Raw genomic sequence first — 57,671 nt, 5'->3', positions numbered from 1 at the left:
AGCAAGCTGACCCAGAAATGCATCAATTTTGCGGCACAGATCGCCCAGACCGATGCAAACGTCCTCATCAGCGGAGAAACAGGCACCGGCAAGGAACTTTTTGCCACCATTATTCACCATCTGAGCGCTCGTGCCTCGAGAAATCTAACCATTGTCGATTGTGCCGCCCTGCCGTCGACCCTGGTGGAAAGTATCCTTTTCGGCCATGTCAGAGGCTCTTTCACCGGCGCAGATAAAGCCCAGCCGGGTATTATCAAGCAGTCCGACGGCGGCACGCTTTTTCTCGATGAGGTTGCCGAGATGCCGCCTGAAATCCAGAAAAAATTCCTGCGCGTCATCCAGGAAAGAAAGTATCTTCCCGTCGGCGGCACCGTCGAAACAAACAGCGATTTCCGGCTTATCGCAGCGACCAATAAAGATCTGTACGCCATGGTTGAGCAGGGCACCTTTCGCCAGGACCTGCTCTTTCGCCTGAAGACCTTTCATCTTGAGCTGCCCCCCCTGCGCCTGCGGACTGCCGATATCACCGAACTCGTCTATTATTATCGGGATGAGTACTGCAAGCGCAATAGGGTAAAAAAGAAAAGGCTCTCTCCCGACTATGTCATGTTCCTCAGCCAATACTCCTGGCCGGGCAACGTTCGTGAGTTATTCCAAGCCATTGAATGTTCGATAACCAATGCTGGGGACAGTGCCATTCTCTATTCAAAGCATCTGCCTTTACGCATTAGAATCGAGATCACCAAAAACAAAATAAAAGAAATGGACACGGCGACTGCCGGGTTGCGACATGACCGGGATGACCCGACGCACCTGGAAATCGAGGACATGCCGACGCTGAAAGGGGCACGAGATCAGGCGATCGCAGACCAGGAAGAAAAATATCTGCACCGACTGCTGACCCTGACAGAGGGAAATATCCAGAAATGCTGCGCAATCTCCGGTCTGTCCCGCTCAAGGCTGTACGATCTGCTGAAGAAATATCATCTTTCCAGCAAATAATCGGCAGGCAGGGGTTCTCCTGTTTGAATGGACAAATCCTGTCTCTCAGGACAGATTCCCACCATAGGCGAATCCTTTTATTTTCCTGAACCGTTCATCGGAAAATCGACAAGACCGTTTAGCTTCCGAGCCGTAAAACTTCACCATGACCGTCGTTGCGGCCACCAGCCGCCGGAACCGACACTTTTGCTGGTCTGTAATTTGCAATGTCTTTTTTATGAAAAACAGCCATCGGGGACGTATCGTCCGTGTCAGAGGCAGTGTTGTCGATGTTTTTTTTGTTGATAAACTGCCGCCGCTGCAGGCGGAGCTGCATGTCGCTCTGCCCGGCAGGCGGATATGCATTATGGAGGTGATGGCCCACCTGAGCCGACAGGATCTCCGAGCCGTTGCCCTGACACCGAGCAGAGGGCTGGCCAGGGGCATGGCGGTGACCGATACCGGCCATCCGCTGCAGATCCCCGTTGGCGAAAAGCTTGTCGGTCGGATGCTTGATGTGTTTGGCCATCCTCTGGATAAAAAAGGACCGCTCGAATTCGTCGAACAGAGGCCGTTGCTGCGTCATCCCTTGCCTCTCGACCGCCGCACCGCCGAATCGGGACTGTTTTTTACCGGTATCAAGGCGATCGACGTCCTTGCACCACTGGAGAGGGGCGGCAAGGCTGGTCTGTTTGGCGGCGCCGGCGTCGGTAAAACGGTACTTATCACCGAGGTGATCAACAACACCGCCCGTCTCCATGAAGGAGTGAGCCTTTTCTGCGGCATAGGCGAGCGGTGCCGGGAGGCGGAAGAGCTGTACCGGGAAATTCACGATGCCGGAGGAGATAACAAAACGGTCATGGTCTTCGGCCAGATGAACGAGCCGCCGGGCGCCCGCTTCCGTGTCGGCCATGCGGCCCTGACCATAGCCGAATATTTTCGCGATACCGTCGGCAAGGACGTGCTGCTGCTGATCGACAATATTTTTCGTTTCATCCAGGCCGGCTCGGAGGTTTCCGGACTGTTGGGCCGGTTACCATCCCGGGTGGGATATCAGCCGACCATGGCCACCGAGCTTGCCGAACTGGAGGAGCGTATCAGCAACAGCGCCAGGGGATCGATCACTTCGCTGCAGGCGGTCTATGTCCCGGCCGACGATTTCACCGACCCCTCGGCGGTGCATATTTTTTCGCATTTATCCGCCTCTATAGTTTTATCGAGAAAACGGGCCGGCGAAGGGTTGTATCCGGCCATCGATCCGCTGCAGTCCGGTTCGAAAATGCTCATGGCCGAATTTGTCGGACAACACCATTACGATCTGGCCCGGGAGATCAGAAAGACACTGGCCGGCTATGAAGAGTTGAAGGACATTATCGCCATGCTCGGCATGGAAGAACTGTCGCAGGAGGATCGGCAGGTGGTGAACCGGGCCAGACGTCTGGAACGGTTTTTGACCCAGCCATTTTTTACCACGGAGCAGTTTACCGGGCAGGAAGGTCGAAGTGTCTCGCTGGAGGACGCCCTGGATGGCTGTGAGCGTATTCTCCACGACGAGTTTGCCGATTGCTCCGAACGCGACCTGTATATGATCGGCACGGTGGATGAGGTGAAAAGGAAAAACAGCAAAGGTGCTGCAAAAAAAAGAGGCGCGGCGCAGGGAAAACCCGCCCGGAAAGGAGTCGAATCATGCGCTTGAAAGTTCTGCTGCCGGCGGAAATACTGGTTGACGAGCCGGTGAAAAAAGTCATCGCCGAGGCGGAAAACGGTTCTTTCTGCCTGCTGCCGCGACATATTGATTTTGTCGCCGCGCTGGTGCCGGGAATTCTCCAGTTCGTCGGTGGTGATGACCGGGAGGAATTTCTCGCCATTGATGAAGGGATCCTGGTCAAATGCGCCGAACAGGTGCTGGTTTCGGTACGTAATGGAATCAGAGGCGCATCCTTGGGTGATTTGCGCATGACGGTGGAACAGCGTTTTAAGAAACTTGATGAGCAGCAGAAAAAAAACCGGGCAACCATGGCCCGGCTGGAAGTCGGCTTTGTCCGGCAATTTATCCGGTTGGAAGAAAACAGCCATGGCTGATCGGCACAACAGCAGGCCAGACATGCAGCAGGCGCAACAGGCAGAGCAGGATCTCGAAACATTCAAGAAAGAGGTGAGAAAGAGGGAGAAAAGAAAATTGGCCATGCGGCAAGACGGCAAGGAATCGGTCTGGTTCGGTCTGGGCATGTTCGGTCTGATCGGCTGGTCGATCGCCATCCCGACACTGCTTGGCATTGCCTTCGGTATCTGGCTTGACAAGCACTGGCAGCAGGGACAGGTTTCCTGGACCCTGACCTTTCTCGTGATCGGCCTGTGCCTCGGCTGTGTCAATGCCTGGTTCTGGATGGTCAGAGAGCGTGAAGCCCTCACTAAAAAGGATGAAAACAACCCTGAAGAAGATGGTCAGAAGACGGAACAACACAACCATTGGTAACCTGAGCAATGACAACATGACCCGGGAGTGACATAGAGTAACCGGTTACAACAAGGAGAGCTGGATGGATGATACTATTGTATTGACAGCGGTTTTTATCGGCGGCGTCCTGACCGGGATCACCAACTACCTTGGTTTGTGGTTGACGGTCAAAAAAGTTGCCGACAGCAGGCGGCCGACACTGCTCGTTTTGTCCAGTATGCTGCTGCGAATTGCCGCGTGTATGGCGGTCTTTTATCTGCTTATCGACTCGCGCTGGGAAAGACTGGTGCTGGTTTTGGCTGGATTTTATCTGGCCCGGATTCTGGCATGCAGACGATTCGGCGTTTCACCAGTCACATCTTTTTCTCGCTGAGACGAAGATTTTCAAAAGTTTCGAGGGCCTATGCATATCAGTCCGGACAATGTCGTTTATCTGCAATGGGGGGGCGTATCAATCAATGCCACCATTGTCTTTACCTGGGGCATTATGCTCCTGTTGAGTTTCGGTTCGTGGCTCGTTACCAGGCGTCTGTCGACCACGGAACAGCTGTCTCGCTGGCAGAATCTGCTGGAAGTGCTCGTTGACGGCATGCGTGAGCAGATTCATCAGGTCAGCCATCAGAACCCGGGTCAGTACCTGGAATTTATCGGCACGCTGTTTCTGTTTATCGCCTCGGCCAATATCCTGACCATCGTCCCCGGCTACCTGCCGCCGACCGGGTCCCTTTCCACCACCGCCGGCCTGGCTGCCTGCGTGTTTCTTGCCGTACCTCTGTATGGCGTCATGCATCAGGGGCTGATCGGTTATCTGCGACATTACCTGCAGCCGTCACTGTTTATGCTGCCGTTCACTATCATCGGGGAATTTTCCCGCACCGTTGCCCTGGCGGTGCGGCTCTTCGGCAATGTCATGAGCGGCCATATGATCGTCGCCATTCTCGTTTCTATCGTGCCGCTTATCTTCCCGATAATCATGCAGGTTTTCGGTCTTCTCACCGGGCTCATTCAGGCCTACATCTTTGCGGTCCTGGCCATTGTCTACATTGCCTCCTCGGCACGGTCATTGAAAGAGAAACAGCGTCCGAATCTACATAACGATATGGAGCAAGAACACTATGGATAACCTGACCCTTATCGGCATGGTATCGATTGCCATCTCCGGTATCACCATGGCCATCGGTTCCATCGCCCCGGCACTCGGCGAAGGCCGGGCGGTGGCCAGCGCCCTTGCCGCTCTGGCACAGCAGCCCGATGAATCAAACACCATCACCCGGACGCTCTTTGTCAGTCTGGCGATGATTGAATCAACAGCCATTTACTGCTTTGTCGTGTCGATGATTCTGCTGTTTGCCAATCCTTTCTGGGAGTATTTTCTTAACCAGACCGGTGGCTGATCATGCTTATTGACTGGTTCACGACGATCGCCCAGATAGGTAATTTTCTTCTCCTGGTCTTTCTGCTGAAACACTTTCTCTATGGTCCGATCATCAAGGCAATGGACAAGCGGGAACAGAGGATCGCTAAACGTTTGCAGGATGCCGAATCTTCCAGGCAGGAAGCGGAGGAGAAAAAGCGGCAATTCGAGGAAGAATCGGCACAGCTGCGGCAACAAAAGGAACTGGTCCTGGAGGAGGTAAAAAAGCAGGCAGAAAGCGAGTGGCAGCAGAGGCGACAGGAGATGGAACGTCACTTTGCCGCACTGGAAGAGCACTGGCAAGGCGATCTAGCGAAACAGCAGCAGACCTTTATCGACGAGCTGGCCCGCCGAACGGCGGAACAGGTGCTGTTGACAGCCAGCCGTGCCTTGCAGGATCTTGCTGGACAGGATCTGCAGGAGCGGATGATTGAGGTTTTTCTCAATCGGCTTAAAAATCTTGATAAAAAAAAGGTGCAGCGGCTGCAACATTCCCTGGCAAAAGAAAATCCGTCGGTGACCGTCACCGCTGTCTTCGAGCTGCAAAGTGGTGCAAAAGAGCAACTGACGCGGGCCTTGCACGAGGTATTCGACAGCCGAGTCGCAGTTCTCTATGCGCGCGACGAAGAGCTGTTGGCCGGGGTGAAACTGGACAGCGGCAATGATGTCGTGGCCTGGAATCTGCAGGAGTATATCGCCGGCCTGCGCAAGGAAATAGCTGGTGTCATGGCGGGGCACCAGCCCGCAGGGGACGATGACATGGCCGAAAAAATAACGGCAGGTACGTTTCGGTGATATATGAACGATACGAAGAGAGAAACCAAAGATACAGGACCAACGGTGGATCTCTCCGCTGTCGCCGCCCATATATTTTCCTCGCTGCACAAAGTGACCGAGACATATACGCCGCAGCTCGAAGTGCATGAGGTCGGCCGTGTTCTGGCCGTAGCCGGCGGGGTGGCCTCTGTCGGCGGTCTTTCCCGGGTACAGTCGGAGGAACTGCTGCAATTCCCGGATAATGTTTACGGTCTGGCCTTTAATCTTGACCCGGAGGAGATCGGTGTCGTCATGCTTGGTGACAGTGACCACATCAGTGCCGGTACCCGGGTGAGACGAACCGGCCGGGTCATAGACATTGCCGTGGGTGAAGAACTGCTCGGCCGGGTGATAAATGTCCTCGGTCAACCGCTGGATGGAAAAAATACTCCGCAAACATCAGCTCGTTACCATGTGGAGCGGGACGCCCCGGCCATCATGGATCGGGCGCCGGTCACCGTACCGCTGGAAACCGGCATCAAGGTCATTGACGCCCTGATTCCCGTCGGACGCGGCCAGCGGGAACTCATTCTCGGCGATCGCCAGACCGGCAAGACAGCCATCGCCCTTGATACCATTGTCAACCAGAAGGGCAAGGATGTCGTCTGTGTGTACTGCTCCATCGGCCGGCGCAGCTCCGCCACGGCGACGCTGACCAACGACCTGCGCGAAAAAGGCGCCCTGGAGCATACCGTCATTGTTGTCGCCGCCGGGGAGGAGCCGCCGGGAGTGCGTTATATCGCGCCCTATGCGGCAACCGCCATTGGCGAATATTTCATGGATCGAGGCCGGGATGTACTGGTCGTCTACGACGACCTGACCCAGCATGCCATTGCCTACCGTGAACTGTCCCTGCTGCTTCGGCGGCCGCCCGGCCGTGAGGCCTATCCCGGAGATATTTTTTATATTCACTCGCGTCTGCTCGAACGCTCAACCCATCTGCGTGCGGCCCTGGGTGGAGGTTCCCTGACCGCCCTGCCGATTATTGAAACCGAAGCGCAGAACGTCTCCGCCTATATCCCGACCAATCTGATTTCGATCACCGATGGCCAGATCTATCTGTCGCCGGATCTTTTTAAAAAAGGTGTCCTGCCGGCCGTCGATCCCGGCAGGTCGGTCTCCCGGGTGGGTGGGAAAACGCAGTTGCCGGCATATCAGGCGGTAGCCGGTAATCTGCGCCTGGCCTATGCACAGTTCGTCGAGCTGGAAAAATTTGCCCGGTTCAGTACCCGTCTCGATGCAGCGACGCAGAAGGATCTCGAGCGCGGCCGGCGGGTTCGGGAAATCCTTAAACAGCACCGTTACGCACCCCTGTCGGCGGCGCAGCAGGTTGCCTGTCTGCTGGCGGTCAACGCCGGAGTTTTTGACGACATCACGGTCAGTACGGTACGCGCTGCCGAGCAGAAAATCATTGCCGTCGTCGATGACCAACTGGCCGCTGTCCGTGATCGTATTCACCAGGGAGAAAAGCTTACCGCCGAGGAGCGCGAGAAAATTCTCGCCGTGGCCCGGCAGGCTGTTGCCGGGCAGGTAAAATCGTCAACCGATTCTGCAGATCAACAAGGATAAAAAAAACGTGCAGACCGCCGAACAACTGACCCGGCGTATCAGCAGCGCCACCGACCTGCTCGACATTGTCAGGACCATGAAGAGCCTGGCTGCAGTGAGCATCAACCGGTATGAGCGGGCGGGCAATTCGATCGATGAATACTACCGCACCGTACTCCTCGGACTGCAGGCGGTGCTGCAGGCCGGGCCGGCCGATATGCGCCGGCAGCAGGAGCGGCGGGCCGGAACCAGACGTCTGGGCGTCGTTGTCTTTGGTTCCGACCAGGGCATGTGCGGCGGTTTCAATGACAGGATCGGCCATTTTGCCGTCAGCAGGATCTCTCGGCTGCATGACAACCGGAGTCGGCCGCGCCTTCTCTGTGTCGGTGGCAGAGTGGCTGCATTTCTTGAAGCGGCAGGGCTCGTGGTCGAAGAAGTGTATGCGGTTCCCGGGTCGCTGGACGGCATTGTTCCCCAGTCGCAGAATATTCTGGCAGCTATTAATACCTGGCGGGAACAAGATCAGGTGAATACTGTTAAACTGTTCCATAACAGCAAGGCCAAAGGTGTTGCCGCTCAACCGGAAGAGATTCACCTGCTGCCGCTGGCCGATGAGTGGTATGGCGATATCGTTTCCCGTCCCTGGGAGTCCCGATCCCTTCCGGTGTACACCCTCGGGCGCAACCGGCTTTTTTCGTCCCTGCTTCGCCAGTATCTTTTTGTCTCCCTGTATCGTGCCTTTGCCCAATCGATGGCGACGGAGAATGGTGCTCGTCTCTCTTCCATGCAGGCGGCGGAAGAAAATATCGACGAACGGCTGGAAGATCTTTTCGCGGAGTACCGCCGGCAACGACAGTCGTCGATCACCTCGGAGCTGCTTGACATTGTTTCCGGCTTTGAAGCCTTGTCTACCGAAAGGTGATGGGCCGTTAAATTTTTTTTCACCTGGCGTTTACATCAGGCAATTGTTTTGTTGCCCCTGGCAATAGTCACAGTGAAGAAAAAAACAGGCATGGAAATTGAATTTGAAAACATAATAAGCGAAAGACAACCAGTCGGGTACAACCAGTCTGATTATTTGCAAGGAGCAAAGGGATAAAAATGCCACTATCACAGTTGAGTGATTTCCAGCGACTCAGGGACGCAATGGTCGATGTGCAGCTTATCCGGCGGGGGATACGCGACCCGGCGGTCCTTGCCGCGATGCGGAAAATAGCGCGGCATCGCTTCGTCCCGGAGCATCTGCAGATGCTGGCTTATGAGGATCAGCCATTACCGATTGATCGTCAGCAGACCATTTCACAGCCGTATATGGTGGCCTTGATGACCGAGGCACTGATTTTGTCAAAAAATGACAGGGTGCTGGAAATAGGCACCGGCAGCGGGTATCAGGCTGCTGTTCTGGCCGAACTGTGCAGTACGGTTTATACGGTTGAAACAATTGCTGATCTGGCGAAAAAGGCGACATCCGTTCTGCAGGGGCTGGGTTATGGTAATATTATCATCAAGGTGGCCGACGGAACCCGTGGCTGGCCGGAGCATCAACCATACAACGGGATTATCGTCACTGCGGGGGCGCCGCATGTTCCCCAGCCGCTGCTCGATCAGCTCGCCGAGGGAGGCCGGCTGGTCATACCGGTCGGCGATCATGACCTGCAGCAGCTGCTGCGCCTGACCCGCACCCCGGACGGAGTAGTTAAGGAAAATCTCGGGGGATGCCGTTTTGTCCCGCTGCGCGGTGAGTACGGCTGGACATGAGCTCTCTTTATGGCACGACCATAACCGGGCAGTAAATAGTATTCAGTACCTTATGGGTGACACTGCCGAGAAAAAGTCCGGTAATATTCGAGTGTCCGTGTGAACCCATGATTATCAGGTCAAATTCTTTCGATCTGGCCAGGTCGGAAAGCACTTTTCCCGGCGACCCGAGAATACTTTTCGTGGTGAAATCGACTCCCGCCTCCTGCAGCTGCTGTGCTGTTTTCTCCAGAATTTTATTTGACTGATCTTCAACACTTTTGGTAACTTCCTTGGCAAAGATGCCGCTTACTTCCAGACTGGCATCAAGCAATTCATAACAGTTGACCGCGCAGATCCTGGCACCGGAAACCTTGGCCAGGTCAATGGCGCATTCTACTGCGTGAGCGGAGTAGCTGGAGCCGTCGACGGGAACAAGAATATTGGTGATATGCATGGGGAATTCTCCTGCTGTTGAGGTTGATGGCCTCGCCGAGGAATCTTTTTACTTAGCCATCTTGAAATCCGATTTTTTACCAGGTACTCAAGATTTACTACCGCCGTGACATTGCCGGGGGCCGACACTCGGCAGGTGTAAAAATTATAAGTCGTCGCAGAGGGTCGGGCAAGGGTAGCATCTGGTGTTCCTTTTTTCCGTCCCGTATCAATGGACAAATCCGATCATTTCGGACAAGATTCTTTCATGGGAAATTCACATCATCGGGTGCACATGCAATATAAAGGTGTTTATCGGCATTGGCGGTATTTTTGCCTGTTCCTGACGAGCATGGTTTTCTCCACGTCGACCCTTGCCTCGACCAAGGAACTGGCGGTCAGTGATTTTGCCCGTGAGGGTCTGGCCGGGTGGAACACGAAGATTTTTGCCGGGGAGACCAGGTATCAATTGGTCCAGGACGACGGAAAGGTTGTTTTGCAGGCTGTCAGTCAGGCGGCGGCGTCCTGCCTGATAAAGGAAATGGAGTTTCAACCGGCGGAGTACCGCTATCTGCGCTGGTCGTGGAAGATTGACAAGACCATCGAGGGAGGAGACGAAAAAACCAAGGCCGGAGATGATTATGCCGCCCGCCTCTATGTCGTTTTTCCCGGCCGTTTTTTCTGGCAGACCAGGGCCATCAATTATATCTGGGCCAACCAGCTGGCCGAAAATGCATCCATCGCCAATGCCTTTACTGCCCAGGCGATGATGCTTGCCGTCCAGTCCGGTCCGGCATCGGCCGGCAAATGGGTGTCCGAGGAGCGTGATATCTGGGCGGATTACCGGCGTCTTTTTGGCGAAGAACCGAAAAAAGCCGCCGCCATTGCCATTATGACCGATACCGACAATACCGGTGAGAGTGCTGTGGCCTGGTATGGAGACATCATTCTGGCAACCTCGCCGCAATAATTAGGAAGTATGGCATATCACTTGCTCTGTTGTTTTTAGAAAAGACAGGGTATCCGGAAACATCTTGAACAGCCTTATCTCGAGATAACACGGTATCTTTCCTGGACGGTTGACAATCACTGAACCACTCCACTCATCATCTCGTCCTGCCACACAGGACATGATCCTTTATCGCAAGATCATGACCTTTTTCGGTACTCTTGCCGCCTTGATTGAGCTATCATTTATTGCAGGAGAAGGAACATGCAACAGCAACAACCACCCCATCCGCTTGCCGAAGAAAAGGCCAGCCGGGTATGGATAGAGGCGATCACCCCGCGCATTGACTGCGGTCGTTTTCCGATTAAACGGGTGGTGGGCGAGACAGTTGAGGTTTCCGCCGCGGTTTTTGCCGACGCCCACGATCTCCTGAGAGCCGTTCTGCAGTACCGGCATGGTGACGGCGAATGGCGTGAACTGCCCATGTGCAGCCGGGGTGATGACCTGTGGACTGCCGAATTTACCGTCGATACGCTCGGCATTTATCAGTATACGGTCAGGGCCTGGATAGATCATTTCTCCACCTGGCAGCGGGATCTGCTGAAAAAATTCCAGGCCGGTCAGGATGTTGCGAGTGAACTGCTGGAAGGGGCGGCGATGATTGAAGCGACCTCCACCAGGGCACTTTCTCCCGATGATGACTGGCTCTCGACCATGGCGTCCTTGCTGCGGGCCGTGGAACCGCAGGAACACATGGTCGCCAAAGCGACAGCCGCGGATATCACCGCCATGATGCACCGTTATCCGGAACGCTGCCGGGAAGCGGTCTTTGCCCCGGCTCTGTCGGTGATCGTCGAAGCACGCAGAGCCGGTTGTAGTGCCTGGTATGAAATATTCCCGCGTTCCGTCACTGCTGATCCGAAAAAGAGCGGAACCTTCAAGGATGTTGAACAGCTCGTGCCGGAAATCGTCGGCATGGGCTTCGATGTCCTCTATCTGCCGCCCATCCATCCCATTGGCCGGACCAATCGCAAGGGCCGCAATAACAGTCTGGACCGAGCCCCCGAAGACCCCGGCAGTCCGTGGGCCATCGGGGCCGAAGAGGGCGGTCATAAAGCGGTCCACCCGGAACTCGGCACCCTTGATGATTTTGAGCATCTGGTCACCGTTGCCCGGGCCCAGGGCCTTGAGACCGCCCTCGACCTTGCCTTTCAATGTTCCCCGGATCATCCCTATGTCCGGGAACACCCGGAATGGTTTCGTCACCGTCCCGACGGGACGATCAAATTCGCCGAAAATCCACCTAAGAAATATGAGGATATCTATCCGTTTTTCTTTGACTGCAAGGACTGGCAGGCTCTCTGGCACGAGCTGAAGAGCATCGTTTTGTTCTGGATCGAACGCGGGGTGCGTCTGTTCAGGGTCGACAATCCGCATACCAAGCCGCTGCCTTTCTGGGAATGGCTCATAACCGAAGTACGCCGCGATTATCCGGACATCGTCTTTCTCTCCGAGGCCTTTACCCGGTCCCGGGTCATGTACAGCCTGGCCAAAGCCGGCTTCAGCCAGTCGTACACCTACTTCACCTGGCGCAACAGCAAACATGAATTGACCAGCTATCTGCGCGAACTGGTGGAGACCGAAGTGAGCGAATACTTTCGGCCAAATTTTTTCGCCAATACCCCGGATATCCTGCCGGAATATCTGCAATTCGGTGGTCGCGGGGCCTTTATCAGCCGCCTGGTGCTGGCGGCAACACTCTCCTCCTGCTACGGCATATACAGCGGTTACGAGCTCACGGAAAACCAGGCGCTGCCGGGAACCGAAGAGTATCTCAACTCGGAAAAATTTGAAATAAAACTGCGCAACTGGAAAAGTCCCGGCAATATCCGCGCATTCATTACCCGGATAAACAGTATCCGGAAAAACAATATCGCGCTGGCATCCAATAGAAGGCTGGCTTTCTATCCCGTCGACAATGAACAGCTGCTGTTCTACGGCAAAAGCACGAAGGATTTCGACAATATCATCTTGGTGGCGGTGAACCTTGATCCCCACCATGTTCAGGCCGGCTGGCTGGAGGTTCCCCTCGAGGAATTTCATATCGAGGAAGAGGAGGTGTATCAGGTGCATGAACTGCTCTTTGATAATCGCTTTCTCTGGCAGGGCAGAAAAAATTACGTGCGCCTTGATCCAAACGAAAGCCCGGCGCAGATTTTTCTGCTGCGCCGTAAACTGCGCACGGAACGTGATTTTGATTATTTCATGTAGGGGACAAGGGTTGCACTATGCTGAAAGGAAAAACAGACGCCCTCTGGTATAAAGACGCCATCATCTATGAATTGCACGTTAAGGCCTTTAAGGACGGCAATGATGACGGTACCGGGGATTTCCGGGGCCTTATTGAAAAGCTCGATTATATAGAGGCCCTCGGAGTCAATGTCATCTGGCTGCTGCCTTTTTATCCTTCACCGTTCAGGGATGACGGCTATGATATTTCTGATTATCGAGGCATACATCCGGGCTACGGCAGTCTTCGAGATTTCCGAACCTTTATCCGCGAGGCCCACCGCCGCCAGATAAAGGTTATCACCGAACTGGTCATCAATCACACTTCGGATCAGCATCCCTGGTTTCAACTGGCCAGAAGGGCAAAAAAAAACTCGGCACGGCACAAATATTATGTCTGGAGTGACACCAGCAGCAAATTTCCTGAAACACGGATAATCTTCACCGACAGCGAGCTGTCCAACTGGGCCTGGGATCCGCTGGCCAAGGCCTACTACTGGCATCGTTTTTTTTCACACCAGCCGGACCTGAATCACAATAATCCGAAGGTGGTGCAGGCTGTCCTGAAGATAATGCGTTTCTGGCTCGATATGGGAGTCGACGGCCTCCGCCTCGATGCCGTGCCCTATCTCTGTGTCCGGGAGGGGACCAATAACGAGAACCTGCCGGAAACCCTGGCGGTCCTGAAACAGTTTCGCAAGCACCTCGATCAACATTACACCGAGCGCATGTTCCTCGCCGAGGCCAATCAATGGCCGGAAGACGTCCTGCCCTATTTCGGTGAAGGGGACGTCTGTCATATGGCCTATCATTTCCCGCTGATGCCGAGGATCTTTATGTCACTGCGCCAGGAGGACCGGCATCCCATCACCGATATCCTCGATCGTACCCCGCCTATACCTGACACCTGCCAGTGGGCGCTGTTCCTCCGCAACCATGACGAGCTGACGCTGGAAATGGTCACCGACGCCGAGCGCGATTATATGTACCGGGAATATGCCAAGGACGGCAGGATGCGACTGAATCTCGGCATCAGGAGGCGACTCGCGCCACTGATCGACAACAGTCGCCGCCGCATGGAATTGTTGAATTCCCTGCTCTTTTCCATGCCCGGATCCCCGGTCATCTATTACGGTGACGAACTGGGCATGGGCGACAATATCTTTCTCGGCGATCGGGACGGCGTCCGTACGCCGATGCAGTGGAGTATGGACAGAAACGGCGGTTTTTCCAAAGCGGATTCGGCCCGCCTCTATCTGCCGCTGATCATGGACCCGGTGTACGGTTATCAAGCGGTCAATGTCGAAGCCCAGGAGCGCGACCCGTCGTCCATGCTGCATTTCATGCGCAGGATGATCGCCCTGCGCCGGCAGCATAAGGCCTTCGGCCGCGGCAGTCTGGAGTTTATCAGGCCGGACAACCGGGCAATACTCGCCTTTATCCGCCGTTACAAAAGCGAGATAATCATGGTGATCGCCAATCTTTCCAGGTTCGTCCAGCCGGCAGAGCTCGACCTGTCGGAATTCAAGGGGCACATCCCTGTTGAGATGATCGGCAGAACTGATTTCCCGGCCATCGGCGAGCTGCCGTATTTCATTACCCTGGGGCCGCACAGCTTTTACTGGTTCAGAATCGAATCGCCGGCGGAACCGATAAAAGTTGTCCGTGCCGGAACAACTGAATTGCAGAAAATGCCGCGATTTACTCTAGAGAAAATGTGGGATAGTCTGCTCGAACCGCACTATCTTTTTACCCTCGGCAACGATATCCTGCCGGCATATCTTGCCAGGCAGCGCTGGTTTGGTGGTAAGGCAAAAAACATCACCTCCTGCAGTCTGGTCGACTGGTGTAAAATGGGCGCGTCCTTTTACAGCACCTTTCTCAGCCTGCAGTATGAATCAGGGGAGCAGGAAGACTATGCCGTGCCGATGAAAATCGCTCAGGGGCAATCGGCCCTCACCCTTGCCGAAGAAATACCCGACAGCGTTCTCGCCTTTGTCAATAACCGCAAGGGTGACGGGATTCTTTACGACGCGCTCATGGACAGAGCCTCCTACGATATTTTATTGACCGCCATCGGTGACGGCCGACAGTACACCACCGCCAAGGGTGGCACTATCAAAGCGTTACCGACAAAAATCTATGATGCATTGATCGGCGCGGGCGATGGCTACACCTCGGTGCGAAAACTGCCCGCCGAACAGAGCAATACCTCAATCATCATCGGCGAAATCTTCGTGCTGAAACTCTATCGGAAACTGGAAAAAGGGATAAATCCCGATGTCGAGATGAGTCTCTACCTGACTGGAAAAAAGAATTTCAACTCAGTTGCCCGGGTTGCCGGGATATTGCAGTATTTCGATGCTGCGGGGCAGGAGGCAACGATGGGTATGCTGCAGGAATTTATCCCCAACCAGGGCGACGGCTGGTCGTATACCCTGGCGGCGCTGCAGGAGTATTACCAGCAGGCGAAAAACCGTCTTGCTGCGGGAGAAGCTGTGCCGGCGATGGAATTGTCGGTTATGGACGCCTCCCGGGAGGCTCCACCCGCGGTATTTACCGCCATGACCGAGGAATATCTCCAGGCCATCAGCACCGTTGGCCGGAGGACCGCGGAATTTCATCTGGCTCTGGCGGAAGAGAAAAAAAATCCGGCTTTCAAGCCGGAAAAATCGACCGCTGCCTTTACGGCGCAGCTGGCGGAGTCGGTAACCCGGCAGATTCAGGACGCTCTCCTGAGTCTGAATGTGAGAATGAATGAGTTACCGGCAGAGTTGCGAGACAATTGTGCCCTGATCCTCGAGGAGGTCCCGGCCCTGCTGGACAGGGTCGGCGAGATGACGGAGATGGGTGCGGCGCTGGGGCAATTGATCCGACACCATGGGGATTATCATCTGGGTCAGATTTTGCGGACAAAGGACAATGATTTCATCCTGGTTGATTTTGAAGGCGAACCTCTGCGGCCGATGGCGGCCAGACGCCTGAAGGGTTCGCCCTTAAAAGACCTTGCCGGCATGATACGCTCCTTCCAGTACGCAGCGGAAACCGCCCTGGCGGCGGCAACCGGCGAAGATGACCAAGGTGACAACAGGCAGGGACTTCTCCCCTGGGGCCGGGCCTGGTATCAGTGGGTGAGCAGCGTCTTTGTCGGGGCATATTGGCAGACTGCCGCAGGCGCGCCGTTTTTGCCGACCGCGGATGCCGACTTCATCCTCGATATCTTTCTCCTGGAAAAAGTTTTTTATGAACTGAAGTACGAATTGAATAATCGGCCGGCCTGGGTGCACATTCCGCTGGCCGGTATCGTCGATATCATCGAGAGAAAAAAGACCAGTAAAAGGAAAAAGTGAAAAGATGAAAAAAACGGCAACCACCAATGGTCTCATCAGCGATTATGACCTGCATCTGCTCGCCGAGGGCACGCATTACCGATCCTGGGAAAAACTCGGCGCGCACAGCATAAAAAATGACCACATGCAGGGCACCTTCTTTACCCTCTGGGCGCCGAACGCCGAAGAAGTTGCCGTCATCGGCGACTTCAATGGCTGGCAGAGTGCGGCCAATCCTCTGGCAAGAATCAAGGATTCCGGCTACTGGCAGGGTTTTGTATCCGGGGTTGAGCAGGGCGCATTGTACAAATTCGCCATCACCTCAAAATTGAATAATTACCGGGTTGAAAAGACCGACCCCTATGCCTTTCACTGTGAAATACGCCCGGCCTCGGCGTCGGTCGTCTGGGACCTTGCCGGCTATAGCTGGCAGGACGGTGATTGGATGGCTGCCCGGCAGGACCATCACCATGCAGCGCCGATCTCCATTTACGAGCTGCATCTCGGCTCATGGATGCGGCGTGAGGACGGCAGTTGGCTTACCTATCGGGATCTGGCGGGAAAGCTGGTCGATTATGTCAGCCATATGGGTTTTACCCATGTGGAACTGCTGCCGGTCAATGAGCATCCCCTTGATGCCTCCTGGGGCTATCAGACCATCGGCTATTTTGCGCCGACCAGCCGCTTCGGCACGCCGCAGGATTTTATGTATCTGGTCGATACCCTGCACCAGGCCGGTGTCGGCGTCATCCTCGACTGGGTGCCGGCGCATTTCCCGCGTGATGCCCACGGTCTCGGTTATTTTGACGGCTCGCATCTCTATGAACATGCCGATCCGCGCCAGGGAGAGCATCGGGACTGGGGGACACTGATCTTTAATTACGGGCGAACCGAAGTGGCGGAATTCCTGCTGTCCAATGCCCTTTTCTGGCTGGAAGTCTATCATATCGATGGCCTGCGCGTTGATGCCGTCGCCTCGATGCTCTATCTGGATTATTCGCGTGAGGAAGGGGAGTGGATACCGAATCGCTACGGCGGCAGGGAAAATCTGGAGGCGATAGATTTCCTCAAACGATTCAATGAGCTGGTCTATCAGGAACATCCGGATGTGATGACCTTTGCCGAGGAATCGACCGCCTATCCGATGGTGTCACGGCCGACCTATCTGGGCGGACTGGGCTTTGGTTTCAAATGGAATATGGGCTGGATGCACGATACCCTGGCCTATATGCGCCATGACCCGATACATCGTTCCTATCACCACCACCGGCTGACTTTCAGTCTGCTCTATGCCTATCATGAAAATTTCATGCTGCCCTTTTCCCATGATGAAGTGGTGCATGGCAAAGGCTCTTTGATCGGAAAAATGCCCGGCGACTACTGGCGCAAGTTTGCCAATTTGCGGCTGCTCTATGGCTATATGTTTTCCCATCCCGGCAAAAAACTGCTGTTCATGGGGGGGGAAATCGGCCAGTGGACCGAGTGGAATCATGAAGGGACCGTCGATTGGCCACTGCTGGATTTTCCCTTTCACCAGGGGCTGCAGCGCTGGATCCGCGACCTGAATACTTTTCTGCGCGGCGAGCCGGCGCTGTATGAACTCGACAATGATCCGGCGGGATTTTCCTGGATCGACTGCAATGACAGTCAACAGTCCATCCTCAGCTATATCCGCCGGGGCAAGGATTTAAGCGATGTGGTAGTCTGTATCGGTAACTTCACTCCGGTGCCGCGGCACAATTATCGCCTGGGTGTCCCGGCAATGGGCTATTGGCAGGAAATACTCAACAGTGACGCGCCGATATACGGCGGCAGCGGCCAGGGCAATTTCGGCGGCAAGGAGGCGACACCCTTATCGGTCCACGGCGAGAGCCATTCGCTGAACGTGACCCTGCCGCCCCTGGCGATGATGGTCTTTCGCCTGAAGCAGGGAGACTGACAGTGCTGGAAAAAATAAACAAAGCGCTTCAACTTCTCGGCATCACCAACTTTCTGCTCGGCGTGCATGATGCGGCGTTTCCCAGCCTGCCGGAGGAGAACCTGGGCCGTGGTTCCCCCTATTCCGCAGGCGCCGCCGACTTTTTCGCGTTTGCCGCATCTCTCGGTTTTACCGGCGTGCAGCTGGGGCCGCAGGGCATAACCACCGAGGCTAACCCTTCACCCTATGACGGCAGCTTTTTTTCCAGGAATCCTCTGTCTCTGGCCCCACTCTCCCTGATTCGATCGGCTTGTCCGCTGCTGGAAAGAGACAGGCTGGCCGGGATTATCGACCAGTTCCACTCTGCTCCTGACCGGGTGGATGATATCTTCGCCAGGCTGGCCATAGGCGATATTTCCACCGAAATATGCAGGCGGTATCGACGGGAAGTGACAGATGGGCGATCCGCCGCCTGGCAAGCCCTGAGCCATTCTTATGAGGAATATCGCCGACAAAATGCGCCCTGGCTTGAAAGAGACGCCCTTTATCAGCTGCTGCGACAGCACTACGCCGGCAAGAGCTGGAGACAATGGGACAACGCGAAAGAGGGTCGGCTCGACAGGCACCTTTTCGCCCCGCCAGCCGGTCTGGAAGAAGCGGTACGCCTGCGCCGGGAGGCTCTGGGACGACAGTATGGCGAGGCGATTGATGACTATTGTTTCATCCAGTTCCTGCTGGCCGAACAGCACCGGGAATTAAGACAGCGATGCCGGCGTCTTGGCCTGCAACTGTTCGGCGACTTACAGATTGGCATGTCAGGTCGCGATGCCTGGTATGGCCAATCCTTCCTGCTGGCCGGGTATGTCATGGGGGCACCGCCCAGCCGGACCAATCCGGAGGGACAGCCGTGGAACTATGCCGTGCTCGACCCCCACTGCTATTTTGTCGACAGCGCTAACGGGTCCAGACAACCGGGTCCCGCTCTGCTCTTTCTCCAGGCCCGGATAGAAAAACTGGTCGATGAATTCGACGGCCTGCGTCTGGACCATCCGCACGGCCTGATCTGTCCGTGGGTCTATACATCTGATCAGGCCGATCCCTTTGGTGCTGTACAAAATGGCGCACGTCTTTTTGCTTCGCCGATGCTGCCCGATCATCCCGCGCTGGCGCAATACGCCATAGTTCGGCCGGAGCAGCTCAATACGCAAAAGCACCGCTACGACGATAACTGGGTGACCAGTCTCGATGCGGAACAGGTTGGGAGGTATGCCCAGCTCCTTGAGGTAATTATCAAGACGACCGAAAAAAAATGGGCGAACGCGGGGACGATTGCCTGTGAAATTCTCAGCACCCAGCCCTATCCGGTTAAACGGGTCATGGACCTGTACGGGCTGGGCCGTTTCCGGGTTACCCAGAAGGCTGATCTGACCAATACGCTCGATGTCTACCGCAGCGAGAACGCCCGGCCGGAGGATTGGCTGATGCTTGGCAATCATGACACCCCGACCATCTGGCAGGTGGCGGACAGATGGCAAAAAGAAGGCGTTACACGTCGGCAGGCCGAATATCTGGCCATTCGTCTGCGTATCCCTGCAGCGGAACAGACAAGCTGGAAAGAACGTCTGGCCGTTGATGCCGGGGCATTGGTCCAGGCCAAGTTTGCCGATTTATTTGTCGGCCCGGCGCAAAATATCATGGTCTATTTTACCGATCTTCTTGGCGGCATGGAAAGCTATAACAAGCCGGGCACAACGAATAAGGATAACTGGACGCTGCGCATTTCCTGCGACTTTAAAAAAATATACCGCGAAAAATTGGCTGACGACCGTGCGCTGAACATCCCCAAGGCATTGGCCATGGCGCTGAGAGCACGTGATGCATCGATCAGTTCGGCATACCAGGGCCTGATCCGGGAACTGGAGGACGCCTGCTGATTCCTGTCGATTTTATGCTTGGAATCTGCCGCATTGCAGAAACCGTAACACGACATGGACAGTGAGAACATTTTTTTGTCTTGCTGGAGCGGACTATGTCTTTTGACATCGGACAATTCTGTAAAATTCAATCCGGCCCAAAAATCGGCAATGTTTTCTGCCTGCGGCGACTTTTAGAGGAAGGCGTCGGCAGACCAATCTCGACGGCGACTTTACGCCTGTTCGGCATGTTCCTTGCAAATCCTGTTTGCAGACAAAGGTCCGTGTTGTGTTTATCGGCCTGAAAAGACCGGCTCTGCTCCTTTGTCTTCGGCCTCAATGAATTTCCGGATCATATTCAGACACAGAGGAGAATTGAAATGGAACAACAAAAGAGAATGGAAGAATCGTTTCTGAGAACCCATCGCGATTTTATTGCCAACCTGACGGCCTCCCTGGATGTCATCGGCAAAGACATCAACGAGGCCAAGGAGATGCAGAGTATGTGTACGGATGAATGGTGCCAGGCGACTGAATCCTATCTCGATGAGCTGGCGAAGATGATCTATTCCATCAGCGAACCGCGTTGGCTTTCCGATGAGGATTCGGATCGGATCCGACAGCTCCGAAAGCGCATACACGATCTTTATGCGCAATACAAAGGCGTCGCAAAAACTGCTTAATCACGAGTCACCGAACTCTTCGAGAAAATGTTTGGCAGTGGCCTGCAAAAGACCGGAGATAAAGGGGTTGGAATGTCTCCACAAAGTCGATCGCATATGCAGAATACAATCGATTTCACAATGGATTTCGGCACCTGCCTTGACCCTGCCGGCGGCGTACTTTTTCGTCTGTGGGCGCCACAAGCCCGGCAGGTTGACCTGTGTTTAACCGTTGGCGCGGCAGAAAAGCGGGTGTTGCCGATGACAGCCCGGCAGGATGGCTGGTTTGTCCTGCATCACCAGGCAGCAGGACCCGGCGATTGGTATCAATTCATCATTGATAATGATCTGCTCGTGCCTGATCCTGTCAGTCGTTGTCAGGCTGGGGATATCCACGGGCCAAGTGTCATCTGCAATCCCGACGGATACAGCTGGCATGATGGACAGTGGCAGGGCAGACCCTGGGAGGAAGCGGTGCTCTACGAACTGCATGTCGGTACCTTCTCCCCCGAGGGAACCTTTCACGGCGTTACGAAACGACTCGATTACCTTGTTCAGCTGGGTATAACCGCCATTGAACTGATGCCGGTTGCCCAGTTTCCCGGTGACTGTAACTGGGGCTATGACGGCGCGCTGCTCTTTGCCCCGTGCAACAGGTATGGCGGTCCGGACGAGCTGAAAGAACTGGTCGATGCCGCACACCAGCGGGGCCTGATGGTCTTTCTTGATGTCGTCTACAACCATTTCGGCCCGGAAGGTAATTATTTGTACGTCTATGCCCGGGATGCCTTTTTTACCGAGCAGTTCCACACCCCCTGGGGCGCAGCGATTAATTTTTCCGGGCCAGACAGCAGAATCGTCCGGGATTTCTATATTGCCAATGCCCTGTACTGGCTGGAAGAATTCCATATCGATGGCCTGCGCTTTGATGCCGTGCACTCGATTTTCGATCAGTCCCGGCCAGACATCCTCGAGGAAATAGCCAAGAGGGTACGTGGGGTGCGCGAAGGCCCAGGCCGCAGACGGCATATCCATCTGATCCTGGAAAATGACCATAATTGCGCACGCTATCTTACCCGGAAGGCCAACGGGCAACCGCAATTTTTCACCGCGCAGTGGAATGATGACTTTCACCATGCCTGTCACATCCTGTTGACCGGGGAAACAGAAGGCTACTACCAGGATTATAGTGACCGGCCGATACACCATCTGGGCCGGTGCCTTACCGAAGGTTTTGCCTATCAGGGGGAACAGTCCCCTTATCGCCAGGGTGAAAAACGCGGGGAACCAAGCGCCCATCTGCCGCCGTCGGCATTTGTCTCATTTTTGCAAAATCATGATCAGATCGGCAACCGCGCCCTGGGCGAGAGACTCCCTGCACTCGCTGATCAGCAGGATCTGGAAATCTTCATTGCCCTTTTCCTGCTCGCCCCCTCGCCGCCGCTGCTGTTCATGGGCGAGGAGTTCGGCGCGCAAACGCCTTTTTATTATTTCTGCGACTTTTCCGACGAACTCGCCGCCAGTGTCACCGCCGGCAGGAGAAAGGAGTTTGCCAGGTTTGCCCAGTTCAGTTCCCCGGAAAGCCGCGCGCGCATCCCCGATCCGAACTCTATTGAAACGTTTCTCCTGTCCAGGCTCAACTGGCAGGCTGTTGAGCAAAATCCCGACAACTCCTGCTTGCTGTTGTACCGAAACCTGCTGCTTCTGCGTCAACAGATAATTGTCCCTCGTGTGAAAGACATGCGGAAAAACCGGGCAGGTTTTCAGGTCCTGGCCGAAAAAGCGCTCAAGGCATGGTGGCAATCACCAAATGATGAGCTCCTCACGGTGGTCTTCAATCTCCACGACCAGGCTATCACCGTCGATTCTCGTCCAATGGACACCTCGTCGGCAGAGAAAGTCGAGAGCATGGCCGGTGAGCGCGCAAAGCTTATCTATCAATACAGCGCGGAGGGCGGTCAGGCCTGGTCGCCAGACGTCATTGCCCCGAAGAGCATTGTCTGGATGCTGGAAACTACTGGTGACTTACATGACTGAAAAGGCGCTGCGGGAAATCGCCGCCATCTATGGCATAACCGTTGAAACGGTGGCCGGCGAGAGTGACCAGGCGGAGATTGAAGAATATCTTGTCGCCCTGTTACAAGGTGCGAATCTGCCGATCACCGTGGCTGCTGATGCGGTAACCCTGCTGCCGCAGTTGCAGGAACAGCGGTTGCAGCAGATGATTGATCCCGTGCGGGTAATAGAGGAAACGGAGAAAACCTTGACTCTGCCCGTGCAGCTGTTCCAGGGCGATGACCGGCAATACCGGTGGACCCTCACCGCAGAGAATGGTGCACAATACCAGGGCAGTTTTCAGCAAAATGATCTCGCTCCTTTATCGCAAACTGCAGTAAACGGTCGGATATATGCTGTCCATACTCTTGACCTGGGCCTGACCCTGCCCCCCGGTTACCATGAGTTCATTGTCCAGGCGGCAGAGCAGGGGGAGGGCGATCAATCGCCGGCGACGCAGCTCCTGATCGTCGTCCCGCGCCAGTGTTATGTGCCCCCCGGACTTTCCGGCGACAACCGGATCTGGGGCCTCAGTACCCATGTGCATGCCGTAAAATCGATGGAAAACTGGGGCATCGGAGATTTCTCTGATGTGCTGAAGATTCTCGGCATAAGTGCCGAGGCGGGAGCCGGTACCTTGCATGTCGCCCCGCTGACCTGTTGTGTTCCGCAGCATCCGGTCCGGCAGAAGTCACCCAATCCTTACCGTCCCTCCTGCCGCTCGCAGCTTAATGTCCTTTTTATCGATGTACAGGCAATTGCCGATTTTGTTGAATGCGATGGTGTCGGGGGGAGCATGCAGCAAACCGAATTCCATGCCCGGCTGGCGATGATACGAGATCGGGATCGGATCGATTATGCAGAAATCAGCACCATAAAAGACCAGCTGTTACGCAGGCTCTGGGAGCATTTCAACGCCAATCATCTGCATCCGAAGACGTCCCGGGGCAGCGAATTCCGCAGTTTTCAAGAGAAAGGAGGAGAGACGCTGCGTCATTTCGCACTCTTTTCCGCACTGCACGAAAAATTTGCTGCCGATGATCAGTATGCAGCAGGCTGGACCAGCTGGCCCGCGGCATTCAGAGAGTGTCATTCCCCGGAGGTGGCCGAGTTTGTCGAGCAGAACGAGTATGAAATTGAATACTACCAGTACCTGCAGTGGCAGGCGGAATTACAGCTGGCAGCAATCGGCCGTCGCTCCATGGAGCTGGGTCTGAAGGTCGGCCTGCTGGGCGAATTTCCTTTTGCTGTCGACAAAAACGGCTTTGAATCCTGGCGCTATAAGGAGGCATTGCTGGAGGGGGCGCTGGTGACCAGACAGCCGCTTGATGGTCCGGGCCAGGATCCTGCTGTCGGTCTACCTCTTTTTTTACCGCATTGTCTGCAGAATAACCGCTATCGACCATTCATTGAAGGGCTGCGGCAGAGCATGCGATATTTCGGCGCACTGACAATCAACTCCATAGCCAACTATTATCGGACTTTTTGTTCCTTTGCGGCACTGGACGAAAAGTTTCGCTCCGTTGTCTCTTTTCCCTTCGCCGACATGCTTGGCATTATCACCCTGGAAAGTCAGCGAAATCGCTGCCTGGTCATTGTCGATACCATGGATGTATTGCCTGGAGAGCAGCAACAGCAGTTACGGCAAAAAAACATATTTTCCAGCAAATGCTTATTGACCGCGAAAAACGAGCAGGGCGAGTGGCTCGGTGCACCAGACTATACGGCACATGCCGTGCTGCGTTCTTCGGCACCATTTCTCGTTACCGCGACAGGATTCTGGAAGAGCAGCGACATTGCCCTTCTCGCCAAGGAACACCTTTTTATCGGTGATAGGGAAAAGGAAAAAGCGATGGTTACCAGGGCCGCCGATCGGGTCCATTTGCTGATTACTCTTGACCACGAAGGGCTTCTCCCGGACGGCTGCACGGTTGAACAGAGCATTTCGACGGAACTGGACCAGTCTCTGCTGGCCGGTCTGCAGATATTTCTGGCCAGGACTCCGGCGAAAATTCTTCTTGTGGCCATAAACGATCTTCTCGGCCTGGACATTCAGGCGGAACCCCCGGCTTTAAGCTGTCAGAGGTTCTGGGAAACAACGTACCCACTTGATATTGAGGAGATTCTTGGCGGGCAGGAGATTGCCTCGCTGTTCAAGGCCCTGTGCCGCGAACGGGGAGTCGGTAATGTTCGGCCATTGGGGTCGATCTCTGATCGAAAAAAGAGACAGGGGCAGGTGCTGCCGCGGGCTTTTTACCGTCTGCAGCTGCATAAGGATTTTACCTTTCAGCAGGCTGCAGCAATTACGCCCTATCTCTCTCAACTCGGCATAAGTCATTGCTATGTCTCGCCCTTCTTGATGGCTCGCCCCGGCAGCTCCCACGGCTACGATATCATCGATCATTCGACAATAAATCCGGAAATCGGCAGCAGGGAGGATTTTGATGGTTTTCTTGCCGTTGTCGAAGAGCAGGGCATGGCGTTGATTCTTGATATCGTGCCCAATCACATGGGCATCGGCTCTGATAACCAATGGTGGATGGATGTGCTGGAAAACGGTGAGGCGTCGAAATATGCCCGGTTTTTTGATATAAACTGGCTGCCTCAACAGCCGGAGCTCGCCGGACGGCTTCTGTTGCCGGTTCTCGGCGATTATTACGGAAAAATTCTCGAAGACGGGCAGCTGACGCTCTGTTTTGATGATACTTCAGGGAGCTTTTCCGTGCGCTATTACGACCATCGATTTCCCGTCAGTCCTCGGTCCTGTCCGCGCCTGCTCGGCTATGATCTGCAGCGTCTTGAGAAGCGACTGGGAGAAGCTCACCATAGCTTTCAGGAATTTCAGAACCTTATCCACGCCCTGGCCAATCTGCCGGGACACCGAAAGACCTCCCTGGAAATGTTGCAGGTTCGTCACCGCGACAAAGAAGTAAGCAAAAGAACGCTGGTGCGACTGTGTCGAAAAAGTTCAGAAATAAGAGAGTTTATTGAGGAAAATGTCATCCTTTTTAACGGGGTGTCCGGCAAGCCGGAAAGTTTCGATCTTCTTCATACTCTGCTGGAAGAACAACCGTATCGCCTTGCCTTCTGGCGGGTTGCCGCCGACGAAATCAATTATCGCCGGTTCTTCGACATCAATGAACTGGCGGCTCTGCGCATGGAGGAAATTGAGGTTTTCCACGAAACGCACCGGTTGATATTGGACCTTATTGCCACCGGCCGGCTCGATGGTCTGCGTATCGACCATCCCGACGGACTGTATGATCCGTACGAATATTTTTGCCGGCTGCAGACCTTTGCCGCCGGTGAGTCCGAAGAAGATTCTTCCCGGTGCGGAGACGCTTCGGATGATTTGGCGAGTGTGCCCCTGTATGTTGTCGTCGAAAAAATTCTGGCCGGCTTTGAGTCTCTGCCGGATAATTGGCCGATCAGCGGCACCACCGGATATGATTTTTCCAACCTGCTCAATGGACTGTTTGTCAACGCCGCCGCGGAAAAGAAAATGACCGCCATCTATCACCGATTCATTGGCGGGAAAATAGAGTACGACCAGCTGCTCTATGACAGCAAGAAATTGATTATCCGTTCCTCGATGGCCGGTGAACTGAACGTTCTGGCCAGCCTGTTGTACCGGCTGGCCCAGACGGACCGTCGAACCAGGGATCTGACCTTCAACAGCCTGCGTGATGGTTTGATTGAGGTTGTCTGTTTTTTTCCCGTCTACCGAACCTATACTTCTCAGGACAAAATTGCTGACCGGGATGCCCAATTCATTAAGTGGGCGCTGGCAAAGGCCCAGCTCAGACAACACCTCGACGACGCCAATGTCTTTGGTTTCATCAGATCGGTGCTCCTGCTGGAGACTGAAGAAAACGCTGCCAGAAAGAGCGGCTGTCTTGATTTTGTTATGAAATTTCAGCAATATACCGGGCCGGTAATGGCCAAAGGGCTAGAAGATACTTTCTTTTACCGATACAATCGCCTTCTTTCCTTAAACGAGGTTGGCGGCAGTCCAAGGAGCTTTGGCGTTTCCCTTGCCGCCTTTCATCAGACCAATCAAAGCCGTCTGCGGCATTGGCCGCACAGCATGTTGAACAGTTCCACCCATGACTCGAAACGAAGCGAAGATGTACGGGCCCGAATCAATGTCCTCACTGAAATGACCACGGAATGGCAAAAGCGCATCAAGCGCTGGAGCATACAGAACCGGTCGCATAAAACAACTCTTGAAGAGAACCCGGCCCCATCGGAAAATGATGAATATGCTTTTTATCAAAACCTGCTTGGCGCATGGCCGCTCGAACCGCTCAACGAAGAGGGCCGGAAGGATTTTACGGAGCGGATGAAAAACATGCTTCTGAAAACCAGCCGGGAAGCAAAAATGCATACCAGTTGGACGAACCCGAATATTTTGTATGAAAATGCCCTGATACGCTTTGTCGAGGGAAGTCTTGGGGTGTCGAACAATCCGTTTCAGAATGATTTTCTTTCTTTTCAAGAAGATATTGCCTGGTTTGGCATGCTCAACAGCCTCTCCCAGGTCTTTTTGAAACTGGTTGCTCCCGGGATTCCAGATATTTACCAGGGTAATGAAACCTGGCGGTTCTGCCTGGTCGACCCGGATAATCGCCGACCGGTAGATTTTGCCAGGAGACAGTCAATGTTGTTTTCTCTGCTGGAACGCATGCATAGCGAAAGTGCTCAGCCGGAAACGCTGCAACAGGAATTGCTGGCCGATATGTCGGATGGACGGGCCAAAATGTACGTTATCGCGCAAACCCTGCGGTTGAGGCGAGACCGGCACGATCTTTTTACCGACGGCAGCTATCTACCCCTCGAAGTGACCGGCAGCAGAAGCCACCATATCTGCGCCTTTGCCAGGAAAAAAAATGACCAGGTGATGGTTGCTGTCGCGCCCCGGCTTTATGTGACTTTGATGCAGGGCAAAAGGGAGTTACCACTGGCCGACTCGGTCTGGCATGATACCACGGTCCAGCTGCCGGAAGACCTCGTCGGCATGCAGCTGCACAATATCTTCTCCGATGAACCGGAGCCTCTCATCGAAGCGGACAATCGTCCGCCATCAATCAAGGTTGGCCGTCTGCTGCAGTCCTGGCCGGTGGCCCTGCTGCAGGGAACAGTTTTATAAATTTACTCCTGGGAACACTACTATCGCCAGCTCTTTCAGCCCTACCAGGGAATAGGCTGGTGCTCGCGAAAAAAGCCGCCGGTGGGACCATCGTCGGGCAGGGTTGCCAGCCAGACCGGGGTCTTGGCCGCCTGTTCCGGCGAAATGGGTGCCTGTGGACCGCCGAGGTCTGTCCTGACCCACCCGGGACAGGCGGCGTTGATGAGAATATTTTTCTCACGCAGTTCCTTGGCCAGCAGGGCGGTGATGCCGTTGAGCAGGATTTTAGACAGACGATAGGCGGGGGATTGCAGCTGGGCATAATTCGATTCGGGATTGACGATGTCGGTCAGCGAGCCCAGGGTACTGGAGATATTGACGATACGGCCGTACTTATGCCGGCTCATGATCGGCACGCAGCCCTGGCTCAGCAGCAGCGGACCAAAGGCGTTGGTTGTCAGGGTATTCTGCAGCAGTCCGAGCGGCAATTCAAGGATGGTCGACGCCGTATCGATCATGATGCCGGCGTTATTGACCAGCACGTCCAGCCTGCCGAAGGTGTCGTCAACTCTGCCCACCGCCGCCATGATCGAGGTCGTATCGGCGACATCGAGGAGGGTGAAGTACACGTCGAGCCCTTTTTTGACCAGTTCTTTCTGCGCTTCAAGTCCTTTGTTCTCGTTACGGGCGCCGATGATTACCTTGTATCCCTTCTGGGCCAATTGCTCGGTGATTGCCAGGCCGATACCTCGATTAGCGCCGGAGACCAGCGCGATGCGTTGTTTTGATGTATGCATGATGCCCTCCTTCCTTTGTCGCGAATTTTTCGATGCGTCGATCGGTGACGGCCATTATCCCTTAATAATCTGCTCAAGCGCGCTGTCAATGTCGCCGTAAACAAACTGGAAACCAGCCTTCTGCAAAAGAGCTGGTTGCGTCCGCTGGCTGTAGAGCAGGGCTTGGCCGAAACCGCCAAGAACCGTGGTCAAGATGAAAGCCGGAGTCGGCAGCATTACCGGGCGGTTAAGCTTATCTGCCAGTGTTTTGGTCAGCTCGATGTTGCGTACCGGATGCGGGGAACACCAGTTTACCGGCCCGCTGATGTCCGTGTGCGCTATAGCGAAGCGATAGGCGGCGATCAGGTCCTGCAGGTGTATCCAGGGAAACCATTGTCGGCCGCTGCCGAGGCGTCCGCCAAGAAACAGCTTGAAGGCAGGGATCATCGAGGCCAGCGCTCCCCCGTTACGGTCGAAGACGATACCGAAGCGGGTTACGACGACGCGGATGCGATCCGTCTGTGCTTTCAAGGCCTCGGCTTCCCAGTCGCGGCAGACGCTGGCCAGAAAATCGTCGCCCGGAGGCTCGTCTTCGGTGAGTACATCCTCGCCGCGGTCCCCATAATAACCAGGAGCGGAGGTGCTGAAAAATATGGTGTCACCCGCTCCCGTGAGACTAGCGGCGAGATTACGCGTGGTCAGAACACGGCTGTTGTATATCTGCTCTTTTACCTTTTTCGTCCAGTAGGTGAAAATCGATTTGCCGGCCAGATTGATGACGATATCGTGTCCCGCGACGCTGTTCTGCCAGTTCCCTGGTTTGGTGGTATCAGCTTGCAGCCAGCTAAATGATGGGTGTTCACTGAGAACGGTCGGCTTGTCACTCCGACCAACAGCGGTGATCTTGTGGCCGTCTGCCAGCAGGGCCATGGCGAGATGGTGGCCGACAAAACCTGATCCGCCGGTCATAAATATTTTCATATTGTTCCCCTTGTTTCACTTACATTGATTCGTTGTCCTGTTTTGCCGGACGAACGCCTTACTGTCGACAGTTGTTTGTTGTTTAAATGTAAAAAATAAGCAGTAGATGACTACCGGGCCATAAAGATTTGCCTGGCGTGCAAACGGCGAAACGTTTCACCACTCTCCTCTCTGGTCAGACCTGCAAGATCTTTACCGGGACACCCTTTGTGGCCATCTCCACTTCTTTTCTTATTACTGCCGCAAAAAAAGGGCCCGGCATGATATTTGAATTAAATAAGTAGACGTTGACCAAGAGAGCAGTCTAAGCAGCTCATTTGTTAAAAAAAGGTTTGCAGAAATAGAGAGCCGTTCCGTTCAAACCTATAAATATGGTGCCCCTATGAGAAACGAAGAATATGTCGTCTGGTTTGAAAATCTTTCTGTGCAGGATATATCCCGAGTCGGTGGCAAAAATGCCTCTCTCGGGGAGATGATCAGGGAACTTGATGGGCAGGGGGTACGGGTTCCCGGCGGCTTTGCGACCACGTCGAAGGCCTATTGGCAGTTTATCGAGGCCAATAACCTGCAGGAACCTCTTAAAAAAACTCTGGCCAGGTTTCAGGACAACAAGCTGTCCCTGGAAAAGACCGGACGGGCACTGCGCAGGCTCTTTCTCCACAGTGAATTTCCGCAGCCGATTGCCAAGGCTATCAGAGATGCGTACCGAGAACTTTCCAGGCGTTACGGCACCGAGAGTCACGACGAAGACGAAGGGGTTGACGTCGCCGTGCGCAGCAGTGCGACCGCCGAAGATCTGCCGGAGGCAAGTTTTGCCGGACAGCAGGAATCTTTTCTGAATATCACCGGCGAGCGAGAACTGCTTGACGCCTGCCGTAAATGCTACGCCTCGCTGTTCACCGATCGGGCAATCTCCTACCGTGTGGAAAAAAAATTCAATCATCTCGAGGTTGCTCTTTCGGTGGGGGTACAGAAAATGGTCCGTTCAGACAAGGCCGGCTCGGGGGTTATGTTTACCCTGGATACGGAAACAGGTTTTCCGGATGTGGCGATGATCGACGCTGTCTGGGGCCTGGGGGAGAATATCGTCAAGGGGACAGTCAATCCCGACGAATATCGAGTCTTTAAGCCGCTGCTGAAAAAAAAGGGGGCGGCGCCAATCATCGAAAAACGCCTCGGCACCAAGGAAAAGACCATGGTCTATGCCGGGGGGGATTCAAAGACGGTGCGAAATACCCCGACCACGAAAAAGAAACGCGACAGCTTTGTCCTTACCGACGAGGAGATCCTCACCCTGGCCAGGTGGGCCTGCCTCATTGAAGATCATTACCATAAACCGATGGACATGGAATGGGCCAAGGATGGCGATAGCGGCGATCTGTTTATCGTCCAGGCCCGGCCTGAGACCGTCCAGTCACGCAAAGGAAGCGGCTCGCTGCGGCAATACCGCCTGCAGGAAAAAGGACAGGAGCTGGTCAGCGGCATGGCGGTGGGGGACGCCATCGCCGCCGGCAGGATCAGTATTCTGCATGATCTGAAAGAAATGGAGCATTTTGAGGACGGATCGATACTGGTCACCGAAAGGACCGATCCGGACTGGGGCCCGATTATGAAGCGGGCGGCGGCAGTTGTCACCGAGCATGGGGGGCGGACAAGCCATGCCGCCATCGTCAGCCGTGAGTTAGGCATCCCCGCTGTTGTCGGGGCTGAAAAGGCCCTGGAGAAGCTGCACGGGCATGATCTGGTTACGGTCTGCTGTGCCGAAGGCGCCAAGGGAAAGGTGTACAAGGGCAAGCTGGCCTATGTCGCAGAGGATATCGATCTGGAGGCAATTCCCAAGGTCGATGTGCAGATCATGCTGAATATCGCGACGCCTGATGCGGCCTTTCGCTGGTGGCGTCTGCCCGCCGATGGCATCGGGCTGGCACGTATGGAATTTATTATTAATAATATCATAAAGATTCACCCTATGGCCCTGGTTCATCCGGAGAGAATCGAAGACAAAAATGTGCGCCGGCAGGTGGACGAGCTGACCCGTGGCTATGAGGATTACCCGGAGTACTTTGTCGATTATCTGGCGCGGGCAATCGGCAAGATAGCCGCTTCGCAATATCCCAAACCGGTCATCGTCCGGATGAGTGATCTGAAAACCAACGAGTATGCCAATCTTATCGGCGGAAGTTATTTCGAGCCGCCGGAAGAGAACCCGATGCTTGGCTTTCGCGGTGCCTGCCGCTATTACAGTGAACGATACCGGGCGGGATTTGATCTCGAGTGTCGAGCCATCCACAAGGTCCGCGAGAAACTTGGCTTTGACAATGTCATCGTCATGATCCCTTTCTGCCGCACCGTGGCGGAAGCCGACAAGGTCCTGGCGGTGATGGCCGATAACGGTTTAGAGCGTGGTGAGAACGGTCTTGAGGTCTATGTCATGTGTGAGATTCCGTCAAATGTCATACTCGCCGATGATTTTGCCGATCGGTTCGATGGCTTTTCCATCGGTTCAAACGATCTGACCCAGCTGGTGCTCGGTGTCGATCGCGATCTCGCCGACCTTGCCGGGCTGTTTGACGAACGTAACGAAGCGGTGCTGCGGATGATCGAGACGGTCATCAAACGGGCGCACAAAAAGGGCAAAAAAATCGGGATCTGCGGCCAGGCCCCAAGTGACTACCCCGATTTTGCCCAGTTTCTTGTCAATGCCGGTATCGATTCCATCTCGCTGAACCCGGATTCGGTCAATACGGTCAGGCAGAGCTTAGCCGAACATGCGCGGCACACAAAAAAAGGCGGATGATGTGACCTGAAAATCTGCCGGTAAGGAGACCAGGTAGAAGGAGATATTCGATTGGATAAACAGCAAAGAGAGCGAAAATCAGGCGATGAATCCTTTCACGCCAGGTCCGTCGAAGAGGTGCTGGGTCACCTGAACGTCACTGCCGGCCAGGGGCTTGCCGAAGGGGAAGTACGCCAAAGACGCGAGCACTATGGGCCCAATGAACTGGAGGAAGAAGCGACACCCAGCCCGTATCTTATTTTGCTCAATCAATTCAAAAGTATTGTTATTCTGATCATGGTGGCGGCTGCTCTGGTTGCCTTCCTCACCGCCCGCTGGCCGGAGGGACTGGCCCTCGTCGCTGTAACGGTGATCAATACCGCTCTCGGTTTTATTACTGAATACAAAGCGGCCCGGTCAATGGAGGCCCTCCGACAGCTGGGACAGCAGATGACCTCGGTGCGGCGGCAGGGAAAAGAGCAGGAAATACCGGCTGCGGAACTGGTACCCGGTGATATTGTTGTGCTGCGCACCGAGGATCTGGTTCCTGCCGATCTGCGTGTGTTGGGACCTGAAGGAGCCCGGGTCAATGAAGCACCATTGACCGGCGAATCCGTGCCGGTCAACAAGTCACCGGACAGCGTCGATCCGGTGGCGCAACTGCATGAACGGACGAGCATGCTGTATAAGGGGACGACCATCGAAGAAGGAGAGGTGGAGGGCGTCGTCACGGCAACAGGGAGAGCAACGGAACTTGGCCGCATTGCCCAGCTGACTGCCGGGGCGGAAAAAAAAGCGCCTCCGCTGCAGAAAAGGCTCGATCAACTGGGCAGGCGACTGGCGTGGATCACGTTGATGATTGCGGTAATCGTCGGCGCCGCCGGTCTGGCGGTCGGTCGCGACGCGGTCATTATGATCGAGACGGCCATCGCCCTCGGCGTTGCTGCTATTCCCGAGGGCCTTCCCATAGTTGCGACCATCGCTCTGGCCCGGGGCATGTGGCTGATGGCCAAGGAAAATGCCCTGGTCAACCGCTTGGCGGCGGTGGAGACTCTTGGTGCCACCTCGGTTATTTTTACCGACAAAACCGGAACGCTTACCGAGAATAAAATGGCTGTTCGGGAGCTGGTCACCCCCCTTGACTCGGCAAGCATGGAGGATGAGGGGGATAAGCAGGGTGATAAACAGCAGATAAGCCAGGAGTCTTCACTTCTGCGCCTGTTGAAAATCGGTGTTCTGTGTTCCAATGCCAAGCCGGAGGATGGTGGTGGTTATAGTGGAGACCCAACGGAAGTTGCCCTCCTCGAAGCGGCGGAGCGAAAAGGTGTCTCACATCTGGAACTAATGGGGAAGATGGTGGAAGAGCGGGAAGTGCCCTTTGATTCAAAGGGGATGATGATGGCGACCTTTCACCGAAAAAAGAGTGAAGGAACCGATCAGTCCGTGTACTACGTTGCCGTGAAAGGGGCGCCCGATCAGGTGCTGCAGGCCTGCGACCATATTTTGACCGACACCGGCTCAGCGCCTTTGTCGGAGGAGCAGCGAAAAGAGTGGCATAAAAAAACGGATGCACTGGCTGCCAGGGGCTTGCGGCTGTTGATGTTTGCCGACAAGGAGGTTGCTGATGTTGCGCTGGAACCCTATGAAAAGCTCTGCTTTGTCGGCTTGATGGCGATGGAGGATCCGCCGCGCGCCGACGTTCGGCAGGCAATAGAGGAATGTCAGGCGGCAGGTATCCGCGTCATTATGGTGACCGGAGACCGTGCCGATACCGGCAGTGCCATCGGCAAGAAGGTTGGACTGAACACCGACGGCAAAACCTTTCTCGGCCAGGATCTGGGGGAACCGGAGGAGTTGTCCGAGCAGCAGCGCAGCCGGATACGCAGCGCCAGCGTCTTTGCCCGGGTGACCCCGGAACAGAAATTTCATCTGGTGAAATTGTACCAGGAGAGGGGCCGGATCATCGCCATGACCGGAGACGGCGTCAATGACACACCTGCCCTGAAGCAGGCTGATATCGGCATAGCCATGGGATTGCGAGGCACGGATGCGGCCAAGCAGGTCGCCGATATGGTGCTGCGCGACGACAATTTTGCCACGATTGTCGCGGCGGTCCGGGAAGGCCGGATCATCTTTGCCAATATCCGCAAGTCGGTTATTTTCATGCTCTGCACCAATATCGCCGAAGTCCTGGTGGTGACGCTGGCGTCTCTTGGCCAGATTCCGATTCCGCTGCGGCCTTTGCAGATTCTCTTTCTCAACGTGCTGACCGACGTGTTTCCGGCTCTGGCTCTTGGGCTTGGTCCCGGATCTGCCGACGTTATGAAGCGACCGCCGCGGCAGGCGGAAGAGGCTGTTTTGACGGCGCACCACTGGCGAGCCATCGCCGGGTGGAGTGTGGTTATCGGCGCCCATGTGCTCGGCGCCCTGTCGATTGCCCTGTATTATCTAGGTTTTGAAGAACAGCGCGCGGTCACCGTTTCCTTTATGACGCTCGCTCTGGCCAAATTGTGGTTTGTCTTCAATCTTCGCGATCGGGGTACTTCGGTGCGGCACAACGATGTGATTGCCAACAAATGGATATGGGGGGCGTGGGCCTTGTGTCTGGTGTTGTTACTTGCCGCCGTGTACTGGGCACCACTGGCAACGCTGCTGCAGACGATCCCGCCCGGAGTTGAGGGGTGGGCGGTTATTGTCGCTCTGAGTTTTATTCCCGCCGTTCTGGGGGCTTTTCTGCCGGGTATTCGTTTTTATTCTGCAAAAACACTGCATCCAGCAAAGCAGGAGAACCCTGGTGTCGGATGAACACAGCATCTGTAAAACAGGTAAGAGCGCTTCGAGCAGGCTTTCTCGCCGGATAAACGGTGATAATAAATAAGAGAAGCAGAAAAATGACTGATCAAAACACATCAACTCCTCCCGAGCCGACCGGGCAATCACCATTGTGGGACCGATTGCTGATGTTTTTTATAATCTGGAGCATCATAACCTTTGGTTATATGTTCTTGAAAATTGACAATACCATGGAGGAGATCCCCTATTCTGTTTTCAAAACCCGGGTGGAAAAGGGTCAAGTTGCTGAAATCAAAGTGAAAGGCCAGGAAGTCAAGGGGGAATACCGCGTCGATGCAATTGGATCGGAGAGAAGATCTGATGCAGCCGATCGACAGGGTATTGCATATTTTAAAACTGTACTTCCATCATTTGCCGACCCGGACCTTGTCAAGCTGCTTGAGCAGCAGGGGGTCGTCGTCAGCGCCAGTCCGGATAAACTGAACTGGTTCGCAACGCTGGTTATCACCCTGCTGCCGTGGGCACTCATCATTGGTTATTTTGTCTATATGAATAAACGAATCGGTGAGCAGATGGGAGGCGCCTCCGGACCGTTCGGCTTTGCCAAGTCAAAAGCGAAAAGATTTACCCTGGAAGAGGTACATATCACCTTCAACGATGTGGCCGGGCTGGAAAACGCCAAAAATGAGCTGATAGAGATAGTCGATTACCTGAAAAATCCGCAGAAGTTTCTGCGTATCGGCGCCGAGCTGCCGAGAGGCATCCTGCTGGCGGGTCCTCCGGGTACCGGCAAGACTCTCATGGCCAAGGCCATGGCCGGAGAGGCAGGGGTGCCCTTCTTCTCCATCAGCGGCTCGGAATTTATAGAAATGTTTGTCGGCGTCGGCGCTTCGCGGGTAAGAGATCTGTTCGACACGGCGAAAAAGGCGGCACCCTCGTTGATCTTCATCGATGAGCTTGATTCTATCGGCAGAGTTCGTGGTACAGGGGTCGGCGGCGGCCACGACGAACGGGAGCAGACCTTGAATCAGATTCTTTCTGAAATTGACGGCTTCAGTCCGCATGAGTCGGTGATCGTCATAGCGGCAACCAATCGTCCCGATGTGCTCGATCCCGCGCTGATAAGGCCGGGACGCTTTGATCGTCAGGTTATTCTGGACTTGCCCCAAAGAAATGCCCGCATGGAGATCCTCAAGGTTCATGCGAAAAAAAGGACCATGGCGCAAGATATTGATTTTGATATGCTGGCCGGCGAAACGGTGGGTTTCTCCGGAGCGGATTTGAAAAATCTGGTCAATGAAGCGGCGCTTCTTGCAGTGAAAAAAGACAAAGAGCAGGTTGAAATGGACGATTTTACTGAGAGTCGCGATAAAATACTCATGGGGGTGAAGAGAGAAGAGAGGCTTTCCGAGGCGGAGAAAAAAATGGTTGCCTATCATGAGGCGGGTCACGCTCTGATTGCCTTGCTGCTTCCGGGCGCGGATCCGCTGCGCAAGGTGACTATTATTCCCCGGGGCAGATCGCTGGGGGCAACGGAACAGGTGCCCGAAGAAGACCGTCATAATCTTGGCAGAAGGTATCTGTTAGATCGGATTACCGTCATGCTCGGCGGTCGTGCGGCCGAGGAGGAAGTCTTTGGCGACATTACCTCGGGTGCCGGCGACGATTTGAAACAGGCCACCCAGATAGCACGGCGTATGGTCTGCCAGTGGGGGATGAGTAAGAAGGTAGGTCTGGTCGTTTTCAAAAAAGGTGAACCGCACCCGTTTCTTGGCCGGGAACTGACTGAAGATCGGGATTACAGTGAAGCAACAGCCAGGTTGATTGATGAGGAAGTGCGGTCCATTCTTGAAGAATGCCGCTTGAAGGCCGAGGCTCTTTTACAGGAAAACAGAGAAAGCCTGGATCTACTGGCAAAAGAGTTACTGATAGAGGAAACCCTGTCCTTGGACGAAATAGAAAAACTCCTCCACCTCGAAAAGGCAAAAACAAGCTGAAGGAATTATTATAAAAGGGATGGGAACATGAACAATGTGACGGCAGATAAGGTACTGCAGAAGACATTCGAATATCTTGATCAGATTCTGCATGAAAAAAAACAACAGGAGGAAAAAAAGTCAAAAGAACAGCAGAAAAAATCCGATTCTTCAGCAGATCACAAGAAAAGAACAAGAAAAACCGCAGTCACCGAGGATAATTCGGGGAGTGAAAAGAGCAGTTACGTCAATGAGCGCAGACTGTTGCCGGACTAATGGTGCACTCCCTTCAGGCATCAATTATCAAAACAGACGAGGAAAGACCCATGTTGCCGATTTCATCAATACTCTGGCCGAGTGATGGCGAAAAACCTTCTTTTGTCGCATTGAAAGCGGCGGTAGAGATTGCCCGGGAGTTCAAGGCCCGTTTATATGCCCTGCGGGTGGTCAATCGGGTTCCTCCACTTGTTCTCGGCACTGCATATGTCCCGATGGACACCAAGTCATTTGATGTGCCGCTGTACCAGAAGGAACTCTTGAGAACAGCCGAATACGATCTGTCTCAAGTAGTCGCGGAAAACGTCCCGCCGGAGATCGAGGTGGTTGTCAATGTCGAAGTGGGAATTCCAGCCGAGGTGATCAATGAGTTCGCGCAGAAAAACAATATTGATCTGATCGTTATGGCAACCCATGGGCGAACAGGCCTGTCCCATTTAATGATTGGTTCGGTGGCGGAAAGGACTATTCGGCATTCATCGATACCCTTATTGATACTCCCGACTGGAGCGGAGTAGCAGGAGGGGCTAATTATAGGTATGGCAAGAGTTTGTGTGGCTATCTCCTGATGAATTGTTACACATCTCTTATTGTCCTGTCGGTCTGGACAAAGTCCTCTAAAAGAGGACAAACAATCACTGGGCAAGAGACCGCATCGCTTGGCAAGAGCTTATTGCAGGGTCAGATGATTTATTTGACTGGCGGCAAAGGCGGCGCCAAAGCCATTGTCGATATTGACCACTGTGACCCCGTTGGCGCACGAGGTAAGCATAGCCAGCAGTGCCGACAGACCGCCGAAGCTGGCACCATAGCCGACACTGGTGGGAACGGCAATCACGGGGATTTCTACCAGCCCGGCAACGACCGAAGCCAGTGCCCCTTCCATGCCGGCTATGACGACCACGACGCGCGCCCGGCGAATGACATCAATACAGGCAAACAAGCGGTGAATTCCGGCCACGCCGACATCGGAGATGAGGTCTACCTTGTTGCCCAGGGCCTGGGCGGTCACTCTGGCCTCTTCGGCCACCGGCAGATCGGCAGTACCGGCGGTGACGAAGACTATGGACGATGCGGTTTCAGGCAGAGGGGCATGTTCATAAAAGAGGGTGCGGGCCATGGCATTGTAGGTTACCGAGGGGCAGATCTCGGTGATCCTGGCGGCCATCTCGGCACTGACTCGCGTGGCCAGAATATTACTTTGTTTTAGCAGCATGGCTTGAAAAATATCAAGCACCTGCTGGGGTGTTTTGTGTTCCCCATAAATAACCTCGGGGGAACCGCTTCGCAGTGACCGGTGGTTGTCGATTTTCGTATGACCGATGTCGGTAAAGGGCAAATCCTGCAAGGTGACCAAAGCATCCTGCGCTTTCATCTCTCCTTTTTCGATTGCTTCTAAAATGTGCCGGATGGTCGATTTATTCATGGTTGTTTTCAATAGTCAAGATTTTTAGCCAGTGTTTTGTTCAGGCTTCCTGTCTGGTATCCTTCCAGATCAAGAGTTACGTAGGTATAACCACACGCCTTTATTTGCTTGATCAGTCGCCGGCGCACATCGTGCTGCAGCAGGTCGGCAAAGCCTTCGATGGGGACTTCAATGCGGGCGATGTCGCCATGACTTCGCACCCTTGAGCCGGAAATGTTTAAGTGGCGAAGTACCGTCTCGGCCCCGGCAATCCGTGCCAGTTCTGCCGGGGTGATCACGGTATGATATGGGATGCGTGATAACAGACATGCCGAGGCTGGCTTGTTCCATGTCGCGAGGCCAAGCTCACGGGAGAGTGAACGGATGGTCTCCTTGTCAATGCCCAGTTCGAGCAGTGGACTGACAATATTCAGCTCGCCCAGTGCCCGCATTCCGGGTCGGTAATCGCCCAGGTCATCGAGGTTCGAACCCTCAATGATCGTGTCGATGGCGATCTTTTTCGCCCGGCGCTGGAGTGCCGTAAAAAGCTCTTTTTTACACAGATAACATCTGTCCGGCGGGTTGTGCCGGATGTTGGCTGGTGTCGGCAGCTGCATGATTTCATGGGCAATGTTGTGTTCCGCGGCAAACACTCGTGCCGCGTCAATCTCCCAGGCCGGAATGTACGGTGTGTCTATTGTAATTGCCACCATGTCGTCGCCTAGTGCCTGGTGGGCGACATAGGCCAGCAGGCTGCTGTCGACGCCGCCGGAGAAGGCCACTACCGCATGGTCCATTGTCTTGATATGCTGCAGGAGGTGTTGATAGGGAGAATTTTTCACGTCAGATGTCTTGCACTATGATGATGGGAGATATTTTCGGGCGAACAGGTATTTCTTTTCTGATACCACAAAATATGCCGGAAAGCAGACTCCTTTTCACTTTATTTTCCTCTTCTGAAAAATGCAAAGACCTCGTACTGCATGAGAAAACAGTGTATGGATATACACGGCTCCGTTTCGATGGTACTTCTTTGCAGCTGGTTTACCCATGTCAAAAGAGTTGCCGCGACACTTTGTCAAGCTCTTTGCCTTCACACTGGGAGATAATAATCATGATTTTAGATATACTCGAAAATGCGCATAAATATTTCGCCCTGCACGAGGGGTTTGCCCAGGCTTTTGACTTTCTTGCGCGCGCTGATCTGAAGGAATTGACCCCGGACAAATACCCGATAGACGGAGACCGTATCTATGCCATTGTCGCTATCGATCATGGCCGAAACAAGGAAGAGGCCCTGCTGGAAACCCATAATAAATACATTGATATTCAATGTATCCTGACGGGAACCGACTCTATGGGCTGGAAGCCTAAAACTTCTTGTATCAAACCCGCGGGGGCACATGATCTGGAAACAGATCTGCGGTTTTACGAGGACGAGCCGGACGTTTGGCTGGCCGTAAAAAGTGGCGCTTTTGCCATTTTTTTTCCGGAAGATGCCCATCTGCCCCTGATTTCTTCCGACATGATTCACAAGGTTGTCGTCAAGGTTGCCGTGAACTCGTAAGTGGAGTCGTAATAGACCAGTCGTGAAACCCTTTGCGCCCACCGGAAGATTCATTATAATGAGCCTTCCAACACAAAACTTTCCATTCAATTCGACATAACATGCCATGTATACAGCACATTATAATTTAACGCGTAAGCCCTTTCAGATATCCTCGGATGCCGGATTTATCTGGCTTGGGGAAAAACATAAAGAGGCTTTGGCAACACTGCGATACGGCATCCTCGACAATAAAGGTTTTTTACTTTTGACGGGCGATGTGGGTACCGGAAAAACAACGTTGATTAATGCCTTGATCGGCAGTTTAAGCAATGATGTGATCTATGCCTCGGTGCCTGATCCGAGCCTGGATAAGTTGGATTTCTTCAATTATATCGCAGCGGCCTTTGGCATAGACGATGAATTTACCAGCAAGGGCAAATTTTTAGCGAGTTTTGCAAATTTTTTGCACAAGGCATATGAAAATAATAAGAAAGTCCTGCTCATTATCGATGAATCACAGCTTATGACCCAGGAATTGCTGGAAGAAATACGACTCCTGTCAAATATCGTCACCAAAGACAGTAGTCCTCTGTTGAATATATTTTTTGTTGGTCAATATGAATTCAATGAAATAATAAGGCGTCCGGAGAATAGAGCAGTCGCCCAGCGATTGACCTTAAATTACTATATTGAGCCACTGACGGTTGAAGAAACCGGCGCATATATTCAGCACCGCTTGAAAATAGCCGGGACGACGGAAAGAATATTTCACCCTTCCGCCGTGAAAGCAATTTATGATTTTTCAGAAGGCTTTCCTCGAAGGATCAACATAATCTGCGATCATTGCCTGATGAGCGGTTATGCAGAAGATCAAAGAATAATAACCAGCTCAATTGTCAGGGATTCGGCCAAAGAGCTGCAGATACCGGTGCGCAGAAGGGAGAAAAGACCAGAGAGACCTTTTCCAGTGCAGCAACCTGGCCCGTCGATGTCAGTTCCCCCGGCGCAGCCACCCGAGCCTCTGGCGCAGCCCCCAGAGCAGCGACGTGAGCAGCCACGGCAGGGGGCAATACAGGTCGGTCAGCCGATAAAGTCAGAAAAGACGTCCTTGTCCCGCCTGACGACCGGTATTCTCTTGCTGCTTCTGGTCATGGTATCTCTTGGTTTTTTCTATCTGTATTTCACCGAGACATCCTATAAAGAGGTCCTTGCCTCTATTCATTCTGTTCAAGAACAAATTCGTCTGCGTGTTCCTCAGTTACCTGGAGAAAAAGAACAACCGGAGGTCAGCGGCAAAACGGTTCCCACTGACAAGAAAAAAGATCCGGTATCGCTCCCTGTTCGGGATAAGCCGCCGACTGCGCCGGCAACCGGTTCGATAGAGAAGAACGAGCAAGGGACACCTGTTCCGGTGCTGCACCCGGAAGAGACTGGTGTATTACAGGAAATATCAAAAGCGAGTGAAAAAGATATTCACCCTCTGCCTGCCACGGTAACAAAAATACCTCCCGCTATCGCCGAGGAAAAACCTGCTGCATTTGTGAACGTTGAGCCGGTATCCGAGCAGAAGGTTCTGCAACCGGACTTCCCGCCGGAAAGTAAACGCCCCGGACTGCCCGAAGAACCCCTTATAATACGATTTAAAATTGATTCAAACGAATTCAGTGGAGCAGATGTGGAAAAAATGAAAGAATTCGCCAGGATCGTCAAGTTGCACCCTGAGGCAATTATCAACGTCTCCGGGTATACCGATGCAATCGGCGACGCAGCGTACAACTTGAAACTCTCTGAATTCCGCGCGAATATGGTCAAGAGTTTTCTTATGGGACAGGATTTGCTGCCTGAACAAATCAGATCTCAAGGGCTTGGTAACAGAAATCCGATAGCCGGCAATGCTACGGCGGAAGGCCGTACCCTGAACAGGCGTGTTGAAATCACTGTTGGCACTGACATGTGATCGGCGTGCAGCCTGTTCCGTTCTCTTTATACCGTTCTGCTAATCTGTCAGGATGTGTTTTCTGTTCTTGATCTTCCTGTCAATTTCTCTTAAAAGAGAGGATGTTAGTATCTTACAGATTAATTATTGAACCGTTGAGGTGCAGCATATGAGTAAATGGGAGTGTAGTGTTTGTGGGTATGTCCATAATGAAGAAGCGCCTCCGGAGCAGTGCCCTGTCTGTGAGGCTCCGGCGAAAATGTTCAAGGAAGTGCTCGAAAAAAAACCGGAAGCTGTGGAAAAACCGGAAGCTGTTGAACCGCAGGGTACGGTCGTTAAAAGATGGCGTTGTACCGTCTGTGGATATGTGCATACCGGAGACGAACCACCGGAAAAATGTCCGGTTTGTGATGCACCGAAAAAGATGTTTGTGGAGATTGATGCGGAAGGTAAAGCCTTGAGCGAGCCGGTGATGGAAGAAGCCGCTTCTGCCATGGTGCCTCTTGCCGGGAAAGAGCAAAAAAAGTCCAGCTCTTTTTGGGCAAAGATAGCCGCCCTCTCATTAAAATTTCATCTTCACCCGATTACCGTGCACTTTCCCAACGGCATATTGCCGGCAGTGGTGGTTTTTCTTGGTATTTCCGTCTATTTCAATATCGTCAGCCTGGAGACTGCCGCCTATTACAATCTGATCTTTGTACTGCTCATGCTGCCGATAGTTCTATTGACCGGTTTTATCGAATGGCAGAAACGGTATAAGGGTATCAAGACTGCGATTTTTATAACCAAGATTATCTGCAGCCTGATTGTGCTGGCATTGGTAAATGTCCTGGTCTTCTGGCGCCTCATCGATCCTGCTGTTGCTGCTGCAGGGTCTCCGTCCAGATCGATCTATCTGGGGATTGCCGTCATTCTGCTTGCGGTTGTCGGCCTGGCCGGTCATCTTGGTGGAAAGTTGGTTTTCGGCGCGCGGGACAAGTGAGTCTCGCCCAATAGATTCATTTGGCCTCAACAAATGAATCTATTGGCTCTCTGCTTGTTAATGCTGTCAGGCTGGTAAAAAAGGCCTGATATCTTTTTCGTATTGACTCTTTACCTTGAATCCCTTTGCCGTCAGTGCGGCAATTGCCTTGTCCCCATCCTGGCCGGCCACGCGGAGGACCATCTGGGTTATCCCCTCATACTGTGTCTCCGGCCAGCTGAACAGGCTCTGGATATTAATTTCTGCATCACGTAGCGTCTCGGCTACTTCGGCGAGCTTGCCGATGCTGTCCTTGACAAAGATGCTGAGTCGGGTGCTGTCGTCGCTGATACCGATGGCCTGGAGCAGAACGCCCATGACATCGGTGCTGGTGATGATACCGGCCAGTTCACCATTCTCCATCACCGGCAGGGCGCTGATTCTGTTTTGCTGCATGACCAGTGCGGCCCGTTCTATTGTCGTGTTTACCGGCACCGTCACGACGGTTTTTATCATGATCATTGATACCAGAACCTTCTGCAGCAGGTAGCTGAGCTCGTGGGTGGACAGCGAGGTGGCCGGGGAGGCCCAGTACTGTTTGAGGTCCCGGTCGGAGACAATGCCCACCAGCTTTTTTTTGTCATTGACGACCAGAAGATGGTCTATCTGTTTTTCTTCCAGCAGCTCTTTTGCCTCAACGAGAGTGGTTGTCGGTGATACGGTAATAAGGTCTGTGTGCATTATTCTGCCGATATACATGGTGGTCTCCCCTTTAAATAGCCTGAAAATGAGCTTACAGCAGCTTGGTTTTATAAAATAAAAACGAAATATCTTCTAAAAAAATTCTATGTTGTACGGTAGTTGCACGAGTTGGCAAAGTAAAGCCGAAACGTACTGCCGGCCTTTTTAAATAGAGGTTGAGCGGCACGCTAACAGACTGGTGTCGGGGCAGGCAGGGAGTAGTTTTTGGGCAGACGAAAAAAAACTTGCCTGTTCACCGGGATTCAGAGTAGTTTGCTTTGTTATTTCAAGGTGAATACTCCCTGCTTATGGGCGGGGCTGTTGATAATTCACAGGATATGATTTCAATTTATCAGGAGAAACTGTGACAAAAATAAATGACTACGCACTCTGGATGTCGGGCAATGAGGCTATTGCCCTCGGGGTCTATGAGGCGGGCGTAAAGGTAGCCTCCGGATATCCCGGAACACCCTCGACGGAGATCATGGAAAATCTCTGCCGATATGACGGGGTGTATACCGAATGGGCGCCAAATGAAAAGGTTGGTCTGGAAGTGGCCATCGGTGCTTCTTTTGCCGGGGCCAGGGCTCTAGCCACCATGAAACATGTTGGCGTCAACGTGGCCGCTGATCCGCTTTTTACCGCCTCGTATACCGGTGTCTGCGGCGGCCTGGTGGTGGTAACCGCCGATGATCCGGAAATGCACTCTTCACAAAATGAGCAGGATAACCGGAATTATGCCTTTGCCGCCAAGCTGCCGATGCTCGAGCCTTCTGATCCAAGTGAAGCCAAGGAGTTCGTCAAACTGGCCTTTGAACTCAGTGAGGATCTGGATTGCCCGGTCATGCTGCGCATTACCACCCGCGTTTCCCATGTCAAAGGGGTTGTGCTAAGGGGAGAAAAAAGTCAGTCGCATGCGGCCTGCGGGATCAACAAGATGCCAGGCAAACTGGTCATGCTCCCGGCTATTGCCCGTAAACGCCGGGTGGTGGTGGAAGAACGGATGGAGAAATGTCGGGAAATGACTGAAACAGCAGCTTTTAACCGAGTGGAGGAAGGGGATACCACAAGAGGTTTTATCACCTCCGGGGTTTCTTACCTCTATGTCAAGGAGGCCTTTCCCGAGGCGGCCGTTCTGAAACTGGGCATGTGCTGGCCGCTGCCGGAGAAAAAGATTCGTCAATTCGCCGCCATGGTCGATGAGCTCTATATCATCGAGGAACTTGACCCCTTTCTGGAGACCCATATCAAGGCAATGGGCATTCCGTGCCACGGCAAGGACTGTATTCCCAATCTGGGTGAGTTGAACACCGCCATCGTCCGTCAGGCGATCGATCCAGGTTCCGGTCCGGAGCTGTTTGCCCCGGTCGAACTACCTAACCGGCCGCCGAATATGTGTGCCGGCTGTCCGCATCGCGGGATTTTTTACAATCTGTCGCGCATGAAGGTTTTTGTCTCTGGGGATATCGGTTGTTATACCCTTGGTTTCCTGCCGCCGCTGTCGGCCATGGATTCCTGTGTCTGCATGGGAGCTTCGGTACCGATTGCCCACGGCATGGCCAAGGCTTTAGGCGATGATGGTTATAACCAGGTGGTTTCGGTCATCGGCGATTCGACCTTTATCCATTCCGGTATTACCGGTCTTATTAACACGGTGTACAATAATTCCGCCTCAACCCTCATCATCCTCGACAACAGGATCACCGCCATGACCGGGCAGCAGCAGAATCCGGCCAGTGGTTATACCATCAAAGGGGAGGAGGCAAACGCCCTTGATCTGGAAGTCTTGTGTCGGGCAGTAGGAGTAAAGCACGTTTACAAGGTCAATCCGCACGACATCGTCGAAACCCGGAAAATATTGAAGGAAGCGGTTGAGCTGCGAGAACCGTCCGTGGTTATCTCCGAGGCGCCCTGTGTTCTTTTGCCGGAGATGAAAGAGCGCAAACCGGTGTCCTATTTCACCAATCAGGAAAACTGTGTCGGCTGCATGTCCTGCATCCGTCTCGGCTGTCCGGCCATCAGCTGGACTTCTTTTGCAGAAGGGGAGGCGGAACAGCGCGGTTACCGGAAGAACCAGAAAGGAATTTCCAAGATCGATGAAATTCTCTGTAATGACTGCGGTCAGTGCGCATCGCTCTGCAAATTCAACGCCATCACCAGAGGAGAGGGAAAGTAATGGAAGATACGGGAAATATCCTCTTTTCAGGGGTGGGTGGCCAGGGGATCCTGCTGGCCAGTGAAATAACGGCCTACGCCTTGCTTTCGGCAGGCTATGATGCCAAGAAGAGCGAAGTCCATGGCATGGCCCAGCGCGGCGGCTCGGTTACCGCGCAGCTGCGATATGGTAAAAAAGTCTATTCACCGCTGATTGAGCCGGGTTGTGCCGATATCCAGATGGCTTTTGAGATGATGGAGGCGGTTCGCTACCTGCCTTTTTTGCATAAGGGCAGCAAGGTGATCGTCAATACTCAGAAGATTCTGCCGCCGTCCGTTGCCACCGGCCAGGCGGAATATCCCCAGGACGTCCTGCGCCATCTGACCGAACGGGACATCGTTGTGGTGCCGGTCGATGCCTTTGATATTGCCCGGGAGGTCGGGGAGATAAAAACAGCCAATGTGGTCATGGTGGGAGCGCTTTCAGCCTTTTTACCAATCGATCCAGCTATATATGAAGAGGTTGTCCGCGCCCGGGTGCCGGAGCGGTTCCGGGACGTCAATCTGCAGGCATTTGCGGCGGGACGCCAAGTGAGCACAGTCGGCAGAATCGGCCAATAAGCAGGGGGAGACGACATGTCGGTAATGTATTGGGAAGAAGAGATGGAAACATTGCCCCGGGTGGGGCTGGAATCCATTCAGCTGCGGCGCCTGCAGCATCTGGTCGCCCGGGTCTATCGGACGGTTGAACCCTATCGGCGCAAGATGGATGCGGCCGGCGTGAAACCTGATGACATCAAGACACTTGCCGATCTGGCCAGGCTGCCTTTTACGGTGAAACAGGACCTGCGGGACAATTATCCGTTCGGGCTGTTTACCGTGCCTCTGGAAGAGGTGGTGCGGGTGCATGCCTCTTCGGGCACCACCGGTAAATCAACTGTCGTTGGCTACACGGCCAACGATATCAAAACCTGGTCCAATGTCATGGCCAGAGCACTCTGTTGTGCCGGCGCCACGAAAGGCGACATGGTGCATAACGCCTATGGCTATGGACTGTTTACCGGCGGTCTCGGCGCGCATTACGGTATTGAGCGTCTGGGTGCAACGGTTATTCCGGTATCCGGCGGGAACTCTAAACGCCAGATCAGCATCATGAAGGATTTCGGCTCCACCGTTTTGCTGTCGACTCCGTCCTACGCCCTCAATCTCGCCGAAGCCATGGATTCCATGGATATTGATCCGAAATCGCTTTCCCTGCGGGTAGGTATTTTCGGGGCCGAACCGTGGAGTGAAAATATGCGTGAGGAGGTGGAGCGTAAGTTGAACCTGAAGGCAACGGATATTTACGGCCTGTCCGAGGTGATGGGGCCGGGTGTGGCCCAGGAATGTCTGCACACCACCCGGGGCATGCATATTTTCGAAGATCATTTCCTGCCGGAGATCATTGATCCGGATACCGGAGAGGTGCTGCCGCCGGGTGAAAAGGGCGAGCTGGTCTTTACCACGCTGACCAAGGAGGCCCTGCCGATCATCCGTTACCGGACGAGAGATATTTCCAGGCTGTATTACGAGCCTTGTGAATGCGGCCGGACCCTCGTGCGCATGGAGAAAGTGACCGGCCGGACCGATGATATGCTGATCATCCGCGGGGTCAATGTTTTTCCCTCCCAGGTCGAGCATGTCCTGATGGGTGTTGATGGGGTTGAGCCGCATTATCAGATCGTCGTCGACCGTGATGGCAACCTCGATACCATTCAGGTACAGGTCGAGGTCAGTGAAGGGGTGTTCTCCGATGAAATCCGCGTGCTCGAAAATCTGACCAAACACATTCAGACAGAAATTAAAGATCTGCTTGGGGTCACCTGCAAGGTAAAACTGGTGGAACCGAAGACTATCCAGCGCAGTGAAGGAAAGGCACAGCGGGTTATCGATAAGCGTAAAATCTGAGGGAGGGTGACATGCTGGTAGAACAAATTGCCGTATTTCTGGAAAATAAATCGGGACGACTGGCGGAGATTACCGCAGTTCTGGCAGAAAACAATATTAATATTCGTGCCCTCTCCGTGGCCGATACCGCTGATTTCGGCATCCTGCGACTGATCGTCGACAAGGTGGAAGAAGCGAAAACCGTCCTCAAGGAAAACGGTTTTACCGTCGGTAAGACCACTGTTATTGCCGTTGAGGTGGAGGATAAAACCGGCGGGCTGGCAAAAGTGCTGAAGTGTATTCATAAGGCTAATATCAATGTTGAGTACATGTACGCATTTGTCAACAAAACCGGTGAAAATGCGGTGCTGATCTTCCGTTTTGAAAAGATGGAGGAAGCAATCACCGCTCTGAAAAAAGATGGATTTACTATTTTAACCAGAGAACAGATCTGCGAGCTTTAAAAAGAAACGCCATTTCAAGGTATTAAATGCAAGCAGGTAATGAAACGTCAATCTTAACCCACTAACTCGACGAATGTACTGGCAAAAAGAAGAAGAGTGTCTGCCGCGGCCGGATCTTGCACAACTGCAGCTTCTGCGGTTGAAAAATACCCTGAAAAGGGTGGCAACCAATGTGCCGTTCTACAGGAATAAATTCAACGAATTACACCTCGATCCGGAGAAGATCACTTCGCTTGACCAGCTGCGGGACTATCCGTTCACCCTGAAGCAGGATCTGCGCGACAACTACCCCTACGGCCTTTTTGCCGTGCCGCTGCGCGATGTGGTCCGGGTCCATTCGTCTTCCGGCACCACCGGGATAGCCACGGTGGTCGGCTACAGCAAAAACGATATCAATACCTGGGCGGATCTTGTGGCCAGGGTTCTCTGTGCCGCCGGGGTGACCCCCGATGATGTTATCCAGATCGCCTTTGGTTATGGCCTGTTTACCGGTGGTTTTGGCATGCATTACGGGGCAGAGCGGTTAGGGGCCTCGGTTATTCCCATTTCTTCCGGCAATACCAAAAGACAGATCCAGATCATGCAGGACTTTAAAACCACCGCGCTCATCTGTACGCCGTCCTATGCCCTGAAAATGGCCGATGTAATGATGGATATGGGCATTAATCCCAATGGACTGTCCCTGCGCTACGGCCTGTTCGGCGCGGAACCCTGGTCCGAGGCCATGCGCCTTGAAATTAACGAGCGGCTGGGCATAAAAGCCACTGACAATTATGGGTTGTCCGAGGTTATGGGGCCGGGGGTAGCCGGAGAATGTCAGGAATGTAATGGGCTGCATGTCAATGAGGACCATTTTCTCATTGAGGTGCTGCATCCTGAAACCCTCGAGCCGGTGGCGCCGGGGGAGGTCGGGGAGCTGGTCATCACCACCCTGACCAAGGAGGCCTTCCCGGTCATCCGTTATCGTACCCGGGACCTGACCCGTTTGCTCCCTGAACCCTGTCCCTGTGGCCGAACTTCCGTCCGCATGAGTCGGATGATGGGTCGCTCGGATGACATGCTGATCATAAAAGGTGTCAATGTCTTTCCAACCCAGATTGAATCGGTTCTCTTTGAAATTGAAGGAACCGAGCCACACTATCGCCTGATAGTCGAACGGGAAAACAATGAAGACAAACTGACCGTGATGGTCGAGGTTGTCGAATCGATTTTCTTCGACGAAATGAAAAAACAGCGGGCCCTGGTCGAGAGCATCAAAAAACGCCTTGCCTCTGAACTGGGTATCAGTGTCCAGATTAAGCTGGTAGAAGAGCGATCCCTTGAACGCTTTAACGGCAAAGGGGCCAGGGTAATAGACAAGCGTCAGCTGTGATGTGACCGAAGATTCCAGGGGAGAACGATGGTGGATATTGTGCATGGCCTGCTGGTACTGACCGTAGTCCATACGCTGGCGGCGGCATCTCCTGGTCCTGATTTTGTTTTTGTTTCGCAGCAGACTCTCACCCACGGTAAGCGTACCGGGCTGCTCTGCAGTTTAGGGATTGCCCTTGGCCTTTTAGTGCATATTGCCTACTCGGCCTTTGGGCTGGCAGCAATCGTTGCTCATTCCTCGCAATTGCTGTGGTGGGTGAAAATTCTTGGTGGAAGTTATCTGATTTACCTCGGGACCAAAGGACTGAGGTCAAAAGCATCGCCGGAAAAAAACCTGCCGCGGGTCAAACGTCCGGTGGGCTCTGTTCTTCAAACAATCGGGTCGGGATTTCTCTGCAATGCCCTGAACCCCAAGGCGCCTATCTACTTCCTGTCACTTTTTACCCTGGTCCTCTCTCCTGATATGCCGTTGTACCAGATCGCCATCTTCGGCATCTGGATCATGCTGATACAGTTATGCTGGTTTTCGTTTGTCGTGCTGGTTCTTTCCATCCCTGCCGTGAACACCAGGTTTCAGAGGGCAGGTCACTGGATCGACAGACTGCTCGGCGGCGCCATGGTCCTGCTTGGTATCAAAGTATTGATGAGTAAAACAAGTTAACCCTTCGCTACGGTAATGGTCTTTACCGTTTGTTCCTGGAATCAAATAATAGTAGCTTTTACTGCTGATAACCTGTTTCCCATCTATCATTGAAATGCTCTCATGAGTGATTTACTCTATCACCTAATGGATGGTGATAAAGTTTGACAATCCTCTCCAGCCGAGCTTGCCGAGTAAAGAAATGTTTTCAGGAAAAAATAAAGGGGGCTGCCTTGGAAAAATTCCTCAATACCTACACTGAGTTGAATGCGAACAACCTGCAATTGCTGGCTGACATCTATGCTGAAGATATTCGGTTTATTGATCCAGCGCACGAAATCAAAAGCCTGCCACGACTGACCGACTACTTTGCCAGCCTGTACAGCAATATCAGCTCCATTCAATTTCAGTTTAACCATCACCTGCGAGTTGCCGACCAAGGCTATGTGCAGTGGCAGATGAATTTTTCCCATCCCCGCTTGAAAGGCGGCAGGGCCATTATTGTTGATGGGGCCAGTTATCTTCGTTTCAATGAGGACGGCAAGGTCAATTTTCACCGGGATTATTTCGATCTGGGCGCCATGCTGTACGAACAGCTGCCCCTGCTTGGTCAAATAATTATTGCCGTGAAAAGAAGGCTTGGGAGATAAATTTTACCAGGGCTGATCTTATTTCAGGCACCAGAGTGTTCATTACAGGTTTTTTTTAAATACTTACACACATGAAATTTTTCAGGAGGGGATATGCATAACGCAACAACGACTGAAAATTATCCACACACTCAACCGGGTAAACATTCCCTTTCTCTTGGTAACAAGGTGGCAAAGGGTATCGTTCTTCGCTTGCTGCGTGGTATACAGTATGGTCAGCTTGTCCTGCAGGACGGGGAACGCCGTCAGATCTATGGCAAAGATGAGAGCCTTCAGGCGGTCGTTACCGTTTGTCATCCGGATTTTTACCAGAAGGTGCTCTTTGGTGGCTCGATAGGAGGGGGAGAAGCATATATTGCCCATCTCTGGGAGGTGGACGATCTGACCAGACTGGTGCGAATAATGGTCCTTAATATGGATCTGCTCGATAAAATGGAACAGGGCTTTGCCTTTCTTCTTCGTCCCTATCACCTCATGCAGCACCTCCTCAGGCGGAACAGCCGACGACGGGCTAAACGGAACATTCTGTCGCATTATGACCTGGGCAACGAGATGTATCAGTCTTTTCTCGATCCGACGATGATGTATTCCTCGGCTATCTATCCAAACGCGCAGAGCAGTCTGGAAGAGGCGGCAGTGCATAAGCTGGAGGTGATCTGTAAAAAAATGAACTTGCAGCCGACAGACCGGCTTATAGAAATCGGCACAGGCTGGGGCGGTTTTGCTATCCATGCCGCCCGGCATTACGGCTGTCATGTCACCACGACGACAATATCCGAGGCTCAGTTCAACGAGGCGCACAAAAGAATTGCCGCAGCGGGTTTGACCGATAAGATTACCCTGCTGCGCCAGGACTACCGGGATCTCACCGGCCAGTACGACAAACTGGTCAGTATCGAGATGATTGAGGCGGTGGGACATGAATATCTTCCTGAATTTTTTGCTAAATGTGCCAGTCTTCTCAAGGAAGACGGCCTGATGTTTCTCCAGGCGATTACCATCACAGATCATAAGTATGAACAATATGTTCACTCGGTGGATTTTATTCAGCGCTACATTTTTCCCGGAGGCTGCCTCCCTTCAAAGCGGAGAATGCTTGATCTGATCGCGGAAAAAACTGATCTGGTTGCCCACCACCTGGAAGAATATGGTTTTGATTACGCCAGAACCCTCAAGGATTGGCGGACACGCTTTAACCAGGCTTTTTCCTCCTTGAAAAACCATGGTTACGATGAAACCTTCAGGAGATTATGGGAATTCTATTTCTGTTATTGCGAAGGTGGTTTTCTTGAGCGGTCGATCAGCGTTGTGCACCTTGTCGCCAGTCGACCGGAGAAATCAGAGATTCGCTAAGCTCATGAACATTCTTGCTAATGTGGCCATATATCAGGCGGTGTGGTTTTTCTGTGTTCTCGGTGAAAACCGAGGGGCCGGGCTGGCACTGCTGCTTCTTGGACTGCATCTTTTCCTCTCGCCGGTACGCCTGTTGGACCTGAAGATGATGGGCATCCTGCTCGTTGCTGGGCTCAGCATCGATGGTATTCTGCATGGCCTTGGTTTTTTTTCCTTCAACGTTGCAGCCAGGCCGATTCCATTCTGGCTGCTGGTTATCTGGCTGGCCCTGGCAATTCTGCCGCACCACAGTCTGGCCTGGCTTAAATCTCGCGTTTTCCTCTCGGCCTTTTTTGGTGCACTCGGTGGGCCGCTTGCCTACTGGGCGGGAGTTCGGCTGGGAGCGGCACACTTCAACTGGTCCCTTCCTGCCTCACTTGGCACTCTGGCCATAATCTGGGCACTTCTCTGGTCGGGAGTAATGCTCTTTGCCGCCATGGATCATGCTCCGCAACCGAAAACCAATAAAATGAAATGATATGCAGCCCAAAAGATGGTTTCAGGGTAAAAGTTTCAGTGTAAAAAATGCTCTGAATCGGTTACTTCTGTCCGGGAAGCGGAAAGAAGTCCCAGGCAAGAAATGAAGGAGGAAAACATGGTTCAATTTATTGATCAACCGATGGTCATTGAAGCTGTCGACAACAAACCGAAAATAATCGAGGAGTATATTGGGGCGGTAAATTCCGGTACTACAGAACTGAGTATTGCCCGGATGCGCAGTCCTTCGGGGTGGCTTGAAACTGGTCAGACGCCTGAGTTTTCCGAATATACCGTGGTGCTGAAAGGTATGTTGCAGGTGGCAACCAAGAGTCGGGTGTACGAGGTGAAGGCCGGCCAGGCCATTATCACCGCTGCCGGAGAGTGGGTGCGTTACAGTACCCCTTCCGAGGAGGGCGCCGAATATATCGCGGTATGTCTGCCGGCATTTACCGCTGCGGCGGCGCACAGTGATGAAGAAAGTTAATTGTTGTGAAGTTTTTTACTTAGCCACCCGAACATTTGGGCTTTTGTGCGGAGAAGGGGCAAAGGCATCAAGGCGCTGGAGTGCTTCTGGAGTAAGATTGTAGTAGAGCACGCCGGAGACCTGGGCTTTCGCCTGCTCGGCAATGCCTGGATACTCTCTCCCCTGCATCTTTGAGCGGAAAAAATTGTTCACGACTGCCTGGCTGAATCCGACCTGGCAACCGGCAACCTTGTACATAATATCACCGCACATCAGTGACCCGTAGGTAAAGAGATTGACCATAGCATTCTGCATTGTTGTCTATCGCGCAGGCGTTCTCAATAGCCTTTTTCGGTAGCGTTTTAAAAGAGCAGTACCGGGCATCTGACGTTATGCAGGACGTGGTTGGCTACCGAACCGAACAGGACGTCCCGTAGTTCTCCACCGCCTTCATGGCGGCCGATAACGAGCAGTTGAAATTCCTGGACATTGGCAGTATGGGTGATGATGTCTCTCGGTTCGCCGAATTCAAGTATAAGCTCATTGGTGAACCCAGCCTCTTTTAATCTGGCATCGGTACGTTCGAGAAGATTTCGCCCTGCCCGGGTGGCGTTTTCCTTGACCATGTCCACCTGAAACTCTGGAATCATGCGATAGGCCAGCTGGGTACTGTTGATCACATAGAGCAAGGTCAAATGTTTTGGAAAGTGATCTTTTAATGTAATAATATTATCAATAGTTTTCTCAGATGTTGGTGAATCGTCGATTGGTACTAATATTTTCGCTATCATGTCCACCTCCGGAATATGTTTTTCTAGCAGACAGCCTTCACGCACCCTCGATAAACGGAAAATAAATTGGCGCTTGTTCAATTATATCAGCCATACACCAAACGCGGAAGCAATAAAACAAGATCCGGCCAGAAGGTCAGGAGAAAAAGGATGACGATCTGGATTGCCAGAAACGGCAGGACGGCACGGGTGACATAAACGATATCGCGATCGACGGTCGCCCCGGTAATATACAGACTGACGCCCAGTGGCGGAGTACAGTAGCCGATACCGAGATTGATGGTCATGATGAGACCGAAGTGCATGGTGTCGATGCCGAATTTCGATAAGAGCGGCAGGAAGATAGGGGTGAGAATGAGGGTTGCGGAAATAATGTCCATAAACATGCCGATGAACAGCAGCAGGATGTTTACCGTCAGCAGAAAAACCCAGGGCGATGAAATATTATTGACGACTATCGCGGCAATTTTTCCGGGAATCTGCTCAAAGGTTAAATATTCGCCAAAGACCGTCGCACCGGCGACGATAATCAGCAGTGTTGCCGAGGTGACCGCAGAAGAGACAACCACCCGCTTCACGTCATGCAGTTTCATGTCCCGATGCAGGACAATTTCGACAAAAAAGGCATAAAAACAGGCAACGACAGCAGCTTCGTTGGCCGTAAACAGCCCGGAATAGATGCCGCCAAAAATCAGCACCGGCAGCATCAGGGCCCAGATACTCTCTCGCACAACTGCAACGACCTCGGCAAATGACGGTCGCGGTCGCCGTTGCATGCCCATTTTCCGGCAGACAACGTAGGCATAGAGACTCATCGCCGTCATAATGATCACCCCCGGAATGAAACCGGTGAGAAAAAGCGCCTCAAGCTGGTCGTTACTGACCATGGCGTAGAGGATCATGGCGATGGAAGGGGGAATGATAACCCCGAGAATGGGCGCCGTGGTCATAAGACCCACGGAAAACCGTTCATCGTATTGGTTTTCGATCAGCGCCGGGATCATAAACCCTCCGATAGCCACGACGGTGGCGACGGTCGAACCGGAAATAGCCCCGAAAAAGCCGCAGGCGAGTATCCCGGCCATGGCCAGTCCTCCCGGCAGAAAGCCGACCATGACATTGGCGGTTTTAATCAGTTTTTCGACAATGGTACCGGTGGTCATGATATTGCCGCACAGGACAAAAAACATCACCACCACCAGGGCAAACTTGTCCATACTGCGATAAAGCACCTCAATGACAATCTGTGGGTCGAGACCGACCAGATAAACCAGGCCGATCGAGCCGGTGAAGAAGAGGGCGATGAACACCGGGACCGTCGAAGCCAGACAGCCGAGCAAAAGAGCAAACAAAAGGAGATAAGTGTTATCCATTACTTATCGCCCCTGGTGATATCATTTTTTCCAGACCAGTCTTCCCAGAGTACAATCAGGGTTCGCAGAAACATCATCAAGCCCATAACGGGCAGCACTGCATAGAAAAAATATTCCGGAATCTGCAGAGTAGCCGTACGGGCGTATTTATCCTCGTACATCATCAGCGTCATTGTTATTCCCAGATAGATCATCACTCCCGAGAAGAGAAGCACGACGCAATGAGAGAACAGGGTAAGGGGTTTTCTCAAGCCCGGCAGCATCTGGGGGAGAGCGTCGATGCGGACGAGAGAGCGGCTCCGAATGGCCGCAACACAGCCGATATAGGTTGAGAAATAGATGACCTTGCGTACTACCTCGTCCGACCAGTAGAGACTCAGATCATTGGTGGCTTTACGCAGGATGACATTGGCCATGGCGGTGATAAGGGCAATACAGACCGCGGCGAAGAGCGACCATTCTTCAATGTACATCAAGGCCTTGTCGATGGATTTAAATATTTTTGTTAACATATCCAAGCATTAATTTAAAACAGGTGGTCAGTTTCAGCTTTGCCTGATAAACCTTAACAAAGTTGGGGGCTTAGTTTGAAAATATATCAAAGCCTATACCACACAGGTTGGGATTGCAAGCAGGATATGGTATTTATCCTCCAGGAACAAAAGAAAGGAAATGCCGGTTTCTTAGAGCCATAGTCGCCAACCGGAAAAAATCCTCCGTAGTGTAGCCCCTAGTCGTTCAGTTTTACTCTTTATTTCCAGCGTGATAAATAATGCGGGGTGTCGAAAAGACCAAAAACATCATCATTTTTTTCCAAAGGAGAGATCATTATGGAAAGCGGCGCAAAAAAAGAAGTCGTCTATACCATATTACCGCAGGATTTGGCAAGTGAGGTGGCCCTTGGCGGCGAGGATGCATTCCCGGAGGTTCTGGCCACCTCGAGAATGATCGGCCTGATGGAGGTCGCCGCCGCGCGGTTGATGCAGCCTTTACTGAAATCCGGAGAACTCTCGGTCGGGGTGGGGGTCGATATCAAACATTTCGCACCGACTCCGGTGGGAGAAGAGGTGAGGGTTGTGGCAACTTTTCTTGAACCGAGTGGTAAATTGTACCTGTTCGAGGTAGAAGTTTTTGACCGGGCAGGCAAGGTAGCCGGTGGGAGACATACCCGGGCCATTGTCGAAAAGGTCAAATTGATGGAGGGGGCGCGGGCTCGTATGGCCAAGGCCAGATGACAGCTGCTTCTTGCCTCACACAACAATTCTCTTCCAGTCCCTTTCCGGGGCGGGTCGATAAGCACCACTTTCCTGTTGTGATATGGGTTTATATCAGGCTGGGAGAGGGTGGCAAAAAAGAGCTGCAAAATTATTTTTTTTGTTGAAAAAAATAATTTTCCCTGAAGCCCTTGTAATCCGGTCTCTCTCGGTAAAAGATACCATATGTTGTAGTTTGGTCTTGAGCCCGCCATAAATGTGGTGTATAAAAGCCGATGTAATTATTTCATATTTCGACTGAAAGCGAGGATGTTCAGGCTCGTTTTTCCACGCTGAATTGAGCACATTTCGCTTTGACAAGCGACTCCCGGCAGGACAAATATCCAACAGAAAGAGGGGCGGCATGACACCTGATTTGACCAGACAGGTTTTGACGAGTACTGCGGAAACCGTACTCGCGAGACGGTACTATTTGAAAGATGCGCAAGGCAACGCCATCGAGACATGGGAAACTTTGTCCCGTCGTGTCGCAAAGGCGGTGGCGGAAGTTGATAAAAAGCGAAAAGATGACAAGCAGCTTCAGGAAAATTTCTTCGAGATGATCTATCATCTTGATTTTCTGCCGAACTCCCCCTGCCTTATGAATGCCGGGACGGACCTGGGCCAGCTTTCCGCCTGCTTCGTTCTTCCGATCGAGGATTCGATGGATGGTATCTTTACCGCCATTCGCAATGGTGCCCTGGTGCATAAAACCGGCGGCGGTACCGGCTATTCTTTTTCCCGTCTCCGCTCTAAAAATGCCTCGGTACGTTCAACCCAGGGGGTGGCTTCCGGGCCGCTGTCTTTTGCCGCCGTGTTCGATGCCGCCACCGAGACCATCAAGCAGGGAGGAAAGAGGCGCGGTGCGAACATGGGTGTTTTGCGCATCGATCATCCGGATATCATGGATTT

General features: G+C 53.3%; 49 protein-coding genes (2 of these 49 only partly in view). 39 read left to right on the top strand and 10 right to left on the bottom strand.

Annotated elements, in window-relative coordinates; translation table 11 throughout:
• The 11 genes from ACYQ8U_RS06960 to ACYQ8U_RS06910 form a co-directional block, all read left to right on the top strand.
• A protein-coding gene (locus tag ACYQ8U_RS06960; RefSeq protein WP_459944806.1) for a sigma-54-dependent transcriptional regulator crosses the window boundary here: on the top strand, window positions 1–1,002 show its 3' portion. The gene continues 450 nt to the left of window position 1, outside the view; only the last 1,002 of its 1,452 coding nucleotides appear in the window; its start codon lies off the left edge, out of view; the stop codon is at window positions 1,000–1,002.
• A gap of 217 nt (window positions 1,003–1,219) precedes the next feature.
• On the top strand, window positions 1,220–2,677 hold the full coding sequence (gene atpD / locus ACYQ8U_RS06955; RefSeq protein WP_459944805.1) for a F0F1 ATP synthase subunit beta: 1,458 nt from the start codon (window positions 1,220–1,222) through the stop codon (window positions 2,675–2,677).
• Window positions 2,668–3,063, top strand: a complete 396-nt coding sequence (locus ACYQ8U_RS06950) for a F0F1 ATP synthase subunit epsilon (RefSeq protein WP_459944804.1) — start codon at window positions 2,668–2,670, stop codon at window positions 3,061–3,063. Before atpD ends, ACYQ8U_RS06950 begins: the two co-directional genes overlap by 10 nt.
• A complete protein-coding gene (locus tag ACYQ8U_RS06945; RefSeq protein WP_459944803.1) occupies window positions 3,056–3,457 on the top strand; it encodes an AtpZ/AtpI family protein in 402 nt (133 codons plus the stop codon). Before ACYQ8U_RS06950 ends, ACYQ8U_RS06945 begins: the two co-directional genes overlap by 8 nt.
• Before the next feature lie 64 nt (window positions 3,458–3,521).
• The gene (locus ACYQ8U_RS06940) at window positions 3,522–3,812 is read left to right on the top strand and encodes an N-ATPase subunit AtpR (RefSeq protein WP_459944802.1); all 291 of its coding nucleotides are present in this window, start codon (window positions 3,522–3,524) and stop codon (window positions 3,810–3,812) included.
• Between the two features lie 30 nt (window positions 3,813–3,842).
• A complete protein-coding gene (locus ACYQ8U_RS06935; RefSeq protein ID WP_459944801.1) occupies window positions 3,843–4,562 on the top strand; it encodes a F0F1 ATP synthase subunit A in 720 nt (239 codons plus the stop codon).
• Window positions 4,555–4,833 (top strand): F0F1 ATP synthase subunit C, encoded by a 279-nt coding sequence (locus ACYQ8U_RS06930; RefSeq protein ID WP_459944800.1) that lies wholly within the window; start codon window positions 4,555–4,557, stop codon window positions 4,831–4,833. The genes ACYQ8U_RS06935 and ACYQ8U_RS06930 overlap by 8 nt, the downstream gene beginning before the upstream one ends.
• 2 nt (window positions 4,834–4,835) lie before the next feature.
• Window positions 4,836–5,648, top strand: coding sequence for a F0F1 ATP synthase subunit B family protein (locus ACYQ8U_RS06925; RefSeq protein ID WP_459944799.1), 813 nt, complete (start codon window positions 4,836–4,838; stop codon window positions 5,646–5,648).
• A gap of 3 nt (window positions 5,649–5,651) precedes the next feature.
• On the top strand, window positions 5,652–7,238 hold the full coding sequence (locus ACYQ8U_RS06920; protein ID WP_459944798.1) for an alternate F1F0 ATPase, F1 subunit alpha: 1,587 nt from the start codon (window positions 5,652–5,654) through the stop codon (window positions 7,236–7,238).
• A gap of 7 nt (window positions 7,239–7,245) precedes the next feature.
• Entirely contained in the window at window positions 7,246–8,139 is an 894-nt protein-coding gene (locus ACYQ8U_RS06915; RefSeq protein WP_459944797.1) for a F0F1 ATP synthase subunit gamma, read from the top strand.
• 179 nt (window positions 8,140–8,318) lie between these two features.
• Window positions 8,319–8,975 (top strand): protein-L-isoaspartate(D-aspartate) O-methyltransferase, encoded by a 657-nt coding sequence (locus ACYQ8U_RS06910; protein WP_459944796.1) that lies wholly within the window; start codon window positions 8,319–8,321, stop codon window positions 8,973–8,975.
• A gap of 7 nt (window positions 8,976–8,982) precedes the next feature.
• Here ACYQ8U_RS06910 and ACYQ8U_RS06905 read toward each other — a convergent pair whose 3' ends face one another.
• Window positions 8,983–9,411 carry a universal stress protein gene (locus ACYQ8U_RS06905; RefSeq protein ID WP_459944795.1) on the bottom strand — a complete coding sequence of 143 codons (429 nt, stop codon included), beginning with the start codon at window positions 9,409–9,411 and terminating at the stop codon, window positions 8,983–8,985.
• Window positions 9,412–9,657: 246 nt separating this feature from the next.
• Between ACYQ8U_RS06905 and ACYQ8U_RS06900 the strand changes: the two genes are divergently transcribed.
• From ACYQ8U_RS06900 to treY, 8 genes are all read left to right on the top strand, one after another.
• Window positions 9,658–10,359, top strand: a complete 702-nt coding sequence (locus ACYQ8U_RS06900) for a DUF3047 domain-containing protein (RefSeq protein WP_459944794.1) — start codon at window positions 9,658–9,660, stop codon at window positions 10,357–10,359.
• A 243-nt stretch (window positions 10,360–10,602) separates the two neighbouring features.
• A complete protein-coding gene (locus tag ACYQ8U_RS06895) occupies window positions 10,603–12,609 on the top strand; it encodes an alpha-1,4-glucan--maltose-1-phosphate maltosyltransferase (RefSeq protein ID WP_459944793.1) in 2,007 nt (668 codons plus the stop codon).
• Window positions 12,610–12,626: 17 nt separating this feature from the next.
• Window positions 12,627–15,977, top strand: a complete 3,351-nt coding sequence (gene treS / locus ACYQ8U_RS06890; RefSeq protein WP_459944792.1) for a maltose alpha-D-glucosyltransferase — start codon at window positions 12,627–12,629, stop codon at window positions 15,975–15,977.
• A gap of 4 nt (window positions 15,978–15,981) precedes the next feature.
• Window positions 15,982–17,895 (top strand): 1,4-alpha-glucan branching protein GlgB, encoded by a 1,914-nt coding sequence (glgB, locus tag ACYQ8U_RS06885; RefSeq protein WP_459944791.1) that lies wholly within the window; start codon window positions 15,982–15,984, stop codon window positions 17,893–17,895.
• A 2-nt stretch (window positions 17,896–17,897) separates the two neighbouring features.
• Window positions 17,898–19,808, top strand: a complete 1,911-nt coding sequence (locus ACYQ8U_RS06880) for a 4-alpha-glucanotransferase (protein ID WP_459944790.1) — start codon at window positions 17,898–17,900, stop codon at window positions 19,806–19,808.
• Window positions 19,809–20,167: 359 nt separating this feature from the next.
• On the top strand, window positions 20,168–20,470 hold the full coding sequence (locus tag ACYQ8U_RS06875; protein WP_459944789.1) for a hypothetical protein: 303 nt from the start codon (window positions 20,168–20,170) through the stop codon (window positions 20,468–20,470).
• Between the two features lie 96 nt (window positions 20,471–20,566).
• Window positions 20,567–22,486, top strand: a complete 1,920-nt coding sequence (gene treZ, locus ACYQ8U_RS06870; RefSeq protein WP_459944788.1) for a malto-oligosyltrehalose trehalohydrolase — start codon at window positions 20,567–20,569, stop codon at window positions 22,484–22,486.
• Complete coding sequence (gene treY, locus ACYQ8U_RS06865) at window positions 22,479–27,653, top strand: malto-oligosyltrehalose synthase (RefSeq protein ID WP_459944787.1); 5,175 nt, start codon at window positions 22,479–22,481, stop codon at window positions 27,651–27,653. Before treZ ends, treY begins: the two co-directional genes overlap by 8 nt.
• 41 nt (window positions 27,654–27,694) lie before the next feature.
• On the opposite strand, the gene ACYQ8U_RS06860 is transcribed toward treY, so the two are convergent.
• Together ACYQ8U_RS06860 and ACYQ8U_RS06855 are read right to left on the bottom strand one after the other, a co-directional pair.
• Window positions 27,695–28,429 (bottom strand): SDR family oxidoreductase, encoded by a 735-nt coding sequence (locus tag ACYQ8U_RS06860; RefSeq protein WP_459944786.1) that lies wholly within the window; start codon window positions 28,427–28,429, stop codon window positions 27,695–27,697.
• A 54-nt stretch (window positions 28,430–28,483) separates the two neighbouring features.
• Window positions 28,484–29,389: a TIGR01777 family oxidoreductase gene (locus ACYQ8U_RS06855; RefSeq protein WP_459944785.1), complete on the bottom strand. Its 906-nt coding sequence runs from the start codon at window positions 29,387–29,389 to the stop codon at window positions 28,484–28,486.
• Between the two features lie 382 nt (window positions 29,390–29,771).
• Between ACYQ8U_RS06855 and ppsA the strand changes: the two genes are divergently transcribed.
• From ppsA to ACYQ8U_RS06830, 5 genes are all read left to right on the top strand, one after another.
• Window positions 29,772–32,186 (top strand): phosphoenolpyruvate synthase, encoded by a 2,415-nt coding sequence (ppsA, locus tag ACYQ8U_RS06850; protein ID WP_459944784.1) that lies wholly within the window; start codon window positions 29,772–29,774, stop codon window positions 32,184–32,186.
• A 51-nt stretch (window positions 32,187–32,237) separates the two neighbouring features.
• Window positions 32,238–34,970: a cation-translocating P-type ATPase gene (locus ACYQ8U_RS06845; RefSeq protein ID WP_459944783.1), complete on the top strand. Its 2,733-nt coding sequence runs from the start codon at window positions 32,238–32,240 to the stop codon at window positions 34,968–34,970.
• 86 nt (window positions 34,971–35,056) lie between these two features.
• On the top strand, window positions 35,057–36,955 hold the full coding sequence (ftsH, locus tag ACYQ8U_RS06840; protein ID WP_459944782.1) for an ATP-dependent zinc metalloprotease FtsH: 1,899 nt from the start codon (window positions 35,057–35,059) through the stop codon (window positions 36,953–36,955).
• A 27-nt stretch (window positions 36,956–36,982) separates the two neighbouring features.
• Window positions 36,983–37,210 (top strand): hypothetical protein, encoded by a 228-nt coding sequence (locus ACYQ8U_RS06835; protein WP_459944781.1) that lies wholly within the window; start codon window positions 36,983–36,985, stop codon window positions 37,208–37,210.
• Window positions 37,211–37,260: 50 nt separating this feature from the next.
• Window positions 37,261–37,728, top strand: a complete 468-nt coding sequence (locus ACYQ8U_RS06830; RefSeq protein ID WP_459944780.1) for a universal stress protein — start codon at window positions 37,261–37,263, stop codon at window positions 37,726–37,728.
• Between the two features lie 152 nt (window positions 37,729–37,880).
• Here ACYQ8U_RS06830 and larB read toward each other — a convergent pair whose 3' ends face one another.
• Both larB and larE read right to left on the bottom strand, forming a co-directional pair.
• The gene (gene larB / locus ACYQ8U_RS06825; RefSeq protein WP_459944779.1) at window positions 37,881–38,636 is read right to left on the bottom strand and encodes a nickel pincer cofactor biosynthesis protein LarB; all 756 of its coding nucleotides are present in this window, start codon (window positions 38,634–38,636) and stop codon (window positions 37,881–37,883) included.
• 8 nt (window positions 38,637–38,644) lie between these two features.
• Complete coding sequence (gene larE / locus ACYQ8U_RS06820; protein ID WP_459944778.1) at window positions 38,645–39,457, bottom strand: ATP-dependent sacrificial sulfur transferase LarE; 813 nt, start codon at window positions 39,455–39,457, stop codon at window positions 38,645–38,647.
• A 272-nt stretch (window positions 39,458–39,729) separates the two neighbouring features.
• Between larE and ACYQ8U_RS06815 the strand changes: the two genes are divergently transcribed.
• From ACYQ8U_RS06815 to ACYQ8U_RS06805, 3 genes are all read left to right on the top strand, one after another.
• A complete protein-coding gene (locus tag ACYQ8U_RS06815; protein ID WP_459944777.1) occupies window positions 39,730–40,182 on the top strand; it encodes a NanQ anomerase/TabA/YiaL family protein in 453 nt (150 codons plus the stop codon).
• A 199-nt stretch (window positions 40,183–40,381) separates the two neighbouring features.
• Window positions 40,382–42,121 (top strand): AAA family ATPase, encoded by a 1,740-nt coding sequence (locus tag ACYQ8U_RS06810; RefSeq protein WP_459944776.1) that lies wholly within the window; start codon window positions 40,382–40,384, stop codon window positions 42,119–42,121.
• 148 nt (window positions 42,122–42,269) lie between these two features.
• Window positions 42,270–43,082 carry a rubredoxin-like domain-containing protein gene (locus ACYQ8U_RS06805; RefSeq protein WP_459944775.1) on the top strand — a complete coding sequence of 271 codons (813 nt, stop codon included), beginning with the start codon at window positions 42,270–42,272 and terminating at the stop codon, window positions 43,080–43,082.
• A 66-nt stretch (window positions 43,083–43,148) separates the two neighbouring features.
• Here ACYQ8U_RS06805 and ACYQ8U_RS06800 read toward each other — a convergent pair whose 3' ends face one another.
• Complete coding sequence (locus tag ACYQ8U_RS06800; protein ID WP_459944774.1) at window positions 43,149–43,820, bottom strand: CBS and ACT domain-containing protein; 672 nt, start codon at window positions 43,818–43,820, stop codon at window positions 43,149–43,151.
• Between the two features lie 376 nt (window positions 43,821–44,196).
• Here ACYQ8U_RS06800 and iorA point away from each other — a divergent pair, with 376 nt between their 5' ends.
• From iorA to ACYQ8U_RS06750, 10 genes are all read left to right on the top strand, one after another.
• Window positions 44,197–45,978 carry an indolepyruvate ferredoxin oxidoreductase subunit alpha gene (gene iorA / locus ACYQ8U_RS06795; protein ID WP_459944816.1) on the top strand — a complete coding sequence of 594 codons (1,782 nt, stop codon included), beginning with the start codon at window positions 44,197–44,199 and terminating at the stop codon, window positions 45,976–45,978.
• On the top strand, window positions 45,978–46,577 hold the full coding sequence (locus tag ACYQ8U_RS06790) for an indolepyruvate oxidoreductase subunit beta (protein WP_459944773.1): 600 nt from the start codon (window positions 45,978–45,980) through the stop codon (window positions 46,575–46,577). Before iorA ends, ACYQ8U_RS06790 begins: the two co-directional genes overlap by 1 nt.
• 24 nt (window positions 46,578–46,601) lie before the next feature.
• Complete coding sequence (locus ACYQ8U_RS06785) at window positions 46,602–47,903, top strand: phenylacetate--CoA ligase family protein (RefSeq protein WP_459944815.1); 1,302 nt, start codon at window positions 46,602–46,604, stop codon at window positions 47,901–47,903.
• 11 nt (window positions 47,904–47,914) lie between these two features.
• A complete protein-coding gene (locus ACYQ8U_RS06780; protein ID WP_459944772.1) occupies window positions 47,915–48,346 on the top strand; it encodes an ACT domain-containing protein in 432 nt (143 codons plus the stop codon).
• 73 nt (window positions 48,347–48,419) lie between these two features.
• Complete coding sequence (locus ACYQ8U_RS06775) at window positions 48,420–49,718, top strand: phenylacetate--CoA ligase family protein (protein WP_459944771.1); 1,299 nt, start codon at window positions 48,420–48,422, stop codon at window positions 49,716–49,718.
• 30 nt (window positions 49,719–49,748) lie between these two features.
• Window positions 49,749–50,378, top strand: a complete 630-nt coding sequence (locus ACYQ8U_RS06770; RefSeq protein WP_459944814.1) for a LysE family translocator — start codon at window positions 49,749–49,751, stop codon at window positions 50,376–50,378.
• A 212-nt stretch (window positions 50,379–50,590) separates the two neighbouring features.
• Entirely contained in the window at window positions 50,591–51,007 is a 417-nt protein-coding gene (locus ACYQ8U_RS06765) for a nuclear transport factor 2 family protein (RefSeq protein WP_459944770.1), read from the top strand.
• A 93-nt stretch (window positions 51,008–51,100) separates the two neighbouring features.
• Entirely contained in the window at window positions 51,101–52,360 is a 1,260-nt protein-coding gene (locus tag ACYQ8U_RS06760; RefSeq protein WP_459944769.1) for a class I SAM-dependent methyltransferase, read from the top strand.
• Window positions 52,361–52,364: 4 nt separating this feature from the next.
• Window positions 52,365–52,877, top strand: a complete 513-nt coding sequence (locus ACYQ8U_RS06755) for a DUF2878 domain-containing protein (RefSeq protein WP_459944768.1) — start codon at window positions 52,365–52,367, stop codon at window positions 52,875–52,877.
• Window positions 52,878–52,994: 117 nt separating this feature from the next.
• Window positions 52,995–53,363 (top strand): cupin domain-containing protein, encoded by a 369-nt coding sequence (locus ACYQ8U_RS06750; protein ID WP_459944767.1) that lies wholly within the window; start codon window positions 52,995–52,997, stop codon window positions 53,361–53,363.
• Between the two features lie 15 nt (window positions 53,364–53,378).
• On the opposite strand, the gene ACYQ8U_RS06745 is transcribed toward ACYQ8U_RS06750, so the two are convergent.
• The 4 genes from ACYQ8U_RS06745 to ACYQ8U_RS06730 form a co-directional block, all read right to left on the bottom strand.
• The gene (locus ACYQ8U_RS06745; protein WP_459944766.1) at window positions 53,379–53,645 is read right to left on the bottom strand and encodes a gamma-glutamylcyclotransferase family protein; all 267 of its coding nucleotides are present in this window, start codon (window positions 53,643–53,645) and stop codon (window positions 53,379–53,381) included.
• A gap of 59 nt (window positions 53,646–53,704) precedes the next feature.
• Window positions 53,705–54,133: a universal stress protein gene (locus ACYQ8U_RS06740; RefSeq protein WP_459944765.1), complete on the bottom strand. Its 429-nt coding sequence runs from the start codon at window positions 54,131–54,133 to the stop codon at window positions 53,705–53,707.
• 86 nt (window positions 54,134–54,219) lie between these two features.
• Window positions 54,220–55,506, bottom strand: coding sequence for a TRAP transporter large permease (locus tag ACYQ8U_RS06735; RefSeq protein WP_459944764.1), 1,287 nt, complete (start codon window positions 55,504–55,506; stop codon window positions 54,220–54,222).
• Window positions 55,506–56,018 carry a TRAP transporter small permease gene (locus tag ACYQ8U_RS06730; protein ID WP_459944763.1) on the bottom strand — a complete coding sequence of 171 codons (513 nt, stop codon included), beginning with the start codon at window positions 56,016–56,018 and terminating at the stop codon, window positions 55,506–55,508. Before ACYQ8U_RS06730 ends, ACYQ8U_RS06735 begins: the two co-directional genes overlap by 1 nt.
• A gap of 318 nt (window positions 56,019–56,336) precedes the next feature.
• Here ACYQ8U_RS06730 and ACYQ8U_RS06725 point away from each other — a divergent pair, with 318 nt between their 5' ends.
• Complete coding sequence (locus tag ACYQ8U_RS06725) at window positions 56,337–56,741, top strand: thioesterase family protein (RefSeq protein WP_459944762.1); 405 nt, start codon at window positions 56,337–56,339, stop codon at window positions 56,739–56,741.
• A 382-nt stretch (window positions 56,742–57,123) separates the two neighbouring features.
• Window positions 57,124–57,671, top strand: the 5' portion of a protein-coding gene (locus ACYQ8U_RS06720; protein WP_459944761.1) for an adenosylcobalamin-dependent ribonucleoside-diphosphate reductase. It continues 1,624 nt past the right edge of the window; 548 of the gene's 2,172 nt are visible here — the first part of the coding sequence; the start codon lies at window positions 57,124–57,126; its stop codon lies beyond the right edge, outside the window.

The sequence above is a fragment of the Desulfocastanea catecholica genome, from assembly GCF_054657295.1.
This window is presented reverse-complemented; position numbering and strand designations above follow the sequence as displayed.

Bases quoted from the DNA above. Each gene is read 5' to 3' on its own strand.
- ACYQ8U_RS06920 (WP_459944798.1), top strand. From the start codon at position 5,652: ATGAACGATACGAAGAGAGAAACCAAAGATACAGGACCAACGGTGGAT.
- ACYQ8U_RS06780 (WP_459944772.1), top strand. From the start codon at position 47,915: ATGCTGGTAGAACAAATTGCCGTATTTCTGGAAAATAAATCGGGACGA.
- ACYQ8U_RS06910 (WP_459944796.1), top strand. From the start codon at position 8,319: ATGCCACTATCACAGTTGAGTGATTTCCAGCGACTCAGGGACGCAATG.
- ACYQ8U_RS06875 (WP_459944789.1), top strand. From the start codon at position 20,168: ATGGAACAACAAAAGAGAATGGAAGAATCGTTTCTGAGAACCCATCGC.
- ACYQ8U_RS06835 (WP_459944781.1), top strand. From the start codon at position 36,983: ATGAACAATGTGACGGCAGATAAGGTACTGCAGAAGACATTCGAATAT.
- ACYQ8U_RS06800 (WP_459944774.1), bottom strand. From the start codon at position 43,820: ATGTATATCGGCAGAATAATGCACACAGACCTTATTACCGTATCACCG.
- ACYQ8U_RS06895 (WP_459944793.1), top strand. From the start codon at position 10,603: ATGCAACAGCAACAACCACCCCATCCGCTTGCCGAAGAAAAGGCCAGC.
- ACYQ8U_RS06730 (WP_459944763.1), bottom strand. From the start codon at position 56,018: ATGTTAACAAAAATATTTAAATCCATCGACAAGGCCTTGATGTACATT.
- atpD (WP_459944805.1), top strand. From the start codon at position 1,220: ATGAAAAACAGCCATCGGGGACGTATCGTCCGTGTCAGAGGCAGTGTT.
- ACYQ8U_RS06815 (WP_459944777.1), top strand. From the start codon at position 39,730: ATGATTTTAGATATACTCGAAAATGCGCATAAATATTTCGCCCTGCAC.
- ACYQ8U_RS06860 (WP_459944786.1), bottom strand. From the start codon at position 28,429: ATGCATACATCAAAACAACGCATCGCGCTGGTCTCCGGCGCTAATCGA.
- ACYQ8U_RS06785 (WP_459944815.1), top strand. From the start codon at position 46,602: ATGTATTGGGAAGAAGAGATGGAAACATTGCCCCGGGTGGGGCTGGAA.
- ACYQ8U_RS06725 (WP_459944762.1), top strand. From the start codon at position 56,337: ATGGAAAGCGGCGCAAAAAAAGAAGTCGTCTATACCATATTACCGCAG.
- ACYQ8U_RS06745 (WP_459944766.1), bottom strand. From the start codon at position 53,645: ATGGTCAATCTCTTTACCTACGGGTCACTGATGTGCGGTGATATTATG.
- ACYQ8U_RS06755 (WP_459944768.1), top strand. From the start codon at position 52,365: ATGAACATTCTTGCTAATGTGGCCATATATCAGGCGGTGTGGTTTTTC.
- ACYQ8U_RS06940 (WP_459944802.1), top strand. From the start codon at position 3,522: ATGGATGATACTATTGTATTGACAGCGGTTTTTATCGGCGGCGTCCTG.
- treY (WP_459944787.1), top strand. From the start codon at position 22,479: ATGACTGAAAAGGCGCTGCGGGAAATCGCCGCCATCTATGGCATAACC.
- larB (WP_459944779.1), bottom strand. From the start codon at position 38,636: ATGAATAAATCGACCATCCGGCACATTTTAGAAGCAATCGAAAAAGGA.
- ACYQ8U_RS06950 (WP_459944804.1), top strand. From the start codon at position 2,668: ATGCGCTTGAAAGTTCTGCTGCCGGCGGAAATACTGGTTGACGAGCCG.
- ACYQ8U_RS06760 (WP_459944769.1), top strand. From the start codon at position 51,101: ATGCATAACGCAACAACGACTGAAAATTATCCACACACTCAACCGGGT.
- ACYQ8U_RS06805 (WP_459944775.1), top strand. From the start codon at position 42,270: ATGAGTAAATGGGAGTGTAGTGTTTGTGGGTATGTCCATAATGAAGAA.
- ACYQ8U_RS06935 (WP_459944801.1), top strand. From the start codon at position 3,843: ATGCATATCAGTCCGGACAATGTCGTTTATCTGCAATGGGGGGGCGTA.
- treS (WP_459944792.1), top strand. From the start codon at position 12,627: ATGCTGAAAGGAAAAACAGACGCCCTCTGGTATAAAGACGCCATCATC.
- ACYQ8U_RS06900 (WP_459944794.1), top strand. From the start codon at position 9,658: ATGGGAAATTCACATCATCGGGTGCACATGCAATATAAAGGTGTTTAT.
- ftsH (WP_459944782.1), top strand. From the start codon at position 35,057: ATGACTGATCAAAACACATCAACTCCTCCCGAGCCGACCGGGCAATCA.
- ACYQ8U_RS06945 (WP_459944803.1), top strand. From the start codon at position 3,056: ATGGCTGATCGGCACAACAGCAGGCCAGACATGCAGCAGGCGCAACAG.
- ACYQ8U_RS06905 (WP_459944795.1), bottom strand. From the start codon at position 9,411: ATGCATATCACCAATATTCTTGTTCCCGTCGACGGCTCCAGCTACTCC.
- ACYQ8U_RS06830 (WP_459944780.1), top strand. From the start codon at position 37,261: ATGTTGCCGATTTCATCAATACTCTGGCCGAGTGATGGCGAAAAACCT.
- ACYQ8U_RS06735 (WP_459944764.1), bottom strand. From the start codon at position 55,506: ATGGATAACACTTATCTCCTTTTGTTTGCTCTTTTGCTCGGCTGTCTG.
- ACYQ8U_RS06855 (WP_459944785.1), bottom strand. From the start codon at position 29,389: ATGAAAATATTTATGACCGGCGGATCAGGTTTTGTCGGCCACCATCTC.
- iorA (WP_459944816.1), top strand. From the start codon at position 44,197: ATGTCGGGCAATGAGGCTATTGCCCTCGGGGTCTATGAGGCGGGCGTA.
- glgB (WP_459944791.1), top strand. From the start codon at position 15,982: ATGAAAAAAACGGCAACCACCAATGGTCTCATCAGCGATTATGACCTG.
- ACYQ8U_RS06740 (WP_459944765.1), bottom strand. From the start codon at position 54,133: ATGATAGCGAAAATATTAGTACCAATCGACGATTCACCAACATCTGAG.
- ppsA (WP_459944784.1), top strand. From the start codon at position 29,772: ATGAGAAACGAAGAATATGTCGTCTGGTTTGAAAATCTTTCTGTGCAG.
- ACYQ8U_RS06790 (WP_459944773.1), top strand. From the start codon at position 45,978: ATGGAAGATACGGGAAATATCCTCTTTTCAGGGGTGGGTGGCCAGGGG.
- ACYQ8U_RS06775 (WP_459944771.1), top strand. From the start codon at position 48,420: ATGTACTGGCAAAAAGAAGAAGAGTGTCTGCCGCGGCCGGATCTTGCA.
- ACYQ8U_RS06750 (WP_459944767.1), top strand. From the start codon at position 52,995: ATGGTTCAATTTATTGATCAACCGATGGTCATTGAAGCTGTCGACAAC.
- treZ (WP_459944788.1), top strand. From the start codon at position 20,567: ATGCAGAATACAATCGATTTCACAATGGATTTCGGCACCTGCCTTGAC.
- ACYQ8U_RS06925 (WP_459944799.1), top strand. From the start codon at position 4,836: ATGCTTATTGACTGGTTCACGACGATCGCCCAGATAGGTAATTTTCTT.
- ACYQ8U_RS06930 (WP_459944800.1), top strand. From the start codon at position 4,555: ATGGATAACCTGACCCTTATCGGCATGGTATCGATTGCCATCTCCGGT.